Here is a 43,095-nt window from a genome sequence, read left to right as displayed (position 1 = left end):
GCCGTCCGGTTCGGGCCCCGGCGGACGGATCGTCCGTGCGGACATCGAGGCGGCCGTCCGGTCCGGCGGCGCCGCGCAGCAGCCGCCCGCCGCCGCGGCACCGGCACCGGGCCGACGACCCGGACGTCGAGGCGGTGCCGCTGAACCGGTTCCGGAAGGTCGCGGCCCGGCGGCTCACCGAGAGCAAGCAGAACGCGCCGCACTTCTACCTCAACCGCGAGGTGGACGCCGAGGCCCTCGTCGCGTTCCGCAAGACGGTCAACGAGGCGCTCGCCCCCGCCAAGGTCAGCGTGAACGACCTGGTCGTCAAGGCGTGCGCGACGGCGCTGCGCGAGCACCCGGCGGTCAACGTCTCGTACACGGAGGAGAGCCTCCTCTTCCACAAGCGCGTGCACGTCGGCGTGGCCGTCGCGGTCGAGGACGGCCTGGTCGTCCCGGTCGTGCGGGACGCGGACCGCAAGAGCGTGTCGGAGATCGGCCGCGAGACCCGGGAGCTGGCCGGACGGGCCCGCGACGGCAAGCTGTCGGCGAACGACATGAGCGGCGGGACGTTCAGCGTCAGCAACCTCGGCATGTTCGGCGTCGACTCGTTCTCCGCCGTGATCAACCCGCCGGAGGCGGCGATCCTCGCCGTGGGCGCCGTGCGGGACGAGCCGGTGGTGCGGGACGGCCAGGTCGTCCCGGGCAAGCGGATGGCGGTGACGCTGTCGGTGGACCACCGGGCGTGCGACGGCGCGACGGCCGCCGCGTTCCTGGCGCGGCTGGCGGAACTGCTGGAGAACCCGCTGCTCATCGTCGCCTGACGGGTTCCGACGCCCGATCCGCGGTTCCGCTCCCGCCCGGCTTCCCCGGGCGGGAGCGGAACCGCGGCGATATGCGAAGATCGCCGTCATGGCGGTGAACGTTCCGCTGGGTCCGCTGCTCGACCCGGCGTTCCACCTCGGCTCGGTCCCGACGACGTGGGCCGAGCTGCTCGGTTTCGCGACGGGCGCGGTGAACGTGTGGCTGGTCGTCCGGCAGAACATCCTGAACTGGCCGATCGGCATCGCCAACGTGATCCTGCTCGGGCTGGTGTTCCTCCACGGCGGGCTGTACGCCGACGCGGGACTCCAGGTCGTCTACATCGGGCTGCAGGCGTACGGCTGGTGGGTGTGGCTGTACGGCGGCGAGGGACGGGACGCCCTGCCCGTCCGGCGCACGACCCGCGCCGAGTGGGGGACGCTGCTCGCGGCCGGCGCGGCCGGGACCGCCGCGATCACCTGGCTGCTGACGACGTACACCGACTCGACCGTCCCGTTCTGGGACGCGCTGACGACGGCCCTGTCGCTGATGGCGGTCTACGGCCAGTCGCGCAAACTGCTCGAGTCGTGGTGGATCTGGATCACCGCCGACCTCGTGTACATCCCCCTGTACTTCTACAAGGACCTCAAGCTCACGAGCGCCCTGTACGTCGTCTTCCTGTCGCTGTGCGTGCTCGGGCTGACCGCCTGGTACCGGGACTGGCGCGGCACGGCCCGCGCGGAGACGGTTGCGGCGGCCGCATGACGTACGGGCACGGCCTCGTGATCGGCAAGTTCTACCCGCCGCACGCGGGGCACCACCATCTGATCGACACCGCCGCCGCGGCGTGCGCCCGGGTGAGCGTGGTCGTCGCGGCGTCCAGCGTCGAGAGCGTCCCGCTCGCCCTACGGACGGCGTGGCTGCGGGAGGCGCACCGGCAGCCGAACGTGGAGGTCGTCCCGGTGGTGGACGACGCCGAGATCGACTACGAGTCCGACGAGGTGTGGTCGGCGCACGTCGCCGCGTTCCGGGCCGGGCTCGCGCTCCGCTCGGGGCTCGGCGTCGACGTCCCGCCGGTCGACGCGGTGTTCAGCTCTGAGCCGTACGGACCCGAGCTCGCCGCGCGGTTCTCCGCCGCGCACGTCCCGGTGGATCCGCCGCGGGAGCGGTTCCCCGTCAGCGGGACGGCCGTCCGCGCCGATCCGGTCGGGAACTGGGCGTGGCTGTCGCCGCCCGTCCGCGGGTACCTGGCCCGCCGCGTGGTGGTGGTCGGCGCGGAATCGACGGGCACCACCACGCTGGCGCGCGCGCTGGCCGCGCACTATGCCGAACGCGGCGGCGTGTGGGCGTCGACCCGGTGGGTGCCCGAGTACGGCCGCACCTACACCGAGGAGAAGCTCGCCGCCGCGCGCCGTGCCGCCGGCGACGCGTCGCTGTGGCTGGACGACCTCGTGTGGGAGTCCGCCGAGTTCACGCGGATCGCCGAGCGGCACGCGGCGCTCGAGGACGCCGCCGCCCGGTCGGGGTCGCCGCTGCTCGTCTGCGACACCGACGCGTTCGCGACGGCCGTGTGGCACGAGCGCTACCTCGGCGCCCCGGCGCCCGACGTCGAGGCCGTCCACGCGCGCGCCCCGCACCACCTGTGGATCCTCACCGATCCGGCGGGCGTCCCGTTCGTGCAGGACGGCTGGCGCGACGGCGAGTCGGTCCGGGCGTGGATGGCGGACCGGTTCCGGGCGGAGCTGAAGCGACGCGGCCTCCCCCACATCGCCGTGTCCGGGCCGCACGAGGAGCGCCTGGCCGCCGCGGTCGCCGCGACCGACGCCCTCCTCGCCGAGCCCTGGCCCTTCGCGCCTCCCCTGACCGCCTAGCCGGCGCAGAGGCCGCGCCACCACCGGTCGGCGGCCTCGTACCAGGTCAGCCAGTTGTCGATGAACAGGTCGGTCGCGGCCGTGCCCGGCCAGTCGGGGGGCAGGAACTCCACCGGCAGCCGCGGGTCACGGTCGAACACCAGCCGCCACGCGTGCACCATCCGCAGGCGCGCGACGAACGCGTCCTCGTCGGTGGCGGGATCGAGGCCGGCGAACCGTTCGACGAAGTCGGTGAACAGGGGGCGGATCGCCGCGAGGTCCCACGCCTGCGCGATGAGATCGCGTTCCTCGCCGGCCGAGCCGGCCGGATCGACGCGCCGAGCCTGTCCGGCCTGCACCTCCAGTTCGGGTCCGACGCGTCCGGCGAGGTCACCGTGTCGTGGCGGACCCCGCACTCGGTCCGCCGCCCGCGCGTCATGCTCGGCACCCCGCACGGCGGGCTCGGCCGGACGTACGGCGCCCGCACCCGCGCCTACCGGGACCCGGTCACCCGCGAGGAGGTGCAGGCGCACCACGTCCGGATCCGCGGGCTGCGCCCCGACACCGACTACCTGTACATGGCCGTCCACGACGGCGCCACGCCCGAGCCCGGCACGTTCCGGACGGCCCCGCGCGGGCGGCGCCCGCTCACCTTCACCAGCTTCGGCGACCAGTCCACGCCCCAGGTCAACAAGCCGATGCCCACCGACCGGATCACGCTGTGGACGCAGGACAACTACGGGTCGCGGTTCGCGGGCGACACCACCACCGCCGTGGAGCCGATCGCGCCGCTGTTCCACCTGATGAACGGCGACCTCTGCTACGCCCAGCTCTCGGGGAACCCGACCCGCGTGTGGCGGGACTGGTTCATCAACAACAGCCGTTCGATGCGGAACCGGCCGTGGATGCCCGCCGCGGGCAACCACGAGAACGAGGCGGGGAACGGCCCGATCGGGTACCACGCGTTCCAGACGTACTTCGACGTGCCCCGCAACGGGTGCGACGACCGCGTGAACCCGTACGGCTTCTGCTCCTTCGACGTCGATCCCGGACGGCGCGGCGGCCGCACCACGATGCGCGTCACCTACCACGCCGTCACCGGGCCGGGCGGCGCCACGCGGCCCGTCGACACGTTCGTCCTCGAACGTCCCCGCTCCGACGACCGCCGCTGAACCGGCGCGTCCCGGCGCCGGCCTCGTCCGGGCGGGTCAGCCCGCCCAGACGAGGTCGGCCACGTAGAACTCCTTGATGTCGGCGAGGACGAGGTACTCGATGCAGGCGGCGGTGCCGGGGGCGGTGTGGGTGTAGTGGACGCCGACGCCGTCGAGGGGACGGCCGGGCGGCGGGAGGCCCGCGTCGACGGCGCCGCCGCCCCGCCGGGCGAGGTCGCAGAGGAAGTCGATGAGGTCGTCGCGGACGGGCGGCGGCACGGATTCGAGCACGTCGGCCGCGACTTCCGAGCAGTAGACGGTCCAGCCGCTCTTCTCCCGCCGCGGGGCCGCGGCGGTCACCCGCGGGGGCGGGGACCGCGGCGCGCGACGATGTCGTCGAGGGCGACGGCGCCCCGCCGGTCGAGGGCGCGGGCGCGCCGCCGCTCCCGGTCGGGCAGCTGGTCGAGCATCGCCTCGGCGTACCAGCCGGACAGGACGTTGTCGAGCTCGCGGCCCTGTTCGGCGCCCCGGACCTCGGCGATGAACGCGGCGCGCTTCTCCCGGGTCAGGTGCGCGCCGATGCCGTCGATGGTGCGCGGGATGCGGTGCACCCGCCCGTGGTGGCGCGGGGGTTCGGCCGGCATGGCGCTCATCGGGTTCCCCTCCGTCGGTCGCGTGCCGGGGACGCTACCCGCCGCCGCCGACATCGCGTTCCCATGATGGCCGGGACGGGCCGCGGACGTCCGGTCAACGCGCCGGGTCGAGGGAGAACAGGTCCTCGTCGACCCGGTCGAGGGCGAGCCGGACGGCGCCGAGGCTCACCGACTCGTCGCCGAGCGGGGACGCCTCGACCCGGACGGGACGGAGGCAGAGCGGGCGGACGCGCGCGGCGAGTTCGGCGACGAGGGGGTCGCCGGGACGGACCAGCGGGCCGCCGACGACGATCATGTCGGGGTCGACGGCGAGGGCCATCGCGGCGACGCCGCGGGCCATCCGGGCGGCGAGGCGCTCGACGGGTTCGGCGGCGAGGGCGGCGGCGGTGTCGCGGAGGCCGAGTTCGGGGAGCATCCCGATCTCGCCGGCCGCGCCGCCGCGGCCGCGGTGCGGCCGGCCGCCGATGAGGACGCCGATCCCGGTGTGCAGGCCGGCGTGGACGCAGACGACGTCGTCGGCGTCGCGGGCGGCGCCGCGCCAGCGTTCGGCGAGCGCGGCGAGGTTGGCGTCGTTCTCGACCAGGACCGGGCAGGCGAAGGAGCGCGCGAGTTCGCGGGCGAGGGGGACGCCCTCCCAGCCGGGGACCACGGTGCAGGACGCGACGGTGCCGGACGGGTCGACGACGCCGGGCGTCCCGGCGGCGACGGCGCGCAGCGAGCGGCGCCCGACCCGGGCGGCCGCCAGGCAGGTCTTGACGGCGGCGCGGACGGCGGCGATCCGTTCGGCGGGCGGGGCGGCCGGCGGGAGGTCGGCGTGGTGGCCGCCGACGACGTCGCCGGCGAGGTCGGCGGCCAGCAGCCGCGCGTGCCGGGCGTCGATCTCGATGCCGAGGACGTGCCCGGCCTCGGCGCGGAAGCGGTAGCGGCGGGCGGGGCGGCCGAGCCCGGCGCCGGGCCGGGGCGCGACCTCGGCGACGAGGCCGCGCGCGGTGAGCTCGCCGAGGACGCCCTCGGCCGTGGGCCGCGACACCCCGACCCGCTCGGCGAGGGCGGACAGCGTGAACTCGCCGCCGGCGCGGAGCGTGCGGAGGGTCGCGGCGGAGTTGAGGCGGCGCAGCACCGAGGGGTCTGCCCCGTGCGGAGAGGGTCGGGTCACGGAACCCCTTGACAGCGGTCGGCGGACGGACGACTTTATGAAAGAAGTTTGCGTAATACGGGCCGGGTCGGCGGCGCCAAATATATCCAGCTCGGAGGGGCGTGACGATGGACGACAGGGGCCCTGCGGTCGCGGTGGCCGGAGCCGGTCTGCGGGGCGCCGGGTACGCGGGACGGATCGGGCGCACCGGACGGGCGCGGATCGTCGCCGTGGCCGAGCCCGATCCCGTCCGGCGGGAGCGGTTCGCCGCCGAGCACGCGATCCCGCCGGAGCGCCGCTTCCCCGGCTGGCGGGAGATGGCGGACGCGGGCCGCATCGCCGACGGGGTGATCGTCGCGACGCAGGACGCCGAGCACGCCGCGCCCGCGATCGCGTTCGCCGGGCTGGGCTGCCACGTCCTGCTGGAGAAGCCGATGGCGCCGTCGGAGGACGAGGCCCGGCGGATCGTGGACGCGGTGGAACGCGCGGGCGTGATGCTCGCCGTCTGCCACGTCATGCGCTACACCGCCTACACCCGGACGGTGCGGGAACTGGTCGCGGGCGGGCGCATCGGGACGCCGCTCAGCGTGCAGCACCTCGAACCGGTCGGATGGTGGCACCACGCGCACTCGTACGTGCGCGGCAACTGGCGGCGCGAGGACGAGTCGGGGCCGATGCTGCTGACGAAGTCGTGCCACGACCTCGACTGGCTCGCCCACGTGATGGGCGAGACCCCCGCGCGGGTGTCGTCGTTCGGGCGGCTGTCGCACTTCCGCCCGGAGAACCGTCCCGAGGGCGCCGCCGACCGCTGCGTCGACTGCACGGCCGAGCCCCGCTGCGCGTACTCGGCGCCGCGCCTGTACCTGGGCGGCCTCCGCCGGGGAGAGGGGTGGCCGCTCGGCGCGGTCACCGACGACCGCACCGAGGAGGGCGTCCTGCGGGCGCTGCGCCACGGCCCGTACGGGCGGTGCGTGTACGCGTGCGACAACGACGTGGTCGACCACCAGGTCGTGAACCTGGAGTTCCCGTCCGGGGCGACGGGGGTGTTCACGATGACGGCGTTCACTCCGGCGGCGCACCGGCAGACCCGCGTGTTCGGGACGTCCGGGTCGATCGAGGGCGACGGGGAGCGTGTCGCGGTGCACGACTTCGTCACCGGCGAGACGGAGGTGCTGCGGCCCGGCGAGGGCGTCACCGGCGGGCACGGCGGCGGCGACGAGGCACTCGCGGACGCGTTCGCCGACGCGCTGGCCACCGGCGATCCGTCCCGGCTGCGCACCGGCGCCGCCGAGAGCCTCGCCTCCCACCGCGTCGTGTGGGCCGCCGAACGGGCCCGCCGCACCGGCACGGTCGTCGATCTCGCCTCCGCGGAGGGCGCGCGATGACGGCCGGAACCTTCCGGGCGTGCGCGGCGGCCGCGCTCGTCCTGGCGCTCGGCGCCTGCTCCGGCGGCGCGGACGGGACCGGACCCGCGGCGAACGACGGGCGCGGCCCCATCACCTTCGCGACCGGCAAGGACCTCACGCGGACGATCCAGAAGCTCGCCGACGACTGGAACCGGGCGCGCCCCGGCGAGCGGGTCCGGATCGTCGAGCTGCCGGAGGACGGCGACCGGGCGCGGCAGCAGCTCGTCCAGAACATGCGCATCGAGTCGGACGCCTACGACGTGGTGCGGCTCGACGCCGTGTGGACGGCCGAGTTCGCCGCGCACCGCTGGATCGTCCCGCTCCCGGACGGGCTGGCCGGCACCGGCACGTTCGTCCCGGCGTCCCTCGAGACCGGGAAGTACCGGGGCAGGCTGTACGCGGCGCCGTGGCTGACGGGCACGGGCGTCCTGTACTACCGGACGGACCTGCTGGAGAAGGCCGGGTTCGACGCGCCGCCGGCGACGTGGACGCAGATGCGCGAGCAGTGCGCCGAAGTGCGGAAGCTGCCCGAGGGCGAGAAGGTCGACTGCTACGCGGGGCAGTACGGCAAGTACGAGGGGCTGACGGTCAACTACGCGGAGGCCGTGCAGTCCGCGGGCGGCGAGGTGTTCGACGCGTCCGGGAGGCCCGCGGTGGACACGCCGCAGGCCAAGGCGGGGCTGCGGTTCCTCGCCGAGTCGTTCGAGGACGGAACGATCCCGGAGAAGGCCGTCACGTTCATGGAGGAGGACGGCCGCCGCGCCTTCCAGGAGGGCACCCTCGTCTTCCACCGCAACTGGGCGTACGTGTACGCGCTCGCGTCCGACGGATCGTCGGAGGTGGACGGGAGGTTCGACGTCGCCCCGATCCCCGGGAAGGACGGCCCCGGCTCGGGCACCCTCGGCGGCAACAACCTCGCGGTGTCGGCGTACTCCGACCACCAGGCGACGGCCCGCGACTTCGTCGCGCACATCGTGAGCCCCGAGATCCAGCGCCGGTACGGGCGCGCGCAGTCGTTCCCGCTCTCCCTCGCGGCGCTCTACGACGACCCCGCGATGATCGAGCGCTACCCCTACCTGCCGGTCATGAAGGAGAGCCTCCGGAACGCGAAGCCCCGGCCCGTCGCCGTCCGCTACAACGAGGTGTCCACGGCGATCCAGGACCACGTCACCGCCGCGATCACCGGGGAGAAGACCGTCGACCGGGCCGCCGCCGACCTCCAGAAGGCACTCACCGCACTGACGGACTGACCCGGTTCCGGTACTCCGACGGCGTCACGCCCGTCCGGCGGACGACGTGCGCGCGGAGCGAGCCGGCGCCGCCCAGGCCCGCGAGGCGGGCCACCTGGTCCATGGGCGGCCGGGTGGTCTCCAGCAGCTCGCAGGCCAGGTCGATCCGGCGGCGCAGCACCCACCGCAGCGGGCTGAGGCCGGTCTCCGCGCGGAAGCGGCGGGCAGCGTGCGGGTGCTGACCCGCGCGTGCCGGGCCAGGTCAGCGAGCCGCTCCAGCGCCCACGCGCGGGCCGCGGCCAGCGGACGCGTCCGGGTCGGCGGGCACCGGGTCGTCCACCACCCGCACCTGCTCGGCGGGGCGCGGCGGCGGCCGCGTACTCGACCTTCTCGCTGCTGGTGCTGCCCAGGGTGCACGCCGGGCGGCTCGCGCTCGTGCCCGCCGCACCGGACGTCCCGCACGCCTACAGCTAGTCGTAGGTGAGGCCGTAGCCGAAGGGGAACAGCGGCTTCTTGCCGTCGCCGCGGTTGATCGGCTGCTGGTCGGCGTCGGCCTGCCACGTGACCGGGAGCCGCCCGGTGGGCGCGATCTCGCCGAACAGGACGTCCGCGACGCCCGCGCCCTCGGTGCCCGGGAGCCACGACGCGACGAGCGCGTCCCAGTCGGGCAGCCGCTGCGCGACGTCGAGCGGGCGGCCCGACACGAGGACGACGATGACCGGGACGTCGGCGGCCTGCAGTCGCTCGATGGTGCGCACGTCGGTCTCGTCCAGGCCGAGGCCGCCGGTGCGGTCGCCGTGGTACTCGGCGTACGGGTCCTCGCCGACCACGGCGATCGCCGCGTCGAACGAGTCGTCGATGCCGCTGCCGTCCCGGCTGTACTCCACCTTCGTGTCGGAGTCGGCGACCTCCCGGATGCCCTCCAGGATCGACGTCCCCGGGGTGATGTCGCCCGGCTCGCCCTGCCAGGTGATCGTCCAGCCGCCGGACTGGCGGCCGATGTCGTCCGCGCTGCGGCCCGCGACGAGGATCTTGTCCTCGGTGGCGCCGAGCGGCAGGACGTCCCCGGAGTTCTTCAGCAGCACCTGCGACTTCGCGACCGCCCGGCGCGCCAGCGCGCGATGGTCGGCGCCGCCCACCACGGCCGCCTGGCGGCGGTCGGCCATCGGCTTCTCGAACAGGCCCAGCTCGAACTTCTTGGTGAGGATCCGCCGGTTCGCGTCGTCGATCCGCGCCATCGGGACGTCGCCCTCGCGGACCTCGGCGCGCAGGTACCGGACGAACTTCTTCCACTGCTCGGGGACCATCACCACGTCGATCCCCGCGTTGATCGCCTTGGCGACCTCGTCGCGGGTGAAGCCGGGCTCGCCGTCGATCTGGTCGACGCCGTTGTAGTCGGAGACGACGAACCCGGTGAAACCCAGCTCCCCCTTCAGCACCTCGGTGATCAGGTACCGGTGCTCGTGCATCTTCACGCCGTTCCACGAGCTGTACGACACCATGACCGAGCCGACGCCCCGCCGGACCGCCGCGCGGAACGGCGGCAGGTGGATCTCGCGGAGCCGCTCCTCGGAGATCCGCGCGTCGCCGCGGTCGTCGCCGCCCTGCGTGGCGCCGTCGCCGAGGTAGTGCTTGGCGGTCGCCAGGACGGACGCCGGACCGGCGCCGAGCTTCTCGCCCTGCAACCCGTCGATCATGGTGGTCATCGCGGAGGGCAGGCCCGGCACCTCGCCGAACGACTCGTACGTCCGTCCCCAGCGGTCGTTGCGGACCACGCAGACGCACGGCGCGAAGTTCCAGTCGACGCCGGTCGCGGCCATCTCCCGCGCGGTCGCGGCCCCGATCTCCCGGACGAGCCCGGGGTCGCGGGCCGCGCCGAGCCCGATGTTGTGCGGGAAGATCGTCGCGCCGACGACGTTGTTGTGGCCGTGCACGGCGTCCACGCCGTACATCAGCGGGACGCGCAGCGGCCCGGCGAGCGCGGCCCGCTGCATCCCGTCGTACATGTCGGCCCAGCTCTCGGGGGTGTTCGGCGACGGCGCCGAGCCGCCGCTCGACAGCACCGACCCGATCCGGTGCTCGGTGATCTCCGCGGGGGTGACGTACCGGCGTTCCGGCTGGGTCATCTGGCCGAGCTTGTCGTCGAGGCTCATCCGCGCCAGCAGGTCGTCCACGCGCTTCTCGACCGGCAGGCTCGGGTCGAGGTACGGGAGGGGCCCGTCGCCCGCGCGCTCGACCGCGGTCAGGGCGATGCCGGGGCTCTCGGCGGGCCCGCCCGTCCGGGCGGAGCCGCCGCCGGTGCCGATCGCGAGCGCGGCGAGCATGCCGAGGGCCAGGACGCGGTACCGGGCGCGGACGCGCCGCCGCGCCGTCTTCCCCGAGGTGCAGTACATGCGGCGAAGCGTTTCCGCGGACGATCAATCTCAACGCAACCGAATGTCAGCACCTGGGCAATATCTGACGGAGCCCACCGGGCGAACACCAACAATTCAGACGTTCAGGGCGACCGCCCGGTATCGAACCGAGGACCTCCGGGACCACAACCCGGTGTGCAGACCACCACACCACGGACGCCATGCCCTCGCGCGCGAGGGAGTACCGGATGCAGGAATCGAACCTGCCTGATGCGGGATATGAATCCGCCGGATGCACCAGCATCCCTATCCGGCGCGGAGGGTGCGGGATTCGAACTCGCGCAGGTGACCCTGACCACGGCTTAGCACGCCGGTGCCTTTCCGCTCGGCCAACCCTCCAGGAAAACAAAAGACCGCCCGTGGCCTCCGGGCGGTCGACGGACGAACGTGCTGGTCACGTCCGTCTGCGACTCCCGAGCCCGGGGTGGCCGCTGCTGCGCATTCGGTGCCGGCGCATCGCTTTCTCCCCTCCCGGTCTCGTTCGCTTACAAGTACATGATGCAGCCGCGCCTTTACCGGCGCAAGCCTTTTTCGAGCCGTCTCCGAACGGCACGGCACAGCCATTTCTGCGGGCCGGTGCGCACGGCCCGGCGGCGCCTAGTGTGTCACCGGTCACCCTGACCGGGGCGGCGGCGCGGAAGCGCGGGGTCCGGCGCGCTCTAAGATGTGCGGCGGAAGGCGGTGGACGTTTGGACGAGCGCGGCAGGGAAACGTGCGGCGACCCGATCGACTATCCGCCGCGGGGTTGCCTCTACGAGGTCCGCTACACGCTCGGCCCGCACGGCGCCGGGACCGTGCGGTTTCCCGACGAGTTCGCGCTGGGCCGCTGGTTCACCGCGATGGCCGCCGAGGGCATGTTCGTCCCGGCGGACTTCACCGTCCCCGACGAGGACGGCCGCAACGGCTACCGGATCTTCTGCGTCACCGACGACGCCCGCACGGAGATCAGCTACTTCCATCCCCGGCTCGTCCGGGGCCGGATCGAGGGCCGCCGCCGCCCCCGCTGACGCGGGGGCGTCAGCCGGGGGCGCGGGCGGTGAGCCGGCTCCTCGGGACGATCGGGATCGTGCCGCCGCGCTCGACGCGGCGCAGGCGGGCGTCCATGCCGTGGCGGTGGAGTTCGGCCTCGAAGTCGCTCAGCGGTGACGTGAAGACCGTGTAGTCGTCGTAGTGGACGGGCACGACGGTGGCGCAGCCGGACGTGCGGAGCCAGCGGGCGCCCTGCCGCCCGTCCATCGTGACGGTGAGCAGTCCGAGCAGCTTCGTCCCGCCCAGGTGGACGACGCCCGCGTCGATCTCCGGGTACCTGCGGGCGACCTCGGCGATGTCGTCGTACATGAGCGTGTCGCCGCTGATGTACATGCGGAGCTCGGGGTCGCCGGCGCGCGGGCCGAACTCCAGGAGCGCGCCCATGACCGGGGGCAGCGCGTGCCGCAGCGGGCCGGGCGCGTGCCGTCCGGGCATCGCGGTGACGGTGACGCGGTGGTCGCCCTTGACGAGCGGCTGCCCCTCCCAGATGCGCAGGCCGACGGCCTCGCGGAAGCCGCGCCCGTTCAGCGTCCGGGCGGCGGCGCCGGTGGTGAGGACGGGCAGGCCGCGGTCGAGGTGCCGTTCGGCGACGGGGTCCCAGTGGTCGTCGTGCAGGTGGGACAGGACGACGCCGTCGACGGCGGGCAGTTCGTCCACGGTGATCGCGGGGTCGCGGAGCCGCTCGCTGGTGAGGCCGTAGCCGAGGTGCGCGCGGTCGCCGCGGCGCAGGAAGTTCGGATCGGTGAGCAGCGTGAACGGCCCGTACCGGATGATGGTCGTGGCGTTCCCGATGAAGGTCAGTGTCGCGTCCGGCATGGTCCCCTCCGCATGACGAGCCGCGTTCCGGCAGGCGCACCCCCTACCCGGATATGGACCTGCATATCGGGATCGACTTCGACATAGTGGAATCATGACCTGGACCGCTCCCGCCGTGGCCCGCTCCCATCCGTGGGCCGATCATCTGACGGGCGACGAGCGCTCGCTCGCCGACGCCTGGCTCGACCACCACCGCGAGACGCTGCTGTGGAAGTGCGGCGGCCTGACGGCGGAGCAGTTGAAGCTGCGCTGCGTCGAGCCGTCCGCGCTGTCGCTGCTGGGGCTCGTCCGGCACATGGCCGAGGTCGAGCGCGACTGGTTCCGGGCGCGGTTCGCCGGGGAGGAGGTCGGGTACCTGTACGTGTCGGACGACGACCTCGAGGCCGAGTTCCGGGTCGACGAAGCCGACGCGGAGGCCGACCTGGCCGTGTACCTCACGGAGATCGAGGCGTGCCGGCGGACGACGGCGGGCCGCTCCCTCGACGAGACGTACCTGGACCCGCGGCGCCGGGAGGAGATGAGCCTGCGCTGGGTCTACTGGTCGATGGTGGAGGAGTACGCGCGCCACAACGGGCACGCGGACCTGCTGCGCGAGCGCATCGACGGGAGCACGGGTCACTGAACGGCAACGCGATCGTCCTGGTCGTCGTCCTGCTGTCGTCGTTCACGTTCCCGCTGACGATCACGGGCGCGTCGGTGGCGCTGCCGGACATCCGGGCGGATCTCGGCGCCGGGCTCACCGCGTCGCAGTGGGTGATCACCGGGTACAACGCGTGCTTCGCGAGCTTCCTGGTCGCGATGGGCTCGCTCGCGGACGTGGCCGGACGGCGGCGGATCTTCACCGGCGGTGTGGCCGTGTTCTGCGCGGCGGGCCTCGCCGCGGCGGCGTCCCGGGACGTCCTGACGCTGAACGCGGTGCGCGCGCTCGGCGGCGTGGGGGCCGCGGCGGCCGCGACGGGCGGTTCGGCGATCCTCGCCGCGACGTTCCACGGGACGGCGCGGGTGCGGGCGTTCGGGATGCTCGGGACCGTGCTCGGCATGGGCCTGGCGTTCGGGCCGACGGTCGGCGGGGTGCTGGTGGAGACGCTGGGCTGGCGGGCCGCGTTCGGGGTGCCGGCCGCGGTCGCGGGGCTCGTGCTGCTGCTCGTCCCGGTGCTGCCCGCGGCGCGGGGCGACGCCGGGCGGCGGATCGACTGGGCGGGCGCGGCGCTGTTCACGGCCGCGCTGCTGGTGCTGATCACGTCGATCGTGGAGGGCGGCGAGCGCGGGTTCGGCGGCCCGGCCGTGCTGGGCGGCCTCGTGGCGGCGGTGCTGCTGGCGACGGCGTTCGTCACGGTCGAGCGGCGGGCGGACGACCCGATGTTCGAGCTCGGGCTGCTGGCGAATCCGCGGTTCTCGTCGTACGCGGTGGCGGCCGGGGCGATCGTCTTCGTGCTGGTGCCGCTGCTGGTGTACCTGCCGTCCTACCTGATCTCGGTCGTGGGGCTGGCCCCGGGCGAGGCGGGCGTGTGGCTGCTGATGCTCACGGCGCCGACCGTGGTGCTGCCGATGGCCGGGACGGCGCTCGCCAAGCGGATGCCGGCGGGGCCGCTGGTGGCCGGGTCGGTGGCGGTGACGGGCGCCGGCGCGCTGCTGCTGGTGACGATCGGGCCGGGCAGCACGCCGTGGGCGCTGGCCGTGCCGCTGGCGCTCACCGGGGCCGGGTTCGGGCTGTCCACCGGGCTGCTGGACGGGCTGGCGGTGACGGTCGTGCGGCCGGAGCAGGCGGGGACGGCGGCCGGGATGTTCTCGACGGCGCGGCTGGCCACCGAGACGGTGGGGATCGCGGTGGTGGGCGCGGCGCTCGCGGCGCTGAGCGGCGACCGGCTGACCGGGACGCACTACACCGGCGCCCTGCGGACGGTCTGCGTCGCGCTGGCGGTGTTCTCGGCGGTCGCGACCGCGTGCGTCCTCGGGCTGTCGCGCAAACCCGCCGGGCGCGGTCCGGCGGCGGGTGGTTGACTGTCCGGGTGCATACCGAGACCCCCCAGTCCGAGCTGTTCGCCCGGCTCGTGGAGATCGGCGGCGGTTCGCCGGGGACGTCCGGCGAGCCGGTGACGCTGTACGACCGGCACGGGGTGCTGGTGGTGCGGGTCGGCGACGTCGTGGTGAAGGCGCACCAGCCGGACCGGGACGTCGGCCCGGCGTTCGGCGACCGGATCCGGCTGGCGGCGGCGCTGCCGCACATCCTGCTGGGCCCGGACGGCCCGCCGGTCGAGGCGGCCGGCCGGACGGTGACCGTCGCGCCCTACGGGGAGCCGGTGGACCCGGCGGGCGACCTCCCGTGGGAGGAGGGCGCGCGGCTGCTCGCGGCCCTGCACCGGGTGCCCGTCCCGGACGGGGCGCCGTCGTGGGGGCGTCCCGAGCGGGTCGCGCGCCTGGTGGGGCGGCTCGGGAGCGGTTCCGCGGAGGATGCGGTGCGGCGCGCGTTCGCCGGGCTGCCCGCGTGGATCCGCGGGGCCGCCGCAGAGCCGCCGCGCGCCCGGGAGTGCGTGGTGCACGGCGACTGGCATCTCGGGCAGATGGTCCGCGTGCGGGACGGCTGGCGCCTCATCGACATCGAGGACCTGGGCCGCGGCGACCCCGCCTGGGACCTCGCGCGCCCCGCGGCGCTGTACTGCGCCGGAGTTCTGCACCCGCACGAGTGGGAGCGGTTCCTGGGCGCCTACCGGGGCGCCGGAGGCCCGGCCGTCCCCCCGGGCGGCGACCCGTGGACGGCTCTGGACATACCGGCGCGAACTCTTGCGATCCAGATCGCCGCGACGTGCGTCCAATCCGCAAGGAAGGGCGATCGGCCGCTGGACGGACCCGAGGAGGCGATGGTCGACGCCTGCAGGAGAATGGCCTGCACCGAAATCGGCGGAGAACCGGCATGACGTGGCGGGGAACCTGCCCTAGATTTAGCCTCTACCTGGGGTTCCATAACGGAAGGATGACAAGGCGATGCACTGCCCTAAGTGCCGTGGCGTGATGCGGACCTATACCCGGAGCGGCGTTCACATCGAACAGTGTGACGCGTGCCGGGGCATCTTCCTCGACTACGGCGAGCTGGAGGCCCTCAGCCAGATGGAGGCCCAGTACCGGGCCGCGCCGCCGGCCGCGCCGGCCGCGCCCGCGACCCCGGGGTGGAGCGCGCCCGCGGCGCCGCAGGTGCACCACCATCACCATGGCGCGCACCACCGTCCCTATGGCGGCGGCGTGTTCCACATGCTGTTCACGACCTGACGCCGCGAACGGCGACGGCCGTGCGGCGCCCTCCGGCGGAGCCGCGACCGCACGGCCGGTTTTCCGTCCCCTTCGTTCCCCGCGCCCCGGAGCCGGTCAGAGCCGGGGGTCGACCGGCTCCGACTCCAGCGCCAGCACCGCGAAGACGGCCTGGTGCACCCGCCACAGCGGCTCCCGGCCGGTGAGCCGGTCGAGCGCCGCCAGGCCGAGCGCGTGCTCGCGCATGGCGAGGGACCGCTTGCGGCCGAGCGACCGGCCGCGCAGCCGCTCCAGGTTCTCCGGCTCGGTGTAGTCCGGGCCGTAGATGATCCGCAGGTACTCGCGGCCCCGGCACTTGATCCCCGGCTGGATCTTGGCGTCCGCGGGGAACGGGCCGAGCGGCTTGACGACCATGCCCTCGCCGCCCGCAGCGGTGAGCTTCTCCCACCACTCGGCGACGGCGGTGTCCGCGTCCGGCGCGGCCAGGTCGGCGACCAGCGACCCGGTCCGCCGGACGAACCCGGTCGGGTCGGCGTCCGCGAGCCGCCCGGCGACGTCCATGTGCCAGTCGTGGTCGCGGGCCGTCGCCCACGCGCGGTCCTCCCCCGCCAGCACCTGGAACGGCGCGATGCCGAGGCCGCCGAGCCCGTCCGCGTCGACGTCCCAGCAGTAGCGGGCGTAGGCGTCGCGGAACCGGGCTGCGTTCGCGACGCGCCGGTCGATGTGCCCGCGCAGCCCGCCGAGGTCGAGGCCGCGGCGCTCCGCGCGCGCCAGCAGGTCCGCCGCCATCGGCAGGGACGCGCGGGCGGCGGCGCCCGTGGCGGCGTACTGGACGCGGATGAGGTCCATCGCCTTCGCCGACCACGGCAGCAGCTCGCAGTCCAAGACGAGCCAGCCGGTGCCGAGCTCGTCCCACAGCCCGGCGGCGCCGATCGCGGCGCGCAGCCGCGCCAGCGCCTCGTCCGTCCGGGCCGGGTCGCGGAAGAACGCTCGGCCGGTTCGGGTGTAGAGGGCGCCGGCCGTCCCGTCGTCCACGCCGAACCGCCCGGCGGCGACGGACGCGTCGCGGCACACCACCGCGACGGCCCGCGAACCCATGTGCTTCTCCTCGCACACGACCCGCGGGACGCCCTTGTCGCGGTAGGCGGCGAGCGCCTCCGCCGGGTGCTCCAGGTACCCGGGCAGCGACGACGTCTCGGCCGGCGCCATCGTCGGCGGCAGGTAGACGAGCCAGCGCGGGTCCGCCGCGAACCGGCTCATCACCTCCAGCGCCGCGAGGGCGTTCTCCTCCCGGACGGTGACGCGGCCCATCAGCCGCGTCTCGACGCCCGTGTTGCCCATGACGTCCTTGATGTGCAGGAAGTCGCTCTCGCGCTGCCCGCCCCCGCCGGTCGCCGACGGCGCCGCCGCCAGCGGGCGGACGGGCTCGTACCAGGTCTCGCGCGCCGGGACGGAGAACAGCTCGCGTTCGGGGTAGCGGAGCGCGGTGAGGCGGCCGCCGAACACCGCGCCGGTGTCGAGGCAGATCGTGTTGTTGATCCACTCGGCGTCGGGGACGGGAGTGTGCCCGTACACGACCATCGCCTTGCCGCGGTAGTCGCGCGCCCACGGGTACCGGACGGGCAGCCCGTACTCGTCCGTCTCGCCCGTGGTGTCCCCGTAGAGGGCGAACGACCGGACGCGCCCGGACGCGCGGCCGTGGTACTCCTCCTTCAGCCCGGCGTGGGCGACGACGAGCCTGCCGCCGTCCAGGACGTAGTGGCTGATGAGGCCGTCCATGAACCGCAGGGCGTCGGCGCGGAACTCCTCCGGCTCCCGCGCGAGCTGCTCCAGCGACTCGGCGAGGCCGTGCGCGACCCGCACCTTCCGGCCGCGCAGCGCCTTGACGAGCTTCGCCTCGTGGTTGCCGGACACGCACAGCGCCTGGCCCGCCTCGACCATGCCCATGGCGAGCCGCAGGACGCCCGGGGTGTCGGGGCCGCGGTCGACGAGGTCGCCGACGAACACGGCCGTCCGCCCGCCCGGGTGGTTCGCGCCGACCGCGCGGCCCCGCGCGTCGTGCTCGATCTCGTAGCCGAGGCCGGTGAGGAGGTCCTCCAGCTCGGCGCGGCAGCCGTGCACGTCGCCGATGACGTCGAACGGCCCGGTCAGCTCCCGCCGGTCGTTCCACGGCTTCTCGTAGACGATGGTGGCGGCGTCGATCTCCTCGACGCCGTCCAGCACGTACGCGCGGCGGAACTCGCGGCCGAGCGACCGCAGGCCGCGCCGCAGTTCCCGCCGCTGCCGCGGCAGGACGTGCGCGGGCAGGTCCGCGCGGTCCGGGCGGGCGGCGTTGCGCTCGGCGGCGACGCTCTCCGGCACGTCCAGGACGATCGCCGCCGACAGCACGTTGTGCTCCTTGGCGAGCGCGAGAAGCCGCTGCCGCGACTTCGTCTGCACGTTCGTGGCGTCCACGACGGTCAGCAGGCCGCGCCGCAGCCGGGTGCCGACGATGTAGTGCAGCAGGTCGAACGCGTCGCCGGTGGCCGACTGGTCGTTCTCGTCGTCGGAGACGACGCCGCGGCAGAAGTCCGACGACACGATCTGCGTCGGCTTGAAGTGCCTGCGGGCGAAGTGCGACTTGCCGGAACCGGACACGCCGACCAGCACGACGAGCCCCGTCTCCGGGAGCCGGATCTCTCGGCCGGTCATTTCGTGAACACTCCCATCTGCGTCGGGGCGCCGACCTCGGGGTCGTCGTCGCCGACCGGAACGTGCCGGACGCGGTAGCCGTGCGCGGCCGCGACCCGGTCGGCCCACGCGCGGAACTCGGCGCGCGTCCATTCGAACCGGTGGTCGGGATGCCGCATCGCGCCGGGTGCCAGCCCCTCGTACCGGACGTTGTGCTCGGCGTTCGGCGTCGTCACCACGACGACGCGGGGCGCTGCGTGCCCGAACACCACCTTCTCGACGGCGCCGAGACGCGGCGGGTCGATGTGCTCGACGACCTCCATCAGCACCGCGGCGTCGTACCCGCCGAACCGGTCGTCGGCGTAGGTGAGGGCGCCCTGGAACAGGTCGCCGACCCGGTCCCGGGCGCGCGACGGCCCCGGCCGGTCGAGCCGCAGCCGCCGCCGCGCGTGCTCGACGGCGCGGAACGACACGTCCGCCCCGGCGACCCGCGCGACCGAGCCGTCCCGCAGCAGCCGCGCGAGCAGCCTGCCCGAGCCGCAGCCGAGGTCGATGACGCTGTCGGCGTCCTCCTCGCGCAGCACGTCCGTCACCGCGCGGATGCGCCGCTCCGCCAGGGAGAGCGTCTCCTCCGGCGGTTCGGCGCCGTCGGCGGTCTCGGCGGCCGGCTCCTCGTCGATCTCGACGGGGTCGAGGGCGTCGTCCGGCGCGTCCTCCGCGTCGGCCAGCCGGCCGAGTGCGGCCCGGACGAGCGCGCGGCGGTTCGCCAGGTACCCGCGGGTGATCGCGCCGCGGTCGGGGTGCGTCGCGAGCCACCCCTCCCCCGCCCGGATCAGCTTGTCGACCTCGTCGGACGCCACCCAGTAGTGCTTGGCGTCGTCCAGGACGGGCAGCAGCACGTAGAGCTGGTTCAGCGCGTCGGCCAGCCGGACGGTCCCGGTGAGCGTGAGGGTCACGTACCGGGAGTCGCCCCAGGACGGGAACTCGGGGTCGAGCGGGACGGGTTCGGCCGACACGTCCCAGCCGAGCGGCCCGAAGAACCGCTCGGCCCGCCCGGGGCCGCCCCGGCACGGCAGCGCCGGGAGCACGACCTCCAGCGGGATCGGCGTCTCCGCGAGCCCGGGACGGGCGTCGCAGCGCCCGCGCATCGCCGTGCGGAACACGTTCGCCATGGCCGACGCGAGCAGCGACGACGCCGCGTAGGGGCGGTCGTTGACGAACTGGCCGAGGGAGAAGTCGGGTGTGCCTCTGCCGCGCGTGCGGACGAGCCTCACCGGGTCGACGTCGAGCAGCAGCGCCGCCGTGCAGCGCCGCTCGTCCGCCTCGGGGTAGAAGACGTGCGCCGTCCCGTACGCCTGGTCGAACGTCTGCACCCGATCGGGATGCTTGTGGAGCAGGAAGCCCAGATCGCTCGCCGGGCGCAGCGTCGTGGTGATCGTCAGAAGCACCCCCCAAGTGTGGCGTACCGGGGGGAAGCCTCCGCATCCCGTTTTTTCGGTCAGGGCACGGCCGGGCCCTTGATGTACACGCCGTTCTCGTCGTACGGCCACGGGTTGGCCCGGCAGCCCTTCAGCCCGTAGATCTGCTGCATCATCACCGGCGCGGGCCTCCCCTTGCCCCCGCACGTCATGTGGCCGAATCCCAGCCGGTGGCCGACCTCGTGGTTGATGGTCAGCGCGTGGTACTCGTGCGGCTTCCCCTCGTAGTACTCGGTCAGCAGCAGCCAGCGCTTGAGGTTCACGACGACCTGCTTGCCGGCGCGGCAGTTGACCTCGCCCTCGGTGTCCATCCCGTAGGCGCCGCACAGCTTGTCGGTCGTCCCCGGCGAGGACAGCATCACGACGAACTCGTGCGCCCCCGAGTCGACGCGCTGGAACGCCCACTTGCCCTTGGCCGTCCAGCCGCGCGGGTCGCCGAGGATGTCGTCGACCTCTTTCGCGAAGTCGTTCACGTCCTGCTTGAGGCCGCCCTCCACCGCGACCTTGTACCGCAGGACCTTGGCGCCCTGCCCGGTGACGCCGGATCCCTTGGCGACGGTGAACTTCCCGTTCCCCTTCTTCGGGATGTAGGGGGGAGCGGTGGTCGTCGGGGCCGCGCTCGGCGACGTGCCGGCGGACGCCTTCGCGGACGCCTTCGCGGACGCCTTCGCGCCGCCCCCGCCCGTCTTCGGGCTCGGATGCGACGCTGCCGACGCGGCGTCCGTCCCACCGGGATTCCAGGCGACCGCGGCGGCGACGGCGAGCACGGCGGCCAGGACGAGCGCGGCGCCGCCGACGGCCAGGCCGACGACCCGGTTGCGCCGGGCCCCCTCGAACGCGCGGTCGAGTTCGTCCTCGAACCCCTCGGTCGTCGTCGGCCGGGGCGCGTCGTCGGACGGCGGCCCGGCCGGGTGCGCGAACCGGCGGGACGGCCGGCCCGGCCGCGGGCCCCGCGGCGGGGCGGGCGGGGCTTCCCGCGCGTCCTCGGCGTCCTCGAACGCGTGGACGTCCGCGGGCGGCCCGTGCGGGGTCTCCGCGGGCGGGAAGGGCGGCCGCGGCGCCTGCTGGTGCGGCGGCGGGTACCCGTGAGGCTGCTCGAACGGGTGCCCGGGGCCCTGGGCGGGCGGGTGCGGGAGCCGCCGTCCGGGCTGATGCGGAGGTTGGGCCCCGGCGTCCCCGGACGGGCGCTGGGGACGGCGGCGGGAGCGAGATCGTGGACGTTGCATAGCGTGCACAGCATGACAGATCCCACCCGGCAAAGGTGATCATTTCGTGACAAGACGCAGGTCAGGGACATAAGCCACATCCCCGTCGGTTCCGCGGCGGTCACGGAGGGTGCGGCCGCCACCGCGAAAAGCGTTTGCGGACCGCCCGCGGGGCCGTGTGACAATCCGGGCATCATGAGCAGACATCCCCGCCGCGCCGTCGCGCAGGAGACCGTCGCGATCATCGAGCGCGGCGAGTACCGGGCCCCGTCGGGGCGCGCCGTCCGGGTCGCCGAGAGCATCGAGCGGGCCAGGCGGGGCACCGTCCTCTACCGGCCCGAGGAACTGGACGACCTCCTGCGGGAGGTCGCGGACGGGCCCGCGGGCGCGGCCACCCGCATCGAGGTCACCGAGGAGACCACGCTCGCGGCCGCCCGGCGGCTCGCCGCCCCGGACGCCGTCCCGCTCGCGCTGAACTTCGCGTCCGCGAAGAACCCCGGCGGCGGCTTCCTCAACGGCGCGCACGCCCAGGAGGAGGGCCTCGCGCGGTCGTCCGGCCTGTACGCGTCGCTCACGTCGGCGCGGCGGTACTACGACTTCCACCGCGAGCAGCGCGACCTGCTGTACTCCGACCACATGATCTACTCGCCGGGCGTTCCGGTGTTCCGCGACGACCGGGGCGTCCTGCTGGAGGAGCCCTACGAGGTCGCGTTCCTGACCTCCCCGGCCCCCAACCGGGGCGCGATCCGCGACCCGGAGAAGGCCGCCGAGGTGCCGCGGGTCCTGGACGTCCGGGCCCGCAAGGTTCTCGCGGCGGCGCTCGCCAACGGGCACCGGCGGATCGTGCTCGGCGCGTGGGGCTGCGGCGTGTTCCGCAACGACCCCGCCGAGGTCGCCGAGACGTTCGCCCGCGCGCTGCGCCCGGGCGGCGGGTTCGCCGGCCGGTTCGAGCACGTCGTGTTCGCCGTCTGGGACACCGCCGCGGGAGCCCCGCGGCACGCCGCCTTCCGGCGCGTGTTCGGCTGACCGGCGGGGACGGGCGCCGCCCCCGCCGGCGCGCGGATCAGAGCCCGCCCATCACCTCGGCGGCGATCAACTCGAGGTGCTCCAGGTCGGACAGGTCGAGGACCTGCAGGTAGAGCCGCTCGGCGCCCAGTTCGCCGAACCGGCCGATCTTGTCGACGAGCTCCTGCGGGGTGCCCGCCAGGCCGTTCTCCCGCAGCTCGCCGGGCTCCCGCCCGATCGCGTCGGCGCGGCGCCGCAGCTCGGCCTCGTCCCGTCCGCAGCACACCACCTGCGCGGCCGAGTACACCATCGGGCGGGTCCGGCCCGCGTCCCGGCAGGCCGCCCGGACGCGCTCGAACGCCGCGCCGGTGTCGTCGAGCCCGTGGAACGGCACGTTGTACTCGTCGGCGTAGGTCGCGGCGAGGCGCGGGGTGCGCTTCGCGCCGAACCCGCCGATCAGCACCGGCGGGCCGCCGTCCTGCGCGGGCTTCGGCAGCGCGGGCGAGTCGGTCAGCGTGTAGTGGTCGCCGCTGAACGAGAACGTCTCGCCGGACGGCGTCCCCCACAGGCCCTTGCAGATCTGGAGCTGCTCCTCGAGCTTCTCGAACCGCTCGTTCAGGCTCGGGAACGGGATGCCGTAGTGGGCGTGCTCCTCCTCGAACCAGCCGGTGCCCAGGCCGAAGTCGACGCGGCCGCCGCTCATCCGGTCGACCTGCGCGACGGAGATCGCCAGCGGGCCGGGAAGGCGGAACGTCGCGGCCGTCACGAGCGTGCCGAGCCGGATCCGGTTCGTCTCGCGGGCGAGGGCGCCGAGCGTGACCCACGAGTCGGTGGGGCCCGGCTCGCCCGACACGTCCCCCATCTTGGTGTAGTGGTCCGACCGGAAGAACGCGTCGAAACCGAGGTCCTCGGTCGCCTTCGCGACGGTCAGCAGTGTCTCGTAGCTCGCCCCCTGCTGGGGCTCGGTGAAGATCCGTAGACGCATGACTCCATCCTGGTACGCGGACGGCCATGCTCGGGCCGCGGGCCGGTCCCGGTTCAGCCGAGGGGGTCGGTCTCCGGCGGCGCACCGGCCCGCGGGCCGCCCCCCTCGCCCGGGAACCACAGGACGAACGTGCTGCCCGCGCCCTCCGCGGAGAACAGCCGGACGTGGCCGTGGTGCGTCTCCACGATCTGCCGGACGATCGCGAGCCCGAGGCCCGTGCGGCGGTCGCCCGTCCGGCCATCGCGGTCGCGGGCCCGGCGGTCCTGCGCGCCGCGGTAGAAACGGTCGAAGACGCGATCCTGCTCGTGCGGGGCGAGCCCGGGACCGGCGTCGGCGACCGCGACCCACAGCCAGTCGCCGGCGGACCCCGCCCCGACCGTGATCGTCGAGTTCTCGGGGGCGAGCCGCACCGCGTTCGACAGCAGGTTCCCGACCGCGCGGCGCAGCGCGTCGTGGTCGCCGATCAGCACGAGGCCGTCCCGGATCCGCTGCTCCAGCGTCAGCCTCCGGACGGACGCGAGCGACCCGAACTCCTCGGCGGCCTCGCGCGCCACGACCGCCAGGTCGACGTCGGCGTCGTCCAGCGCGGGCGCCGACCGGCGGGCCGTGGCGAGCAGGTCCTCGACGAGCCGCGTCATGCGGGTGGTCGCGCGGTCGACGACGTCCACGGCCCGGCGCCGGTCCGGCTCGTCGGCGTCCGGCGCGCTGAGCACGGTGTCGAGGTTCGCGCGGATGATGGCCAGGGGGCTGCGCAGCTCGTGGGACGCGTCGTCGATCAGCCGCCGCTGCGCCTGGAACGCGCTGTCGAGGCGGTCGAGCATGGAGTCGACGGTGTCGGCGAGCTCGCGCAGCTCGTCGCGCGGCCCGGACAGCCGGATGCGGCGGGACAGGTCGGTCGCCTGGATCTCCTCGGCGGTGCGGGCGATCGCGCGGACCGGTTTCAGCGCCCGGCCCGCCAGCACCCAGCCGATGCCGAGGCTGGCGACCAGCAGCCCCCCGAGCGTCCCCAGCGAGTAGTTCCGCAGGGTGCGGCGCGTCTCGTAGTTGACCGCCCGTTCCACCTGCTGGACCTTGACGACCTCCACGTCCCCGAGCCGGACGCCGCCGTAGTACTTCTGGGCCTGGTGCGTCTCCGTGATCGGCTCCGCCTCGGTACTGCGGACGACCCCGAGGTACGTCCCCCCGAGGACGAGCGCGGTCAGGGCGAACAGCAGCGCCGAGTACAGCACGGTCAGCCGGAACCGGATCGACTGGGCGAACCCCGGCAGCGGCGGGCGCCGAATCCGCGGCGAAGGCATCACGCCCCCTCCCTCGTGGCCTCGCGGAGGCGGTAGCCGTGCCGGACGACCGTCTCGATCAGCGGGTCCTCGCCGTCCCCGGCGAGCTTGCGGCGCAGCGTGCCGACCGTGACCCGCACCGTGTTCGTGAACGGGTCGGCGTTCTCGTCCCACACGTGCTCGAGGAGGTCCTCGGGCGAGACCACCTGGCCGGGCCGGCTCATCAGGTACCGCAGCACCGCGAACTCCTTCGGGGACAGGTTCAGCCGCCGCCCGGCGCGGGACGCCTCACGGCGGCCGGTGTCGAGGCGCAGCTCGCCGACCGTCCACACCGCCGACCCGCCGCCGCTGTCGCGCCGCAGCAGCGCCCGCACCCGCGCCAGCAGCTCCGGGAACGCGAACGGCTTGACGAGGTAGTCGTCCGCGCCCTCGTCCAGGCCGCGGACCCGGTCGGCGAGCCGGTCCCGCGCGGTCAGCATGAGGATCCGCAGCCCGGGGCCGCTCTCCCCGTCCAGCTCCCCGGCGCGGACGGCCCGGCACAGGTCGAACCCGTCGCCGTCCGGCAGGTTCAGGTCCAGGATCATCAGGTCGTAGGACGCCGCGTACAGCTTCTGCGACGCCTCGTTCACGTCGTACGCCACGTCCACCGCGTAATCCGCACGGACCAGGCCGTACCGGAGCGCCTCGACGAGGTCCTCCTCGTCCTCCACCACGAGCACCCGCATGGCGTGACGTTATCCTCCTCTCCTCCCCGTTCGCCCGGTCTCAGCCGACGATGCGGCGGACGCCGTCCACCGCCCGGTCCGCCGGGATCGCGAACCCGATGCCGATCGACCCGCCGCCCCGCACCGTCGCGATGGCGGTGTTCACCCCGATGACCTCGCCGCGCGCGTTCACCAGCGGCCCGCCCGAGTTGCCCGGATTGATGGACGCGTCGGTCTGCAGGGCGATCTGCCGTTCGCGGGGACCGAGCCGCACCTCCCGGCGCGGCGCGCTGACGACCCCGGCGGTCACCGTCCCGGCCAGCCCGAGCGGCGACCCGATCGCGAGCACGGGGTCGCCGACCCGCGCGTCCGCGGACCGGCCGAACGTCAGCGGGGGCGGCGCCTCGGACGCCGGGACGGCCAGCACGGCGAGGTCGTTGGCGGTGTCGGAGCCGACGACGCGCGCGGCGAGCCGCCGCCGGTCCGGCAGGACCACGGTGACGTCGTCGCGCCCGCCCACGACGTGCGCGTTCGTCAGGACGTGCCCGGCCGCGTCGATGACGAACCCGGACCCGCCGCTGCGCCCGCTCCCGGACCGCACCTCGACCTGCACCACGCTCGGCAGGACGCGCGCCGCGACCCCGCTGAGGTCGCCCGCGCCGTCCACCGGCCCGGCCGCCGACCGCGTCACGACGGACGCCCCGCCGTCCCCGGTGAGCGCGGCCCCGGCCGTCCCGGCGAGCGCGCCGGTGATCGCGGCGGCGGCGATCGCCGTCACGACCACCCCGCGCGGGCGCCGTCCCGTGCCGCCCGGACGTCCGGGCGGGGGCGCGGCCTGCGGGACCGGCGGGACCGGCGGGACGACGGACGGCCACGCCGTCGCGGGCGTCCCGGCCGGCGACGCGGGCGGTGGCGGGGGCGCGAAGTCGGGCCCGTGCGGCTCGCCCAGCCCGATGCGGGCGTCCCCCGCGTGCCTTCCGTGTTCCGTTCTTTCCGTATCGCCGTAACTCAAGTCGACTCCTCGTGCGATCAGGGGATGCGGGAGAACCACAGCAGCGACGTCAGCGCCGCGACGCACGCGGCGACCAGGCCCGCCCCGACGAACCAGGCCCAGATCTCGCGCTGCTCGACGCGGTACCCGACCGCGCTGCCGATGTCGGCGTAGACCTGCCGCAGCTCGTCGCCGCTGGCGGCCTCGTAGAACCCGCCGCCGGTCTGCTGCGCGAGCCGCTCCAGCGCGGGCCCGTCCACCGGCACCGGCAGCGGCGTCCCGTTCTGGTAGATCACGCCCTCGGCGGTGCCGTACGCGATCGTCGAGACCGGCACCCCGGCCTGCACGGCGCGCTGCGCGGCCTCCTCCGGGGTGCGCCCGGCGGTGTTCGTGCCGTCCGACAGCAGCACCACGTGCGCGGGCGGGGCCTCCTCGCCGAACTGCGCCCCGAAGTCGGAGATCGCCTGCAGCGAGGCGAACACGCCCTCGCCGATCGCGGTGCGCGGGCCGAGCGTCAGCCCGTCGACGCCGGACCGGACGGCGCGCCGGTCGGTCGTCGGCGGCACCGTCACCGACGCCGACCCGGCGAACGCGACGAGCCCGACGTTGAACCGCCCGGGCAGCCCGTCGAGGAACGCGCGGGCGGCGCGCTGCGCGGCCGTCAGCCGGTCCGGCTCGACGTCCTCCGCCTCCATCGAGCTGGACACGTCCACCGCCAGCATGACCGTCGCCTGCTCGCGCGGCACCCGCACGTCCGCCGCCGGACGCGCGAACCCGACCGTGAACAGCCCCATCATCAGCAGGAACGCCGCCGCCGGGACGTGCCGCCGCCAGCCGGGCCGCAGTGGCGCGACCTTCTCCAGCAGCGCGAGATTGGTGAACCGGGCGGCGTACCGGCCGCGGCGCAGCTGCATCGCGACGTACGCGGCGGCGAGCCCGGCGAGCACGACCGCCAGGAACAGCCGTTCGGGGGACAGGAACGTCACGCCGCACCTCCCGGGACCGGGCCGGGCGCCGCCGCGGCGAGGCGGCGCTGCGCCATCACGTGCCAGGCGATGTCGCGCACCCAGTCGCCGTCGGTGCGCAGCCGCAGGTGCGCGGCGCCCGCCCGCCGCAGCCCCGCCGCGATCGCGGCGCGCCGCTCGTCGGCGGCGGCCGCGTACCGCTCCCGCAGCCGGCGGCTCGCCGTGGGGACGTCCCGCCGCCGCCCCGACTCGGGATCGACGACCGTGAGCAGCCCGACGTCGGGCAGCGTCAGCTCGCGCGGGTCGACGACCTCGACCGCGAGGACCTGGTGGCGCACCGCCAGCAGCCGCAGCGGCCGCACCCAGCTCTCCGCGGGTTCGAGGAAGTCGGACACGACGACCGCGAGGCCGCGGCGGGCCCCGGCCGTGCGGCGCAGCAGGTCCGCGCCCGCGCCGAGGAACCGTCCGCCCGGGGCGTCCTGCGGGGTGCGGGGCGCGTCCAGCAGCGCCCGCAGCAGCGCGAGCAGGTGCGGGCGGCCGGTCCGGGGCGGGACGAGCCGCGCCCCCGAGCCCCCGACGATCTGCGCGCCGATCCGGTTGCCGGTGCGGTCGGTGAGGAACCCGACGGCCGCGACCGCCGCGACCGCCAGGTCGCGCTTCTCGACCCGCCCGGTGCCGAAGTCCATGCTCGCGGTCGCGTCGACCAGCGCCCACGTCTCCAGCTCCCGGTCGGCGACGCGGTCCCGGACGTGCGGGACGGCCGTCCGGGCCGTCAGGGACCAGTCCATCGCGCGGACGTCGTCGCCCGCCGCGTACTCGCGTCCCTCGGCGGGCTCGGAGCCGGGGCCCGGCACCAGGCCGAGGTGGTCGCCCTGCAGCAGCCCGTCGAGCCGCCGCACGATGACGATCTCCAGCCGCCGCAGCGCCTGCTCGGGCGCGAGGTCGCGCAGTCGGGGAGCCGTCACGCCGCCCGACCCCCCTCCGCCCCGCCGGGCCCCTGCACACCGGGCCCCTGCACACCGGGCCCCCGCACGCCGAGGCCGTCCGTGCCGGGGTCGCCGTCGCGGGGCGCCAGCCGCGGCTGCGGCACCACCGCCGCGATCCGCTCGACGATCGCGCGCGGCGACACCTCGTCGGCGAGCGCGTCGAACGACGGGACGAGCCGGTGCGCCAGGACGTCCCCGCACAGGTCGCGGACGTCCGCGGGCAGCACGTAGTCGCGGCCGCGCAGCAGCGCCAGCGCCCGCCCGGCGGCGACGAGGCCGAGCGTCCCGCGCGGACCCGCCCCGTAGGTGAGCAGCCGCGCCGCGTCCGGCGCCCCGTACCGCGCCGGGTCCCGGGTCGCGCCGATCAGCCGCACCGCGTACCGGGCGACCTCGTCGTGCACGAACACCCGGTCGGCGGCGTGCCGCAGCTCCGCCAGCCGCGGCGGGTCCAGCAGGCGGGACGCCGCGGGCGGGTCGACGCTCATCCGGTAGAGGATCGCCAGCTCCTCCTCCTCGGACGGGTAGCCGACGTCGATCTTCAGCAGGAACCGGTCGCGCTGCGCCTCCGGGAGCCGGTACACGCCCTCGGACTCGATCGGGTTCTGCGTCGCCAGCACCAGGAACGGGTCCGGCACCGGCAGCGTCCGGCCGCCGATGCTGACCTGCCGCTCCCCCATCACCTCCAGCAGCGCCGACTGCACCTTCGCGGGCGCCCGGTTGATCTCGTCCGCCAGCACCACGTTCGCCATCACCGGGCCCGGCTCGACGTCGAACGCCTCCTCCGACGGCCGGTAGATGCGCGTCCCGACGATGTCGGACGGCACGAGGTCGGGGGTGAACTGGAGCCGCGCGAACGAGCCGCCGACCACCGTCGCGAGGGTCTGCGCGGCGAGCGTCTTCGCGACGCCCGGCACCCCCTCCAGCAGGCAGTGGCCGCCCGCCAGGACCGCGACGAGCATCCGCTCGACCATGCGGTCCTGCCCGACGATGACGCGCTTGGTCTCGAACAGGAGCCGTTCCGTCAGCGCCGCCGCCTCCGGCCCGCCCGGGCCCCGCGGGGCCCGGGCGGTGTCGTGGAGGCTCATCGGGGGTCCGCGGCCGGGGACGTCCCGCCCTCCTGCGGGCAGTCCTTCCCGTCACCGGCCGCCCCGTCCCCGGGCGCGGCCGCGTACCCGGCCGGGACGGCGCCCGCCGGGTCGGCGTTCTCGACGATCCGCAGCTCCGTGCGCGGCGCGTCGTCCGTCCCCGCGAAGGCCATCCCGCCGGCGGTGAACGCGGCCGCCCCGGCCGCACCCGCCGCCACCAACGTGATCTTGATGCGCCTGGTGAGCGTCATGCTCGTCCCTCCGTTGTCCCGGGCCCGTCCGGACCCGACGGGGACGATCACAACAGGGCGCGGCGAAAGCGGGCTTAAAGAGTCGCGGCCTCCGCCCGGGACGCCTCGGCGACCCGGACCGTCGGGAACGCGCGGCCGGCGCGCGCCTTCCCCCAGGTCACGACGCCGCGCACCGCGATCTGGCGCTTCGGCACCGCCCGCGTGGACACCTTCGCCCGGAAAGCCCCCTTGACCTTCTGTCCCGGCTTCACCTTGCCGAGTTCACAGACGACCTTGCGCCCCTCGGCCCCGCATCCCTTCCCGGACACGAACTCCAGCGACGCGGGCAGCGTCGTCCGGAACACCGCCCGGGCCGCCTTCTTCCCGCCCTTCGGCGTGATCGTGAACGACCACGTGTACGTGCCGCCGGGCGCGACCTCCCGCGCGGGCGCGTCCGTCCGGAGCGCCACGTCGCGCTTCTTCTCCGGCTTCTTCTCCGACTTCTTCTCCGGTTTCGGCGCCGCCTGTGCCGGCATCGGCGCGACCGCCGCCAGCGACACGGCCGCCAGCACCGCCACCGGCCCTCTGACCTTCCGCAAGATATCCCCCTGACCTGCGAACCTGCATGATCAGCTCCGTTGTAAGCGATCACCGCTCCGGCACCTAGCGTCAGGTCGGCGTGTCGTCACCGTCAGCGATATGGCCAGGTGACACCCCTTACCAGGGACGAACCTCCGGATTACGCTGCGACGAAACGGACGGACCCTGTTGAATCGACCTGTTGAATCCTTTGAATCCACCGTTGACCGAGTGCTCACGCACCCCTGGAGGGGCCACATGGCCGTCTTCGGCGTCGACTACGCCTGGGGACGCCCCGGCGTCGCCGCGCTCAAGAGCGCCGGGGCGAAGTTCGCCTGCCGCTACGTGTCGCACGACAGGACCGGCAAGAACCTGACCCGGGCCGAGGCGGAGACGCTGTCCGCGGCCGGGATCCGGCTCGTGGTCGTCTGGGAGACCAGCGCCGCCCGGGCACTGGACGGCCGCGCCGCGGGAGCGGCCGACGCCCGCGACGCCGCCGCCCAGGCCGCCGCCTGCGGGATGCCCGGCGACCGCCCTATCTACTTCGCCGTCGACTTCGACGCCTCCGCCGACCAGCAGCGCGAGATCAACGCGTACTTCGACGGCGTCGCGTCCGTCCTCGGCCGCGACCGGACCGGGATGTACGGCGGGTACGGGCCGGTCGGCCGCGCCTTCGACGCCGGCAAGATCGCCTACGGGTGGCAGACGTACGCGTGGTCGGGCGGCCGGTGGGACGAGCGCGCGCAGTTGCAGCAGTACAGCAACGGGCACACACTCAACGGCGTGTCGATCGACTACAACCGCGCGGTCGCCGGGGACTACGGGCAGTGGCTCGTCGGGGAGTCGCCCGACGAACCCGGGTACGTGTCGGTCGGCGCGACCACCCCCCAGCCGCTCCCGCCCGCCGCGTGGACGACCGTGAGCTGGGACGTCGACTACGCCGACGCCGACCACCAGCACTGGGACCGCGGCGGCCCCAGCATCCTGCACGGTCCCGCCCGCTACGCGCTGACCGCGGCCGTGACGATCACCGGCGTCGCCCCCGGCACCCTCCTGCGGGCCCGCGCGATCGAGGTGCACGAGGACGACACCGCCCGGTTCGACGCGGGCCCCGTCCACGAGCTCACCGCGTCCCGCGACGACGTCCGCGTCCTGTACGCGCTGCCCGCCGACACCGTCGGCGACGGCCGCCGCGTCCGGTTCCAGGTCGTCCAGTACGGCACCGCCGAGGCCGCCCTCACCGGCGGAAGCGCCAAGCTGCTGTTCTGGCGGTGACGCCGGGCCTCACCCCGGCGTTCCCTCCGCGCGGCTCATGTCCCTGATCAGCGACGTCGACTCGCCCGCCAGGAGGGCGGCGATGCCGCGGTCGGCCACGGGCAGGCGGGCGAGCCGCAGCGCGACCCGGCGCGTCCGCAACTGGAGCGGCGTCGCGGGCAGGAACCAGCGGGCGGCGGACCGCCCGGTCCGCTGCTTCTCCTCCACGACCGGCCGCCACAGCTCCTCGTAGCGGGCCAGGGCGCGGTCGGCCGGCCCTTCCCCCGCGAGCAGGCCGCCGAGCAGGTAGGCGCCGGCGATGCCGAGCGACGCGCCCTGGCCCGCGAGGAGCGAGACCGCGTGGCAGGCGTCCCCGGCCAGCACGACCCGCCCCCGGCTCCAGCGGGGCACGACGGTCTGCGCGACCTGGTCGTAGTAGACGTCCGCCGCCGGGGGCATCCGGTCGAGCGCCGTGGGCGCCGCCCACCCGAGATCGCCGTACGCGGCGCGGACGGCCGCGACGACGTCGTCGGGGACCTGGGGATCGGGGGTGCGGTGGACCCCGAAGGCGGCGACGCGGTGGCGGCTCCCGCCCGCCGGGCGCAACGCGTAGAAGCCCATCAGCCTGCGGACCGTGTCGGTGAGGTACGCCCGCCCCTCGACCCGCGCGTGCACGTCCGGCGCCTCGAACGTGAACGCCGCGGTGTGGAAGCCGAGGTGCCGGACGAACCGCGGCTCGTCCCCGAAGACCAGCCGGCGGACGGTCGAGTGGACGCCGTCGGCGCCGACGAGCAGGTCGGCGTCCACGTCCGTGCCGTCCTCCAGCGTCACGCGGACCCCGTCGTCCCGGGCGTCCACCGCCGCCGGGCCGGTGCCGAACCGCAGCTCGACGTCGCCGGGCAGCGCCTCCCGCAGCACCCGTTCGAGGTCGGGGCGCATGAGGTTCAGCAGCGGGCCCGAGGCGAACTGGGCGGGCTCGACCGAAGCGCGGCGCCTTCCCCGCTCGTCCACGTAGACCGCTTCGGAGACCGGGTACGCGACGCGCTCGACGGCGGGCCGCAGCCCCATGGCGTCGACGGCGTCGTATCCGGGGCCGAAGAAGTCGATCATGTAGCCCTGGGTGCGCGGCCCGCGGGCGCGTTCCAGCAGGAGCACCTCGCCGCCGAGCGCCGCGATCCGGCCGGCGAGGGCCAGCCCGGTGAGCCCGGCTCCGCAGACGACGACCCTCATCGCGCCTCCCCGTTCCCGGCGAGCCGGCGCAGGACGGACGCGACGGCGGCGCGGTCGGCCGCGTCGCCGCCCGCGCCGATCCCGCGGTGCAGCAGGAGGCCGTCGACCGCGGCGGTCAGGACGGACGCGGTGGCCTCCGGCGCGGGAACGCCCCGCTCGCCGAGGAGCCGGGCGAGCCCCCGCCGGTACTCCGCGAAGACCTCGCGGATCAGGTCGCGCAGTTCCGGGTCCCGGGTGGCGGCGAGGCACGCCTCGATCGCCAGCAGCGAGACGGGGTCGTCGCCGGTGTACCGGTCGACCGAGCCGAGCACCGCGTCGAACACGTCGTCGGCGGTGCGGGCCCCGTCCAGCGCGCTCCACGCGCCGTCCAGCACCTCCCGGAGGCACCCCGCCGCGGCCTCGTTCAGCAGCGCCGTGAGCGACGGGTAGTGGTAGTGGACCGCGCTCGGCGTCACGCCCGCGCGGTCGGCCAGGACCCGCGTGCTCACCGCCGACCACCCCAGCTCGGGGATCAGCTCGATCGCGGCGCCGAGCAACCGGCGCCGCACCTCCTGCCCGCGTGCAGCAGCCGGAGACGTCACTCCGCACCTCGTTTCTAGGGCGATCGCCCTGTACGACTGCCCTAAACGTAGGGCGGCGAGCACCGCCGGCGCAACCGCGCAGGTCGTCCGCATGCGAGCCGCCGCCCCGGCACCGGGCCGGGGCGGGATTCAGGGCGGGCTCAGAAGTTGTCGTTGGTGTACGGCGCGAACGGGACCGCCAGGGCGGCGTCGAGGCGCGCCGCCGCGCCGGGCGTGCGCTCGGCCACCGCCCCGACGCGTACCAGCGTCCGGACCGGGGTACCGCCCAGGTACACGGCGCCCAGGTCCGCGACGTCCAGCACCAGATCGGGCGCCTCGTCCGTGCGTTCGCAGCCGGGCTCCGCACCGGTGGCGAGCCGCCAGCGGCCCCGGTTGCCGGGGACCCGCGCGTCCGCGACGTCCAGGACGAACGCGTCGTCCACCGCCCACGAGCGGGCGCGGAGCGCCGCCGGGACGTCGAGCAGCCGCAGCCACAGCGCCGCCGCGTCCCCCGTCACCCTGACCTGGTCGGGGTCGGCGGCCATGTGCAGGACGAGGTCGTCCACGGGCCGTTCCGGCGCGACGATCTCGCGCGTCAGGTCGATGGACGCGAGGTACTCCCACAGAGCCGCCTCGGCCTGCGGCGTCCCGGCCGCCATGTCGTACAGCCGGACGGTGCGCTCGTGCGTCCGGTAGACGGCGTACCCCTCCGGGTGCACGACGATCCGCGGCTCGGTGTAGCGGGGGTTACCGTGGTCCACGGGCGCCACGGTCCGCTCCAGCCACCACTCCTCGTCGCGGGCCAGCCCGCCCGGCCGCCTCGCCAGCTCCCGCGCGTACAGCGGCCCGAGGACGCCCGGGGCCTCCGCGCGGCCGATCAGCCGCAGCGGGCGGTCGTCCGGGGCGGTGCGGAGCCGGAACGGCCGGGACGTGTCGATCTCGTACCCGATCCTGCGGTTCGCGACGCCGTAGCCGTACCGTCCGTAGATCGGCCCCTCCGACGCCCACAGCGCCGCCACGGGCCGCCCGGCCGCCGCCGCGTCCGCGTGCACGCGGTCGATCATCGAGCTGAGGATCCCGCGCCGCCGGTGCGTGGGCAGCACCCCGACGAACGTGACGGCCGCGCAGTCCAGCAGCGCGCCGCCCGGCACCGACAACCGCTGCGGCACGACGCCCACCTGCCCGGCGAGGACGTCCGCGCCCGAGCCGCCGGCGTCATAGGCCCCGATGCGCTCCATCCGCGCCGCCCACCGGCGCATCCGGTCGCGGTCGACGGCCCGGAAGTGGAACACCGTCGCGGCGAGGTCGATCACCCGGTCCACGTCGTCCGCCGGGACCTCCCTGAGTTCGATCATGGGTCCCACGCTATGCGCCGCCGCAACCGGGTTTCCGCGCGGGCCGGGCGGGGCGGTCAGCCGCGGACGAGAGTGGCCAGCAGCTCCACGTGGCGGGTCATCGGGAAGGCGTCGAAGGCGCGGAGGGTGTCGAGGGTCCAGCCGCGCTCGCCGAAGTAGGCGAGGTCGCGGGCCAGGGTCGCGGGATCGCACGACACGTAGGCGATCTTGCGGCCGGCGAGGCGGGTGACGTGCTCGACGACGTCGCGGCCCGCGCCGGTGCGGGGCGGGTCGAGGACGACCAGGTCGGCGCGGCGCACGCGGGCCCCGCCCTGGTGGCCGGTGCCGCCGCGCTTGTTCTGCGTGCGGGACGAGGCGTCGGCGCGGCCGAACTCGAGTTCGGCGACGATGTCCTCCACGGGGCCGCGCTCGATCGACACGTTCGGCAGGTCGCGCAGGTTGAACCGGGCGTCGCGGACGGCCTGCCCGTCGGACTCGACGCCGACGACGAGGCCGTCCCGGCCGATCCGGTCGGCGAGGACGCCCGCGAACAGGCCGACGCCGCAGTACAGGTCGAGGGCGATGTCGCCGGGCTTGGGCTCGAGGGCCTCCACGACGGCGTCGGCGAGCAGCTGCGCGGCGCCCGGGTGCACCTGCCAGAAGCCGCTGCCGCTGACCTGGAACAGGCGGCCCGACACGGACTCGCGGACGTACGGGAGGGTCGCGCCGGGCTCGGGCTTGCCGCGGACGAGCCGGACGGGCACGTCGAGGCGCGGCACCCGGATCTTGCGGCGGTCGCGGCCCCGCAGGACGACGAGGCGGTCGCCGGTGGTCGCCGACACGATGCCCTCGACGCCGGACGCGCCGGGCCAGCGCTTGTGCTCGATGCCCATGAGCTCGACGCCGGGGTGCGCGATCAGGCATTCGTCGATCGGCTCGATGTCGTGCGAGCGGTGCTTGCGCAGCCCGACGGTGCCGCCGGACACCGCGAACTGCACGCGGGTGCGCCAGCCGAGGCCCGGCGGCGGGACCATGCCGGTGTCGCCGTCCACCGGGTACGGGACCTCTTCCACGACGACCGTGCGGGTGATCCCCGCGAGGCGGCGGAGCTGCTCCTCGACGACGGACGCCTTCAGCGCGCGCTGGGCGGGGAGGGAGGCGTGCTGCCAGTCGCAGCCGCCGCAGCGGCCGGGGCCCGCGAACGGGCACGGCGGCTCGACCCGGTCCGGGGACGCCTCGATGATGTCGACGGCGTCGGCGCGCAGGTAGTTCTTGGCGCGTTCGGTGACGCGGGCCCGCACCCGCTCGCCCGGCAGCGCGTGCCGGACGAACACCACGCGGCCCTCGTGCCGGGCGACGCAGAATCCGCCGTTGGCGACGTCGCCGACCTGCAGTTCGAGGACGTCGGGGACCTCGGGCTCCGTTTCACTCACGGTCGGACACACTACCGTCGCCGGGGGGTGCTCCGGTCCGCGGCGAGGGGCGCGGCGGGCGCCGCGACGAGCCCGGCCCGGGCGGTTCGACGCGGCCCTTGAGCCGGTCGGACGAGCGCAGCTGCCAGGGGACGCTCGTCACCATCACGCCCTGCTGGAACAGCAGCCGGCCCTTGAGCCGCAGCGCGCTCTGGTTGTGCAGGAGGTGCTCCCACCAGTGGCCGACGACGTACTCGGGGATGAAGACGGTGACGACGTCGCGGGGGCTCTTGCGGCGGACGCCCTTCACGTACGACAGCACGGGCCGGGTGATCTCCCGGTACGGCGAGTCGAGGATCTTCAGGGTGACGGGGATGTCGAGGGCGTCCCATTCGGCCTGCAGGCGGCGCGACTCCGCGGCGTCCACCGCGACGGTGACGGCCTCGAGCGTGGACGGGCGCGTCGCGCGGGCGTACGCGAGGGCCCGCAGGGTCGGCTTGTGGATCGTGGACACGAGCACGATCGCGTGGTTGCGGGCGGGCAGCGCGACGTCCTCGCCGGACGGCACGAGCTCCTCGGCGACCCGGTCGTAGTGCTTGCGGATCGCCTTCATCAGCAGGAACAGCAGCGGCATCGCGATGCACACGATGTAGGCGCCGAGCATGAACTTCGTGGACAGCACGACGATCAGCACGATGCCGGTGAGGGTGGCCCCGAACGCGTTGATGGCGCGGGACGTCTTCATGTGGCGGCGCCGCAGCGGGTCCTTCTCGGCGGCGAGGAGCCGGTTCCAGTGCTTGACCATGCCGATCTGGCTGACCGTGAACGACACGAACACGCCGACGGTGTAGAGCGGGATCAGCTTGCTGACGGACGCGTCGTAGGCGTAGATCAGCAGCCCGGCCATGGTCGCGAGGATGATGATGCCGTTGCTGTAGGCGAGCCTGTCGCCGCGGGTGTGGAGCTGGCGCGGCAGGTACCGGTTCTGCGCGAGCACCGACCCGAGGACGGGGAAGCCGTTGAACGCGGTGTTGGCCGCGAGGAACAGGATCAGCGCGGTCATCGTGGTGACCAGCACGAACCCGGGCGCGAAGTTGCTGAAGACGGTGTCGGCGACCTGCGCGATGACGGGGTCGGGGTGCTCGATCGTCTCGCCGGTGGACGGGTCGACCATGCGGACGTCCTGGTCGCCCTCGGCGTACTTGGCGTCGGTGACGAACGCGAACGCCGTCACGCCGCCGAACATCGTCATCGCCACCATGCCGAGCATGAACAGGGTCTTGGCGGCGTTGTCGCCCTTCGGCTTGCGGAACGCGGGGACGCCGTTGCTGATCGCCTCGACTCCGGTGAGGGCGGCGCAGCCGGAGGAGAACGCGCGCAGCAGCAGGAACACGAGGGCGAACCCGGCGACGCCCGTCTCGGAGCCGACGAGTTCGTAGTCGGCGGACTCGGCGCGCAGCTCGGTGCCGGTGATGAGCCGCATGGAGCCCCACAGCAGCATCCCGAACACGGCGAACATGAACAGGTAGGTCGGGATGGCGAAGGCCACGCCCGCCTCCCGCAGGCCGCGCAGGTTCCCGATCGTCAGCAGGGCGACGATGCCGATCGCGACGGCGACCTCGTGCGGGCGGATGAACTCCAGCAGCGCCCCGAGGTTCTCCACGCCGGACGACACCGACACCGCGACCGTCAGGACGTAGTCGACCAGCAGCGCGCTGGCGACGACGACGCCCCAGTTTCCGCCGAGGTTGGTGGTGGCGACCTCGAAGTCGCCGCCGCCGCTCTGGTAGGCGCGGACGTTCTGCCGGTAGGAGGCCACGACCGTGAGCAGGATGACGATGACGCCCGCCGCGACCCACGGCGTGTAGCCGTACATGACCAGGCCGCCCGCCCCGAGGGCGAGCAGGATCTCCTGGGGGGCGTACGCCACCGACGACAGCGCGTCGCTGGCGAAGACGGGGAGCGCGATGCGCTTGGGGAGCAGCTGCTCGTGCTGCTGCCTGCTCTGCAGGGCGCGGCCCAGCAGTAACCGCTTCGCGAGGTCAGGAGCCTTCGACACGCAACGAGACTCTAGCCGTTGCGGGTGACCTTGTTCCGGCGCCCCCCGCCGGGCCGTGGAACCGGAAGCTCACACGCCGTGACCTGCCGGAAGGCCTGCCCGGGTAGTACTCCACCGGGCGGATGTGTAGGTTTGCCGTCCGGCAGGGATCATTCAGTGGAGAAGCGATCCTCGAGGTGCGGCGCGGCGTCGGCGGCGCAGCGGCGAATGCCGTCCACCGCGCGGGGGTGCAGGGGGCGCGTCCCCCGGTGAACAGAAGGAACGGCCGTGCATATCGTGATCATGGGATGCGGGCGGGTCGGCTCGACGCTCGCCCACATCCTGGAGGAGAGGGGCCACTCGGTGGCCATCATCGACCAGAACCCGGAGGCGTTCCGCCGGCTGCGCAGCGGGTTCCGGGGCCGCCGGATCACCGGGTTCGGGTTCGACCGCGATGTGATCGCCGAGGCCGGCATCGAGCGCGCGTCGGCGTTCGTGGCCGTCAGCAGCGGCGACAACTCCAACATCATCTCCGCCCGGGTGGCGCGCGAGACGTTCGGCGTCGACAACGTCGTGGCCCGCATCTACGACCCGCGCCGCGCCGAGGTCTACCAGCGGCTCGGCATCCCCACCGTCGCGACCGTCCGGTGGACCGCCGACCAGATCCTGCGCCGCCTGCTGCCCGAGGGCGCCGAACCGCTGTGGCGCGACCCGACCGGCGCGGTCGTCCTCGCCGAGCTGGAGGCCGGGGAGCTGTGGGTCGGCGAGAAGGTCGCGGCGCTGGAGGAGCACGCCCGCACCCGCGTGGCGTTCCTGTCGCGGATGGGCGAGGCGCTCGTGCCCGCGGGGGACACGGTCGTCCAGGACGGCGACATCGTGCACATCATGGCGGCCGCGGACGACCTGGAGCGGATCAACGCCGCGGTGGCGGCGCGGAACGGGGAGGACGCCTGATGCGGGTCGCGATCGCGGGGGCGGGCGCGGTGGGCCGCTCCATCGCGCAGGAGCTGCTGGAGAACGGGCACGAGGTGCTCCTGATCGACAAGAGCCCCAAGGCCATCAAGGTGGAGATGGTGCCGCGCGCGGAGTGGCTGCTGGCGGACGCGTGCGAGATCTCCGCGCTGGACGACGCGGCCCTGGAACGCTGCCAGGTGGTGGTGGCGTCGTCCGGTGACGACAAGGTCAACCTGGTGGTGTCGCTGCTCGCGAAGACCGAGTACGGGGTGCCGCGGGTGGTGGCCCGCATCAACCACCCCAACAATGAGTGGCTGTTCAACGAGTCGTGGGGCGTGGACGTGGCCGTCTCCACGCCGCGGCTGCTGTCGGCGCTCGTCGAGGAGGCCGTGAGCGTCGGCGATCTGGTGCGGCTGATGACGTTCCGGCAGGGCGAGGCGAACCTGGTGGAGCTGACGCTGCCGGAGGACGCGCCGCTCGGCGGCCAGCGGGTCGGTTCGGTGGACTGGCCGCGCGACACCGCGCTCGTCGCGATCCTGCGCGAGGGCCGGGTGCTGGTGCCGTCCGCCGACGACACCCTCGAACCGGGCGACGAGCTGATGTTCGTCGCCAGCCAGGACGTCGAGGACGACCTCGCCGAACTGCTCGGCGGCCGCTGACGCTACGCCCGGGGGCGCTCGATCGGCGTGCGCCCCCGGGCGAGCAGCCACACCATCGCGGCCAGCGCGGCGACCTGCAGCGGCCAGCCCATCCCGATCTTCGCGGCGCCGAGCAGGCCGCTCTGGTCGCCCGCCGCGATGTAGATCGGGTACTGGACGGCGACGCGCAGCACGCACGGCAGCACGAGCAGCCACGTCAGCCGGGAGCACAGCTTCACGATGCCGGGATCGGACCGCCAGGCGGTCGGGTCGCCGGTGACCGAGCCGATGATGAACCCGACCGCGGGCCACCGGACGAGGATCGAGAACGTCAGGCCCACCGCGTAGGCGGCGTTCAGCATGATGCCGGGCAGGAACGCGTCCTCGGCGTCGCCCGACCGCAGCGCGAAGAACGCCGCGATGGCGATGCCGAGGAGGCTGTTGAGGACGAACTGCGGGTTGGACCGCTGCACGACGCGGACCAGCAGCAGCACCACGGCCGCGCCGATCCCCGCGAACACCGCCGTCCTGACCTCGTCCAGCAGCACGTACGTCAGCGTGAACGCGGTGACCGGGGCGGCGGCCTCCAGCATGCCGCGCACTCCCCCGAGCGCCTTGCTGAGCTGCGCCCGGACGGCCGCCTCGACGGTGTCGTGGGCGTCGCGCCGGACGCGGGCGTCGCGCGGCCTCGCCTCCTGCTCGGCGGCTCCGGCGGTCTCGGGTGTCTCGGCGGCGCCGTCCCGGCCCGCTCGCACTTCGCTCACGTGTCTCCCGGCCGCGGCGGCCTCACGAACCGCCGCGCAGTTCGTAACGCGGATTGAACATCGTCTTGCGCCCGTCCTGCAGGCTGACCAGCCCCTCGGCGCGGAGCCGGCGGCCGGGGTCGATCCCGGCGATCTTGCGGCGGCCGAGCCAGACCAGCGTGATCACGTCGGTCCCGTCGTACAGTTCGGCCTCCAGGGCGGGGGCGCCGCCGCGCGGACGCAGCGTCACGGTACGTAGGGTACCCGCCACGCAGTGCCGCTTGCGCGAGCCGCAGTCGGTGATCGGCGTCGCGCCCTCGTCGCCGCGTTCCTTGCGCAGCTCCTCGGCCTCGAGTTCCGCCTTGCCCGCCGCCATCCGGCGCAGGAAGCGCTTGAGCCCGCCCCCGCCGCGCTCGTGCGCGACATCCGGCGTGCGGGCCGAAACCTCGTCCATACCACGAAGCGTATGGCATCCCCGGGCGAATCGGACCCCCGGACGGCGGCCGCAAACATGGAATGAAGCATTCCGTTCTGCTAAGCTGGGGAACAGAGCATTCCGCTCCGAACGGAAGGATCCGCCGTGACCGCGACGATCGACGTCCCGCCCCCCACCGCGACCGCGCAGCCGTACCGCTCCCGGCGCTGGCTCGGCCTGTCGGCGATCCTGGCCGCCACCCTCCTCAACCTCCTCGACGCCACCGTGGTGAACGTGGCCGCCCCGGCGATCCGCGCCGACCTCGGCGGCTCGCTCGCCGCGCTGCAGTGGATGGCCGCCGGCTACACCCTCGCCATGGCCGTCGCGCTGCTGACCGGCGGACGCCTCGGCGACATGTTCGGCCGCCGCACCGTCCTGCTCCTCGGGACGGCCGGGTTCCTCGCGACGTCCGCGGCCTGCGCCCTCGCGTGGTCGCCCGGCGCCCTCATCGCCGCCCGCGTCGCGCAGGGGCTGTGCGCGGCCGTGATGGTCCCGCAGTCCTTCGGGCTGATCCGCGACCTGTTCGGCCCGGCGGAGACCGGGAAGGCGTTCGCCGTGTTCGGGCCGGTGATCGGCCTGTCCACGATCCTCGGCCCGGTCGCCGCCGGGCTCCTCGTGGACGCCGACCTCCTCGGCACCGGCTGGCGCGCGATCTTCCTGCTGAACCTGCCGATCGGCCTGTACGCCCTCGTCGTCGGCGCCCGCGTGCTGCCCGCCCCCGCGCGCACCGGCCGGTCCGGCGGCCTCGACCTCGCCGGGACGCTGCTCGGCGGCGCCGCGATGAGCCTGCTGGTGTACCCGCTCGTCCAGGGCCGCGAACTCGGCTGGCCCGCGTGGACCCTCGCGATGCTCGCCGGTTCCGTGCCCGCCCTGGCGCTGTTCGTCCTGCACCAGCTCCGCCGCGGCCGGTCCGGACGGACGCCGCTGCTGCGCCTCTCGGTGTTCGCGAACCGCTCCTACACGTCCGGCGTCCTGTTCGTCATCGTCTTCTTCGGCACGATCACCGGGTTCTCCCTCGCCACCGGCCTGTTCCTCCAGCTCGGCCTGGGCCGCACCCCGCTCGAGGCGAGCCTGGCCATGGCCCCGTGGGCGGTCGGCGCGTTCCTCGGCTCCATCGTCGGCGGCACGACGATGAACACCCTCGGTCGCCGCGTCCTGCACCTCGGCCTCGTGCTGATGACCGCCGCGCTCGCCGTCCTGTGCGCGGTGTTCGAGACCGCCGGCGCCGGCCTGGACGACCGCCACCTGATCGCGCCGTTCCTGCTGTTCGGCCTCGGCATGGGCATGATCTTCGTGCCGCTGTTCGACATCATCGTCGCGGGCATCGCCGACCACGAGGTCGGCTCGGCCTCCGCGGCCCTGGAGTCGCTCCAGCAGCTCGGCGCCTCGCTCGGCGTCGCCGTCCTCGGGACGGTCTTCTTCGGGACGTTCGGCGCGGACGCCGCCGACGCGCTGCCCGCCGCCGCGCGGGTCGCGTGGCTGACGCTCGTCCTCACCGTCGCCGCGTTCGCCGTCGCGTTCCTCCTCCCCCGCCGCGCCCGGGCCTGACGCGCCGAGCCCGACGCGCCCGGCCCGGCGCGTCCGTCCAGGCCCTCGCGGGGAACGCCCCCCGCGAGGGCCTTGCACCACGTCCGGCGGCGCGCTCAGCGAACGCGGTTGCGCAGCTCGCGGTGGCCGGTGAACGTGCCCAGCAGCGTCAGCACCACCGCGACGCCGACGCCGGCCCCGACGACGATCGCGGCCGCCGCCTCGCCCGGGACGGCCGCCGCGACCCCGCCGGTCAGGACCATCACGGCACCGCCGGCGATCATCCACGGCTGCGCGGCGCGGTGCACGATCGCCCACGACTCGTCGTCGGCCATGCTGCGCCTCGTGCGGATCCCCGCGAAGGCGTTCCGGCCGATGCGGCCCGTGGCGGTCAGCCTCCCGACCACCGCGACCAGCACTCCGGCGGCCGCGATCATGACGCCGGCGAAGATGGGCATCCGTCCTCCTCTGCTTCGCGGATCCGGTCGATAAGACCGGTGTACACATGGCGGCGGTCGGGCCGGGCGCGGCCCTCGGCGTGCCGCAGCGCGGGGACCGCCGTCTCCCCCAGCCGGACGAGCGCCTCCCGCGCGTCCCGCGCGACGACGGGCCGGGCGTGCCCGAGCAGGGCGACCAGCCCGGGGACCGCGGGTGCCCACTCGGCGTGGGCGAGCGTCCGGATCGCCGTCAGGACCACGTCGGAGTCGCGATCGTCCAGCAGCCCCGCCGTCCGGTCCAGGTACTCGTCCCGGGGCAGGACCCGCCGGGACGCCCGGAGCGCCAGCAGCCTGATCTTGCGGTCCCGGTGCCCCAGCAGCTCGGCGAGCAGCTCCGCCAGCTCCGGGTCGGGCGTCCGGGCGCCTTCCACGAGCCGGTCGAGCGCGCGCCGGACGTCCCGGGCCGCGCCGCCGCGGGCCCGCGCGAGCAGTTCGGCGCGCGCCGGTTCGGGCGGCGGGTCCCGGCGCTCGCGCAGCTCGGCGAGCGTCTCGGCGTCGCACCGGCCTTCGTCGTCACGGCCCTGGCATCCGCGCAGGCGGACGCCTCCCGCCTCAGCATCGGGACGG

At 74.6% G+C, this 43,095-nt stretch carries 44 protein-coding genes, 3 tRNA genes and 1 pseudogene; 17 read left to right on the top strand and 31 right to left on the bottom strand.

Going from position 1 to position 43,095, the window contains the following annotated elements; translation table 11 throughout:
- The 3 genes from ACFQ11_RS24930 to ACFQ11_RS24920 form a co-directional block, all read left to right on the top strand.
- Positions 1 to 803: dihydrolipoamide acetyltransferase family protein (locus tag ACFQ11_RS24930; protein WP_378302690.1), on the top strand; the 803-nt coding region annotated here is incomplete at its 5' end.
- An 88-nt stretch (positions 804 to 891) separates the two neighbouring features.
- On the top strand, positions 892 to 1,545 hold the full coding sequence (gene pnuC / locus ACFQ11_RS24925; RefSeq protein WP_378302688.1) for a nicotinamide riboside transporter PnuC: 654 nt from the start codon (positions 892 to 894) through the stop codon (positions 1,543 to 1,545).
- Positions 1,542 to 2,651: an AAA family ATPase gene (locus tag ACFQ11_RS24920; RefSeq protein WP_378302686.1), complete on the top strand. Its 1,110-nt coding sequence runs from the start codon at positions 1,542 to 1,544 to the stop codon at positions 2,649 to 2,651. Before pnuC ends, ACFQ11_RS24920 begins: the two co-directional genes overlap by 4 nt.
- On the opposite strand, the gene ACFQ11_RS24915 is transcribed toward ACFQ11_RS24920, so the two are convergent.
- Positions 2,648 to 2,989 carry a PaaX family transcriptional regulator C-terminal domain-containing protein gene (locus ACFQ11_RS24915; protein WP_378302684.1) on the bottom strand — a complete coding sequence of 114 codons (342 nt, stop codon included), beginning with the start codon at positions 2,987 to 2,989 and terminating at the stop codon, positions 2,648 to 2,650. The two genes, ACFQ11_RS24920 and ACFQ11_RS24915, sit on opposite strands and share 4 nt — an antisense overlap.
- A gap of 36 nt (positions 2,990 to 3,025) precedes the next feature.
- Between ACFQ11_RS24915 and ACFQ11_RS24910 the strand changes: the two genes are divergently transcribed.
- Positions 3,026 to 3,802: a fibronectin type III domain-containing protein gene (locus tag ACFQ11_RS24910; protein ID WP_378302682.1), complete on the top strand. Its 777-nt coding sequence runs from the start codon at positions 3,026 to 3,028 to the stop codon at positions 3,800 to 3,802.
- Positions 3,803 to 3,838: 36 nt separating this feature from the next.
- Here ACFQ11_RS24910 and ACFQ11_RS24905 read toward each other — a convergent pair whose 3' ends face one another.
- The 3 genes from ACFQ11_RS24905 to ACFQ11_RS24895 all read right to left on the bottom strand — a co-directional run bounded on the left by ACFQ11_RS24905 (position 3,839) and on the right by ACFQ11_RS24895 (position 5,590).
- Complete coding sequence (locus ACFQ11_RS24905) at positions 3,839 to 4,141, bottom strand: hypothetical protein (RefSeq protein WP_378302680.1); 303 nt, start codon at positions 4,139 to 4,141, stop codon at positions 3,839 to 3,841.
- Positions 4,138 to 4,434 (bottom strand): hypothetical protein, encoded by a 297-nt coding sequence (locus ACFQ11_RS24900; RefSeq protein WP_378302678.1) that lies wholly within the window; start codon positions 4,432 to 4,434, stop codon positions 4,138 to 4,140. Before ACFQ11_RS24900 ends, ACFQ11_RS24905 begins: the two co-directional genes overlap by 4 nt.
- Before the next feature lie 94 nt (positions 4,435 to 4,528).
- A complete protein-coding gene (locus ACFQ11_RS24895; RefSeq protein ID WP_378302676.1) occupies positions 4,529 to 5,590 on the bottom strand; it encodes an ROK family transcriptional regulator in 1,062 nt (353 codons plus the stop codon).
- Positions 5,591 to 5,697: 107 nt separating this feature from the next.
- Between ACFQ11_RS24895 and ACFQ11_RS24890 the strand changes: the two genes are divergently transcribed.
- Complete coding sequence (locus ACFQ11_RS24890) at positions 5,698 to 6,954, top strand: Gfo/Idh/MocA family protein (RefSeq protein ID WP_378302674.1); 1,257 nt, start codon at positions 5,698 to 5,700, stop codon at positions 6,952 to 6,954.
- Complete coding sequence (locus tag ACFQ11_RS24885; RefSeq protein WP_378302672.1) at positions 6,951 to 8,225, top strand: ABC transporter substrate-binding protein; 1,275 nt, start codon at positions 6,951 to 6,953, stop codon at positions 8,223 to 8,225. Before ACFQ11_RS24890 ends, ACFQ11_RS24885 begins: the two co-directional genes overlap by 4 nt.
- Here ACFQ11_RS24885 and ACFQ11_RS24880 read toward each other — a convergent pair.
- A pseudogene (locus ACFQ11_RS24880) lies at positions 8,206 to 8,424 on the bottom strand (helix-turn-helix domain-containing protein); the annotation flags it as partial. The gene ACFQ11_RS24885 and the pseudogene ACFQ11_RS24880 overlap by 20 nt on opposite strands.
- 29 nt (positions 8,425 to 8,453) lie before the next feature.
- On the opposite strand from ACFQ11_RS24880, the gene ACFQ11_RS24875 reads away from it, so the two are divergent.
- Entirely contained in the window at positions 8,454 to 8,678 is a 225-nt protein-coding gene (locus ACFQ11_RS24875; RefSeq protein ID WP_378302670.1) for a hypothetical protein, read from the top strand.
- On the opposite strand, the gene ACFQ11_RS24870 is transcribed toward ACFQ11_RS24875, so the two are convergent.
- From ACFQ11_RS24870 to ACFQ11_RS24855, 4 genes are all read right to left on the bottom strand, one after another.
- Entirely contained in the window at positions 8,675 to 10,597 is a 1,923-nt protein-coding gene (locus ACFQ11_RS24870) for a glycoside hydrolase family 3 protein (RefSeq protein ID WP_378302669.1), read from the bottom strand. The genes ACFQ11_RS24875 and ACFQ11_RS24870 overlap by 4 nt on opposite strands.
- Before the next feature lie 107 nt (positions 10,598 to 10,704).
- Positions 10,705 to 10,779, bottom strand: a tRNA-His gene (locus ACFQ11_RS24865).
- Between the two features lie 21 nt (positions 10,780 to 10,800).
- A tRNA-Met gene (locus ACFQ11_RS24860) sits at positions 10,801 to 10,873 on the bottom strand.
- Position 10,874: 1 nt separating this feature from the next.
- Positions 10,875 to 10,957 (bottom strand) — tRNA-Ser (locus tag ACFQ11_RS24855).
- Between the two features lie 350 nt (positions 10,958 to 11,307).
- Between ACFQ11_RS24855 and ACFQ11_RS24850 the strand changes: the two genes are divergently transcribed.
- Positions 11,308 to 11,625, top strand: coding sequence for a hypothetical protein (locus tag ACFQ11_RS24850; RefSeq protein ID WP_378302667.1), 318 nt, complete (start codon positions 11,308 to 11,310; stop codon positions 11,623 to 11,625).
- A 10-nt stretch (positions 11,626 to 11,635) separates the two neighbouring features.
- Here ACFQ11_RS24850 and ACFQ11_RS24845 read toward each other — a convergent pair whose 3' ends face one another.
- The gene (locus tag ACFQ11_RS24845; RefSeq protein ID WP_378302665.1) at positions 11,636 to 12,463 is read right to left on the bottom strand and encodes an MBL fold metallo-hydrolase; all 828 of its coding nucleotides are present in this window, start codon (positions 12,461 to 12,463) and stop codon (positions 11,636 to 11,638) included.
- Positions 12,464 to 12,557: 94 nt separating this feature from the next.
- On the opposite strand from ACFQ11_RS24845, the gene ACFQ11_RS24840 reads away from it, so the two are divergent.
- The 4 genes from ACFQ11_RS24840 to ACFQ11_RS24825 all read left to right on the top strand — a co-directional run bounded on the left by ACFQ11_RS24840 (position 12,558) and on the right by ACFQ11_RS24825 (position 15,727).
- Positions 12,558 to 13,085 (top strand): DinB family protein, encoded by a 528-nt coding sequence (locus ACFQ11_RS24840; protein ID WP_378302663.1) that lies wholly within the window; start codon positions 12,558 to 12,560, stop codon positions 13,083 to 13,085.
- Positions 12,992 to 14,464, top strand: coding sequence for an MFS transporter (locus tag ACFQ11_RS24835; RefSeq protein WP_378302697.1), 1,473 nt, complete (start codon positions 12,992 to 12,994; stop codon positions 14,462 to 14,464). Before ACFQ11_RS24840 ends, ACFQ11_RS24835 begins: the two co-directional genes overlap by 94 nt.
- Before the next feature lie 8 nt (positions 14,465 to 14,472).
- On the top strand, positions 14,473 to 15,378 hold the full coding sequence (locus ACFQ11_RS24830; protein WP_378302661.1) for a phosphotransferase family protein: 906 nt from the start codon (positions 14,473 to 14,475) through the stop codon (positions 15,376 to 15,378).
- A gap of 67 nt (positions 15,379 to 15,445) precedes the next feature.
- Complete coding sequence (locus ACFQ11_RS24825) at positions 15,446 to 15,727, top strand: TFIIB-type zinc ribbon-containing protein (protein ID WP_378302659.1); 282 nt, start codon at positions 15,446 to 15,448, stop codon at positions 15,725 to 15,727.
- Positions 15,728 to 15,823: 96 nt separating this feature from the next.
- Here the strand turns inward: ACFQ11_RS24825 and ACFQ11_RS24820 are convergent, their stop codons facing one another.
- From ACFQ11_RS24820 to ACFQ11_RS24810, 3 genes are read right to left on the bottom strand one after another with little or no spacing between them, the layout of a single operon-like run.
- Positions 15,824 to 18,397, bottom strand: a complete 2,574-nt coding sequence (locus ACFQ11_RS24820) for a polynucleotide kinase-phosphatase (RefSeq protein ID WP_378302657.1) — start codon at positions 18,395 to 18,397, stop codon at positions 15,824 to 15,826.
- Positions 18,394 to 19,824, bottom strand: coding sequence for a 3' terminal RNA ribose 2'-O-methyltransferase Hen1 (locus ACFQ11_RS24815; RefSeq protein WP_378302655.1), 1,431 nt, complete (start codon positions 19,822 to 19,824; stop codon positions 18,394 to 18,396). Before ACFQ11_RS24815 ends, ACFQ11_RS24820 begins: the two co-directional genes overlap by 4 nt.
- A gap of 50 nt (positions 19,825 to 19,874) precedes the next feature.
- Positions 19,875 to 21,080 carry a DUF3152 domain-containing protein gene (locus ACFQ11_RS24810; RefSeq protein ID WP_378302653.1) on the bottom strand — a complete coding sequence of 402 codons (1,206 nt, stop codon included), beginning with the start codon at positions 21,078 to 21,080 and terminating at the stop codon, positions 19,875 to 19,877.
- Positions 21,081 to 21,254: 174 nt separating this feature from the next.
- Between ACFQ11_RS24810 and ACFQ11_RS24805 the strand changes: the two genes are divergently transcribed.
- Complete coding sequence (locus ACFQ11_RS24805; protein WP_378302650.1) at positions 21,255 to 22,085, top strand: TIGR02452 family protein; 831 nt, start codon at positions 21,255 to 21,257, stop codon at positions 22,083 to 22,085.
- A 37-nt stretch (positions 22,086 to 22,122) separates the two neighbouring features.
- On the opposite strand, the gene ACFQ11_RS24800 is transcribed toward ACFQ11_RS24805, so the two are convergent.
- The 9 genes from ACFQ11_RS24800 to ACFQ11_RS24760 form a co-directional block, all read right to left on the bottom strand.
- Positions 22,123 to 23,049 carry an LLM class F420-dependent oxidoreductase gene (locus ACFQ11_RS24800; protein ID WP_378302648.1) on the bottom strand — a complete coding sequence of 309 codons (927 nt, stop codon included), beginning with the start codon at positions 23,047 to 23,049 and terminating at the stop codon, positions 22,123 to 22,125.
- 53 nt (positions 23,050 to 23,102) lie between these two features.
- Positions 23,103 to 24,347: a sensor histidine kinase gene (locus ACFQ11_RS24795; protein ID WP_378302695.1), complete on the bottom strand. Its 1,245-nt coding sequence runs from the start codon at positions 24,345 to 24,347 to the stop codon at positions 23,103 to 23,105.
- Positions 24,347 to 25,051: a response regulator transcription factor gene (locus tag ACFQ11_RS24790; RefSeq protein WP_378302646.1), complete on the bottom strand. Its 705-nt coding sequence runs from the start codon at positions 25,049 to 25,051 to the stop codon at positions 24,347 to 24,349. The genes ACFQ11_RS24795 and ACFQ11_RS24790 overlap by 1 nt, the downstream gene beginning before the upstream one ends.
- Before the next feature lie 40 nt (positions 25,052 to 25,091).
- Positions 25,092 to 26,042 carry a S1C family serine protease gene (locus ACFQ11_RS24785; RefSeq protein ID WP_378302644.1) on the bottom strand — a complete coding sequence of 317 codons (951 nt, stop codon included), beginning with the start codon at positions 26,040 to 26,042 and terminating at the stop codon, positions 25,092 to 25,094.
- A gap of 17 nt (positions 26,043 to 26,059) precedes the next feature.
- Positions 26,060 to 27,007 (bottom strand): VWA domain-containing protein, encoded by a 948-nt coding sequence (locus ACFQ11_RS24780; RefSeq protein WP_378302642.1) that lies wholly within the window; start codon positions 27,005 to 27,007, stop codon positions 26,060 to 26,062.
- The gene (locus ACFQ11_RS24775; RefSeq protein WP_378302640.1) at positions 27,004 to 27,951 is read right to left on the bottom strand and encodes a DUF58 domain-containing protein; all 948 of its coding nucleotides are present in this window, start codon (positions 27,949 to 27,951) and stop codon (positions 27,004 to 27,006) included. Before ACFQ11_RS24775 ends, ACFQ11_RS24780 begins: the two co-directional genes overlap by 4 nt.
- A complete protein-coding gene (locus tag ACFQ11_RS24770; protein WP_378302638.1) occupies positions 27,948 to 29,057 on the bottom strand; it encodes an AAA family ATPase in 1,110 nt (369 codons plus the stop codon). Before ACFQ11_RS24770 ends, ACFQ11_RS24775 begins: the two co-directional genes overlap by 4 nt.
- A complete protein-coding gene (locus tag ACFQ11_RS24765) occupies positions 29,054 to 29,308 on the bottom strand; it encodes a hypothetical protein (protein ID WP_378302636.1) in 255 nt (84 codons plus the stop codon). Before ACFQ11_RS24765 ends, ACFQ11_RS24770 begins: the two co-directional genes overlap by 4 nt.
- Before the next feature lie 74 nt (positions 29,309 to 29,382).
- Positions 29,383 to 29,886 carry a hypothetical protein gene (locus tag ACFQ11_RS24760; RefSeq protein ID WP_378302634.1) on the bottom strand — a complete coding sequence of 168 codons (504 nt, stop codon included), beginning with the start codon at positions 29,884 to 29,886 and terminating at the stop codon, positions 29,383 to 29,385.
- 238 nt (positions 29,887 to 30,124) lie between these two features.
- Between ACFQ11_RS24760 and ACFQ11_RS24755 the strand changes: the two genes are divergently transcribed.
- Positions 30,125 to 31,141, top strand: a complete 1,017-nt coding sequence (locus ACFQ11_RS24755; RefSeq protein WP_378302632.1) for a glycoside hydrolase domain-containing protein — start codon at positions 30,125 to 30,127, stop codon at positions 31,139 to 31,141.
- Between the two features lie 9 nt (positions 31,142 to 31,150).
- Here the strand turns inward: ACFQ11_RS24755 and ACFQ11_RS24750 are convergent, their stop codons facing one another.
- The 5 genes from ACFQ11_RS24750 to ACFQ11_RS24730 all read right to left on the bottom strand — a co-directional run bounded on the left by ACFQ11_RS24750 (position 31,151) and on the right by ACFQ11_RS24730 (position 37,715).
- Entirely contained in the window at positions 31,151 to 32,350 is a 1,200-nt protein-coding gene (locus ACFQ11_RS24750) for an FAD-dependent monooxygenase (protein WP_378302630.1), read from the bottom strand.
- Positions 32,347 to 32,931 (bottom strand): TetR/AcrR family transcriptional regulator, encoded by a 585-nt coding sequence (locus ACFQ11_RS24745; protein WP_378302628.1) that lies wholly within the window; start codon positions 32,929 to 32,931, stop codon positions 32,347 to 32,349. Before ACFQ11_RS24745 ends, ACFQ11_RS24750 begins: the two co-directional genes overlap by 4 nt.
- Before the next feature lie 140 nt (positions 32,932 to 33,071).
- Entirely contained in the window at positions 33,072 to 34,265 is a 1,194-nt protein-coding gene (locus ACFQ11_RS24740) for a GNAT family N-acetyltransferase (RefSeq protein WP_378302626.1), read from the bottom strand.
- 56 nt (positions 34,266 to 34,321) lie between these two features.
- Positions 34,322 to 35,677 carry a class I SAM-dependent RNA methyltransferase gene (locus tag ACFQ11_RS24735; RefSeq protein ID WP_378302624.1) on the bottom strand — a complete coding sequence of 452 codons (1,356 nt, stop codon included), beginning with the start codon at positions 35,675 to 35,677 and terminating at the stop codon, positions 34,322 to 34,324.
- On the bottom strand, positions 35,670 to 37,715 hold the full coding sequence (locus tag ACFQ11_RS24730; protein ID WP_378302622.1) for an amino acid permease: 2,046 nt from the start codon (positions 37,713 to 37,715) through the stop codon (positions 35,670 to 35,672). Before ACFQ11_RS24730 ends, ACFQ11_RS24735 begins: the two co-directional genes overlap by 8 nt.
- Before the next feature lie 267 nt (positions 37,716 to 37,982).
- On the opposite strand from ACFQ11_RS24730, the gene ACFQ11_RS24725 reads away from it, so the two are divergent.
- Both ACFQ11_RS24725 and ACFQ11_RS24720 read left to right on the top strand, forming a co-directional pair.
- Positions 37,983 to 38,648, top strand: a complete 666-nt coding sequence (locus ACFQ11_RS24725) for a potassium channel family protein (RefSeq protein WP_378302620.1) — start codon at positions 37,983 to 37,985, stop codon at positions 38,646 to 38,648.
- Positions 38,648 to 39,307, top strand: coding sequence for a potassium channel family protein (locus tag ACFQ11_RS24720; protein ID WP_026400658.1), 660 nt, complete (start codon positions 38,648 to 38,650; stop codon positions 39,305 to 39,307). Before ACFQ11_RS24725 ends, ACFQ11_RS24720 begins: the two co-directional genes overlap by 1 nt.
- A gap of 2 nt (positions 39,308 to 39,309) precedes the next feature.
- Here the strand turns inward: ACFQ11_RS24720 and ACFQ11_RS24715 are convergent, their stop codons facing one another.
- Both ACFQ11_RS24715 and ACFQ11_RS24710 read right to left on the bottom strand, forming a co-directional pair.
- Positions 39,310 to 40,041: a DUF3159 domain-containing protein gene (locus ACFQ11_RS24715; RefSeq protein WP_378302692.1), complete on the bottom strand. Its 732-nt coding sequence runs from the start codon at positions 40,039 to 40,041 to the stop codon at positions 39,310 to 39,312.
- Positions 40,042 to 40,072: 31 nt separating this feature from the next.
- Positions 40,073 to 40,483 (bottom strand): OB-fold nucleic acid binding domain-containing protein, encoded by a 411-nt coding sequence (locus tag ACFQ11_RS24710; RefSeq protein WP_378302617.1) that lies wholly within the window; start codon positions 40,481 to 40,483, stop codon positions 40,073 to 40,075.
- Between the two features lie 126 nt (positions 40,484 to 40,609).
- Here ACFQ11_RS24710 and ACFQ11_RS24705 point away from each other — a divergent pair, with 126 nt between their 5' ends.
- Positions 40,610 to 42,052, top strand: a complete 1,443-nt coding sequence (locus tag ACFQ11_RS24705) for an MFS transporter (RefSeq protein WP_378302615.1) — start codon at positions 40,610 to 40,612, stop codon at positions 42,050 to 42,052.
- 95 nt (positions 42,053 to 42,147) lie between these two features.
- Here the strand turns inward: ACFQ11_RS24705 and ACFQ11_RS24700 are convergent, their stop codons facing one another.
- Together ACFQ11_RS24700 and ACFQ11_RS24695 are read right to left on the bottom strand one after the other, a co-directional pair.
- Positions 42,148 to 42,489, bottom strand: a complete 342-nt coding sequence (locus ACFQ11_RS24700; RefSeq protein WP_378302613.1) for an SdpI family protein — start codon at positions 42,487 to 42,489, stop codon at positions 42,148 to 42,150.
- Positions 42,465 to 43,095: hypothetical protein (locus ACFQ11_RS24695; RefSeq protein WP_378302611.1), on the bottom strand; the 631-nt coding region annotated here is incomplete at its 5' end. The genes ACFQ11_RS24700 and ACFQ11_RS24695, both read right to left, overlap by 25 nt.

Source organism: Actinomadura sediminis (genome assembly GCF_042675525.1).
Taxonomy (GTDB): domain Bacteria; phylum Actinomycetota; class Actinomycetes; order Streptosporangiales; family Streptosporangiaceae; genus Spirillospora; species Spirillospora sediminis.
This window is presented reverse-complemented; position numbering and strand designations above follow the sequence as displayed.

Excerpts from the sequence above, each read along its gene's own strand:
- ACFQ11_RS24710 (WP_378302617.1), bottom strand. The coding sequence starts at position 40,483 with ATGGACGAGGTTTCGGCCCGCACGCCGGATGTCGCGCACGAGCGCGGC.
- ACFQ11_RS24790 (WP_378302646.1), bottom strand. The coding sequence starts at position 25,051 with ATGCGGGTGCTCGTGGTGGAGGACGAGGAGGACCTCGTCGAGGCGCTC.
- ACFQ11_RS24810 (WP_378302653.1), bottom strand. The coding sequence starts at position 21,080 with ATGCAACGTCCACGATCTCGCTCCCGCCGCCGTCCCCAGCGCCCGTCC.
- ACFQ11_RS24885 (WP_378302672.1), top strand. The coding sequence starts at position 6,951 with ATGACGGCCGGAACCTTCCGGGCGTGCGCGGCGGCCGCGCTCGTCCTG.
- ACFQ11_RS24840 (WP_378302663.1), top strand. The coding sequence starts at position 12,558 with ATGACCTGGACCGCTCCCGCCGTGGCCCGCTCCCATCCGTGGGCCGAT.
- ACFQ11_RS24700 (WP_378302613.1), bottom strand. The coding sequence starts at position 42,489 with ATGCCCATCTTCGCCGGCGTCATGATCGCGGCCGCCGGAGTGCTGGTC.
- ACFQ11_RS24805 (WP_378302650.1), top strand. The coding sequence starts at position 21,255 with ATGAGCAGACATCCCCGCCGCGCCGTCGCGCAGGAGACCGTCGCGATC.
- ACFQ11_RS24750 (WP_378302630.1), bottom strand. The coding sequence starts at position 32,350 with ATGAGGGTCGTCGTCTGCGGAGCCGGGCTCACCGGGCTGGCCCTCGCC.
- ACFQ11_RS24765 (WP_378302636.1), bottom strand. The coding sequence starts at position 29,308 with ATGACGCTCACCAGGCGCATCAAGATCACGTTGGTGGCGGCGGGTGCG.
- pnuC (WP_378302688.1), top strand. The coding sequence starts at position 892 with ATGGCGGTGAACGTTCCGCTGGGTCCGCTGCTCGACCCGGCGTTCCAC.
- ACFQ11_RS24870 (WP_378302669.1), bottom strand. The coding sequence starts at position 10,597 with ATGTACTGCACCTCGGGGAAGACGGCGCGGCGGCGCGTCCGCGCCCGG.
- ACFQ11_RS24845 (WP_378302665.1), bottom strand. The coding sequence starts at position 12,463 with ATGCCGGACGCGACACTGACCTTCATCGGGAACGCCACGACCATCATC.
- ACFQ11_RS24825 (WP_378302659.1), top strand. The coding sequence starts at position 15,446 with ATGCACTGCCCTAAGTGCCGTGGCGTGATGCGGACCTATACCCGGAGC.
- ACFQ11_RS24770 (WP_378302638.1), bottom strand. The coding sequence starts at position 29,057 with ATGAGCCTCCACGACACCGCCCGGGCCCCGCGGGGCCCGGGCGGGCCG.
- ACFQ11_RS24900 (WP_378302678.1), bottom strand. The coding sequence starts at position 4,434 with ATGAGCGCCATGCCGGCCGAACCCCCGCGCCACCACGGGCGGGTGCAC.
- ACFQ11_RS24890 (WP_378302674.1), top strand. The coding sequence starts at position 5,698 with ATGGACGACAGGGGCCCTGCGGTCGCGGTGGCCGGAGCCGGTCTGCGG.
- ACFQ11_RS24720 (WP_026400658.1), top strand. The coding sequence starts at position 38,648 with ATGCGGGTCGCGATCGCGGGGGCGGGCGCGGTGGGCCGCTCCATCGCG.
- ACFQ11_RS24755 (WP_378302632.1), top strand. The coding sequence starts at position 30,125 with ATGGCCGTCTTCGGCGTCGACTACGCCTGGGGACGCCCCGGCGTCGCC.
- ACFQ11_RS24920 (WP_378302686.1), top strand. The coding sequence starts at position 1,542 with ATGACGTACGGGCACGGCCTCGTGATCGGCAAGTTCTACCCGCCGCAC.
- ACFQ11_RS24800 (WP_378302648.1), bottom strand. The coding sequence starts at position 23,049 with ATGCGTCTACGGATCTTCACCGAGCCCCAGCAGGGGGCGAGCTACGAG.
- ACFQ11_RS24740 (WP_378302626.1), bottom strand. The coding sequence starts at position 34,265 with ATGATCGAACTCAGGGAGGTCCCGGCGGACGACGTGGACCGGGTGATC.
- ACFQ11_RS24820 (WP_378302657.1), bottom strand. The coding sequence starts at position 18,397 with ATGACCGGCCGAGAGATCCGGCTCCCGGAGACGGGGCTCGTCGTGCTG.
- ACFQ11_RS24795 (WP_378302695.1), bottom strand. The coding sequence starts at position 24,347 with ATGCCTTCGCCGCGGATTCGGCGCCCGCCGCTGCCGGGGTTCGCCCAG.